This is a genomic window from Leptospira montravelensis, assembly GCF_004770045.1.
GTDB lineage: Bacteria > Spirochaetota > Leptospiria > Leptospirales > Leptospiraceae > Leptospira_A > Leptospira_A montravelensis.
Genome location: NZ_RQFO01000004.1, coordinates 56769 through 114439 on the forward strand (window position 1 = coordinate 56769; position 57671 = coordinate 114439).

Annotated in this window: 51 protein-coding genes (2 of these 51 cut by a window edge); 25 read left to right on the forward strand and 26 right to left on the reverse strand. The window is 38.1% G+C overall.

All coding sequences use genetic code 11. The annotated features are described in order from the left end of the window. Window positions 1-508, reverse strand: partial view of a hypothetical protein gene (locus EHQ31_RS01095; RefSeq protein ID WP_135568764.1) — the 5' portion only. The gene continues 275 nt to the left of window position 1, outside the view; 508 of the gene's 783 nt are visible here — the first part of the coding sequence; the start codon lies at window positions 506-508; its stop codon lies off the left edge, out of view. Window positions 509-600: 92 nt separating this feature from the next. On the opposite strand from EHQ31_RS01095, the gene rpsF reads away from it, so the two are divergent. The 14 genes from rpsF (at window position 601) to EHQ31_RS01165 (ending at window position 14255) form a co-directional block, all read left to right on the forward strand. After that, window positions 601-876, forward strand: coding sequence for a 30S ribosomal protein S6 (rpsF, locus tag EHQ31_RS01100; RefSeq protein ID WP_135568766.1), 276 nt, complete (start codon window positions 601-603; stop codon window positions 874-876). Further along, window positions 869-1309 carry a single-stranded DNA-binding protein gene (locus EHQ31_RS01105; RefSeq protein ID WP_100743253.1) on the forward strand — a complete coding sequence of 147 codons (441 nt, stop codon included), beginning with the start codon at window positions 869-871 and terminating at the stop codon, window positions 1307-1309. Before rpsF ends, EHQ31_RS01105 begins: the two co-directional genes overlap by 8 nt. 72 nt (window positions 1310-1381) lie before the next feature. Beyond that, window positions 1382-1666 (forward strand): 30S ribosomal protein S18, encoded by a 285-nt coding sequence (rpsR, locus tag EHQ31_RS01110; protein ID WP_012389070.1) that lies wholly within the window; start codon window positions 1382-1384, stop codon window positions 1664-1666. A gap of 9 nt (window positions 1667-1675) precedes the next feature. Beyond that, window positions 1676-2122, forward strand: a complete 447-nt coding sequence (gene rplI / locus EHQ31_RS01115; RefSeq protein WP_135568769.1) for a 50S ribosomal protein L9 — start codon at window positions 1676-1678, stop codon at window positions 2120-2122. Between the two features lie 21 nt (window positions 2123-2143). After that, window positions 2144-3487 carry a replicative DNA helicase gene (gene dnaB, locus EHQ31_RS01120; RefSeq protein ID WP_135568772.1) on the forward strand — a complete coding sequence of 448 codons (1344 nt, stop codon included), beginning with the start codon at window positions 2144-2146 and terminating at the stop codon, window positions 3485-3487. A 12-nt stretch (window positions 3488-3499) separates the two neighbouring features. Further along, window positions 3500-5305 (forward strand): aspartate--tRNA ligase, encoded by a 1806-nt coding sequence (gene aspS, locus EHQ31_RS01125; protein ID WP_135568774.1) that lies wholly within the window; start codon window positions 3500-3502, stop codon window positions 5303-5305. Window position 5306: 1 nt separating this feature from the next. Then, entirely contained in the window at window positions 5307-6314 is a 1008-nt protein-coding gene (locus EHQ31_RS01130) for a PhoH family protein (RefSeq protein ID WP_135568776.1), read from the forward strand. After that, the gene (locus EHQ31_RS01135) at window positions 6311-8677 is read left to right on the forward strand and encodes an HD family phosphohydrolase (protein WP_135568779.1); all 2367 of its coding nucleotides are present in this window, start codon (window positions 6311-6313) and stop codon (window positions 8675-8677) included. The genes EHQ31_RS01130 and EHQ31_RS01135 overlap by 4 nt, the downstream gene beginning before the upstream one ends. After that, a complete protein-coding gene (ybeY, locus tag EHQ31_RS01140) occupies window positions 8674-9141 on the forward strand; it encodes an rRNA maturation RNase YbeY (RefSeq protein WP_135568782.1) in 468 nt (155 codons plus the stop codon). The genes EHQ31_RS01135 and ybeY overlap by 4 nt, the downstream gene beginning before the upstream one ends. After that, the gene (gene recO / locus EHQ31_RS01145; RefSeq protein ID WP_135568785.1) at window positions 9142-9891 is read left to right on the forward strand and encodes a DNA repair protein RecO; all 750 of its coding nucleotides are present in this window, start codon (window positions 9142-9144) and stop codon (window positions 9889-9891) included. Continuing rightward, on the forward strand, window positions 9888-10142 hold the full coding sequence (locus EHQ31_RS01150; RefSeq protein WP_208652703.1) for a hypothetical protein: 255 nt from the start codon (window positions 9888-9890) through the stop codon (window positions 10140-10142). Before recO ends, EHQ31_RS01150 begins: the two co-directional genes overlap by 4 nt. A 1-nt stretch (window position 10143) precedes the next feature. Next, window positions 10144-11925 (forward strand): arginine--tRNA ligase, encoded by a 1782-nt coding sequence (gene argS, locus EHQ31_RS01155; protein ID WP_135568787.1) that lies wholly within the window; start codon window positions 10144-10146, stop codon window positions 11923-11925. 4 nt (window positions 11926-11929) lie between these two features. Beyond that, the gene (locus EHQ31_RS01160; protein ID WP_135568789.1) at window positions 11930-13186 is read left to right on the forward strand and encodes a nicotinamide-nucleotide amidohydrolase family protein; all 1257 of its coding nucleotides are present in this window, start codon (window positions 11930-11932) and stop codon (window positions 13184-13186) included. 1 nt (window position 13187) lies between these two features. Further along, window positions 13188-14255 (forward strand): hypothetical protein, encoded by a 1068-nt coding sequence (locus tag EHQ31_RS01165; protein ID WP_135568793.1) that lies wholly within the window; start codon window positions 13188-13190, stop codon window positions 14253-14255. A 79-nt stretch (window positions 14256-14334) separates the two neighbouring features. Here the strand turns inward: EHQ31_RS01165 and EHQ31_RS01170 are convergent, their stop codons facing one another. From EHQ31_RS01170 to EHQ31_RS01210, 9 genes are all read right to left on the reverse strand, one after another. Then, window positions 14335-15351 carry a response regulator transcription factor gene (locus EHQ31_RS01170; RefSeq protein WP_135568796.1) on the reverse strand — a complete coding sequence of 339 codons (1017 nt, stop codon included), beginning with the start codon at window positions 15349-15351 and terminating at the stop codon, window positions 14335-14337. Beyond that, window positions 15348-16505 carry an LIC_12097 family sensor histidine kinase gene (locus EHQ31_RS01175; RefSeq protein WP_135568798.1) on the reverse strand — a complete coding sequence of 386 codons (1158 nt, stop codon included), beginning with the start codon at window positions 16503-16505 and terminating at the stop codon, window positions 15348-15350. Before EHQ31_RS01175 ends, EHQ31_RS01170 begins: the two co-directional genes overlap by 4 nt. Window positions 16506-16507: 2 nt before the next feature. Next, complete coding sequence (locus tag EHQ31_RS01180; protein WP_135568800.1) at window positions 16508-17176, reverse strand: LIC_12096 family protein; 669 nt, start codon at window positions 17174-17176, stop codon at window positions 16508-16510. After that, entirely contained in the window at window positions 17136-17468 is a 333-nt protein-coding gene (gene secG / locus EHQ31_RS01185) for a preprotein translocase subunit SecG (protein WP_135568803.1), read from the reverse strand. The genes EHQ31_RS01180 and secG overlap by 41 nt, the downstream gene beginning before the upstream one ends. Window positions 17469-17477: 9 nt before the next feature. Continuing rightward, window positions 17478-18227 (reverse strand): triose-phosphate isomerase, encoded by a 750-nt coding sequence (tpiA, locus tag EHQ31_RS18905; RefSeq protein ID WP_135568805.1) that lies wholly within the window; start codon window positions 18225-18227, stop codon window positions 17478-17480. After that, window positions 18228-19418 carry a phosphoglycerate kinase gene (locus EHQ31_RS18910; protein WP_135568808.1) on the reverse strand — a complete coding sequence of 397 codons (1191 nt, stop codon included), beginning with the start codon at window positions 19416-19418 and terminating at the stop codon, window positions 18228-18230. A 1-nt stretch (window position 19419) separates the two neighbouring features. Beyond that, entirely contained in the window at window positions 19420-20427 is a 1008-nt protein-coding gene (gene gap, locus EHQ31_RS01200; RefSeq protein ID WP_135568810.1) for a type I glyceraldehyde-3-phosphate dehydrogenase, read from the reverse strand. Window positions 20428-20593: 166 nt separating this feature from the next. Further along, the gene (gene lepB, locus EHQ31_RS01205) at window positions 20594-21124 is read right to left on the reverse strand and encodes a signal peptidase I (protein ID WP_135568813.1); all 531 of its coding nucleotides are present in this window, start codon (window positions 21122-21124) and stop codon (window positions 20594-20596) included. After that, the gene (locus tag EHQ31_RS01210; RefSeq protein WP_135568816.1) at window positions 21117-23621 is read right to left on the reverse strand and encodes a methyl-accepting chemotaxis protein; all 2505 of its coding nucleotides are present in this window, start codon (window positions 23619-23621) and stop codon (window positions 21117-21119) included. Before EHQ31_RS01210 ends, lepB begins: the two co-directional genes overlap by 8 nt. A 65-nt stretch (window positions 23622-23686) precedes the next feature. On the opposite strand from EHQ31_RS01210, the gene uvrC reads away from it, so the two are divergent. Genes uvrC through EHQ31_RS01230 form a run of 4 tightly spaced genes read left to right on the forward strand, consistent with a single transcriptional unit; the run spans window position 23687 to window position 31439 of the window. After that, window positions 23687-25528, forward strand: coding sequence for an excinuclease ABC subunit UvrC (uvrC, locus tag EHQ31_RS01215; protein ID WP_135568818.1), 1842 nt, complete (start codon window positions 23687-23689; stop codon window positions 25526-25528). A 36-nt stretch (window positions 25529-25564) separates the two neighbouring features. After that, on the forward strand, window positions 25565-28399 hold the full coding sequence (locus tag EHQ31_RS01220; RefSeq protein ID WP_135568821.1) for an LIC11755 family lipoprotein: 2835 nt from the start codon (window positions 25565-25567) through the stop codon (window positions 28397-28399). Between the two features lie 17 nt (window positions 28400-28416). Continuing rightward, window positions 28417-29823 carry an LA_2168 family protein gene (locus tag EHQ31_RS01225; RefSeq protein ID WP_420844101.1) on the forward strand — a complete coding sequence of 469 codons (1407 nt, stop codon included), beginning with the start codon at window positions 28417-28419 and terminating at the stop codon, window positions 29821-29823. Then, window positions 29820-31439 (forward strand): phospholipase D-like domain-containing protein, encoded by a 1620-nt coding sequence (locus tag EHQ31_RS01230; protein ID WP_135568828.1) that lies wholly within the window; start codon window positions 29820-29822, stop codon window positions 31437-31439. The genes EHQ31_RS01225 and EHQ31_RS01230 overlap by 4 nt, the downstream gene beginning before the upstream one ends. Window positions 31440-31443: 4 nt before the next feature. Here EHQ31_RS01230 and EHQ31_RS01235 read toward each other — a convergent pair whose 3' ends face one another. From EHQ31_RS01235 to EHQ31_RS01255, 5 genes are all read right to left on the reverse strand, one after another. Then, on the reverse strand, window positions 31444-31629 hold the full coding sequence (locus tag EHQ31_RS01235; protein ID WP_004783670.1) for a hypothetical protein: 186 nt from the start codon (window positions 31627-31629) through the stop codon (window positions 31444-31446). A gap of 43 nt (window positions 31630-31672) precedes the next feature. Next, entirely contained in the window at window positions 31673-32914 is a 1242-nt protein-coding gene (locus EHQ31_RS01240) for an MFS transporter (protein ID WP_135568831.1), read from the reverse strand. Window positions 32915-32972: 58 nt separating this feature from the next. After that, entirely contained in the window at window positions 32973-33956 is a 984-nt protein-coding gene (locus tag EHQ31_RS01245; protein WP_135568834.1) for an LBF_2017 N-terminal domain-containing protein, read from the reverse strand. Between the two features lie 7 nt (window positions 33957-33963). Then, entirely contained in the window at window positions 33964-34752 is a 789-nt protein-coding gene (locus EHQ31_RS01250; RefSeq protein ID WP_135568837.1) for a FecR family protein, read from the reverse strand. Window positions 34753-34910: 158 nt separating this feature from the next. Next, complete coding sequence (locus tag EHQ31_RS01255) at window positions 34911-35453, reverse strand: NUDIX hydrolase (RefSeq protein ID WP_135568839.1); 543 nt, start codon at window positions 35451-35453, stop codon at window positions 34911-34913. Window positions 35454-35574: 121 nt separating this feature from the next. Between EHQ31_RS01255 and EHQ31_RS01260 the strand changes: the two genes are divergently transcribed. From EHQ31_RS01260 to EHQ31_RS01280, 5 genes are all read left to right on the forward strand, one after another. After that, window positions 35575-36171: a glutathione S-transferase family protein gene (locus EHQ31_RS01260; RefSeq protein WP_135568844.1), complete on the forward strand. Its 597-nt coding sequence runs from the start codon at window positions 35575-35577 to the stop codon at window positions 36169-36171. Window positions 36172-36239: 68 nt separating this feature from the next. Beyond that, window positions 36240-38255, forward strand: a complete 2016-nt coding sequence (locus EHQ31_RS01265; RefSeq protein ID WP_208652724.1) for an ATP-dependent helicase — start codon at window positions 36240-36242, stop codon at window positions 38253-38255. After that, complete coding sequence (locus EHQ31_RS01270) at window positions 38255-38947, forward strand: LIC12587 family lipoprotein (protein WP_135568852.1); 693 nt, start codon at window positions 38255-38257, stop codon at window positions 38945-38947. Before EHQ31_RS01265 ends, EHQ31_RS01270 begins: the two co-directional genes overlap by 1 nt. 6 nt (window positions 38948-38953) lie before the next feature. Continuing rightward, window positions 38954-41137: an LIC_12586 family protein gene (locus tag EHQ31_RS01275; RefSeq protein ID WP_208652704.1), complete on the forward strand. Its 2184-nt coding sequence runs from the start codon at window positions 38954-38956 to the stop codon at window positions 41135-41137. After that, window positions 41122-41490: a hypothetical protein gene (locus EHQ31_RS01280; RefSeq protein WP_135568854.1), complete on the forward strand. Its 369-nt coding sequence runs from the start codon at window positions 41122-41124 to the stop codon at window positions 41488-41490. The genes EHQ31_RS01275 and EHQ31_RS01280 overlap by 16 nt, the downstream gene beginning before the upstream one ends. Here EHQ31_RS01280 and lpxB read toward each other — a convergent pair. The 11 genes from lpxB to EHQ31_RS01335 all read right to left on the reverse strand — a co-directional run bounded on the left by lpxB (window position 41464) and on the right by EHQ31_RS01335 (window position 55777). Beyond that, window positions 41464-42675, reverse strand: a complete 1212-nt coding sequence (gene lpxB / locus EHQ31_RS01285) for a lipid-A-disaccharide synthase (protein WP_135568859.1) — start codon at window positions 42673-42675, stop codon at window positions 41464-41466. The genes EHQ31_RS01280 and lpxB overlap by 27 nt on opposite strands. Beyond that, a complete protein-coding gene (locus EHQ31_RS01290) occupies window positions 42644-43510 on the reverse strand; it encodes an LpxI family protein (RefSeq protein ID WP_135568864.1) in 867 nt (288 codons plus the stop codon). The genes lpxB and EHQ31_RS01290 overlap by 32 nt, the downstream gene beginning before the upstream one ends. A 9-nt stretch (window positions 43511-43519) precedes the next feature. Continuing rightward, on the reverse strand, window positions 43520-43750 hold the full coding sequence (locus EHQ31_RS01295) for an FmdB family zinc ribbon protein (protein WP_135568867.1): 231 nt from the start codon (window positions 43748-43750) through the stop codon (window positions 43520-43522). 11 nt (window positions 43751-43761) lie between these two features. Next, window positions 43762-45216: an SH3 domain-containing protein gene (locus tag EHQ31_RS01300; protein WP_135568870.1), complete on the reverse strand. Its 1455-nt coding sequence runs from the start codon at window positions 45214-45216 to the stop codon at window positions 43762-43764. Between the two features lie 21 nt (window positions 45217-45237). After that, on the reverse strand, window positions 45238-46779 hold the full coding sequence (locus EHQ31_RS01305; protein WP_135568874.1) for a TolC family protein: 1542 nt from the start codon (window positions 46777-46779) through the stop codon (window positions 45238-45240). Between the two features lie 57 nt (window positions 46780-46836). After that, entirely contained in the window at window positions 46837-47727 is an 891-nt protein-coding gene (gene sucD, locus EHQ31_RS01310; protein ID WP_135568877.1) for a succinate--CoA ligase subunit alpha, read from the reverse strand. Window positions 47728-47739: 12 nt separating this feature from the next. Further along, window positions 47740-48909, reverse strand: a complete 1170-nt coding sequence (gene sucC, locus EHQ31_RS01315) for an ADP-forming succinate--CoA ligase subunit beta (protein ID WP_135568879.1) — start codon at window positions 48907-48909, stop codon at window positions 47740-47742. A gap of 160 nt (window positions 48910-49069) precedes the next feature. Then, complete coding sequence (locus tag EHQ31_RS01320) at window positions 49070-50983, reverse strand: PAS domain-containing sensor histidine kinase (protein WP_135568882.1); 1914 nt, start codon at window positions 50981-50983, stop codon at window positions 49070-49072. Window positions 50984-51060: 77 nt separating this feature from the next. Further along, complete coding sequence (locus EHQ31_RS01325; RefSeq protein ID WP_135568885.1) at window positions 51061-52320, reverse strand: Vgb family protein; 1260 nt, start codon at window positions 52318-52320, stop codon at window positions 51061-51063. A 144-nt stretch (window positions 52321-52464) separates the two neighbouring features. Continuing rightward, window positions 52465-53166 carry a hypothetical protein gene (locus EHQ31_RS01330; protein WP_135568889.1) on the reverse strand — a complete coding sequence of 234 codons (702 nt, stop codon included), beginning with the start codon at window positions 53164-53166 and terminating at the stop codon, window positions 52465-52467. 310 nt (window positions 53167-53476) lie between these two features. Next, window positions 53477-55777 (reverse strand): PP2C family protein-serine/threonine phosphatase, encoded by a 2301-nt coding sequence (locus EHQ31_RS01335; RefSeq protein WP_135568891.1) that lies wholly within the window; start codon window positions 55775-55777, stop codon window positions 53477-53479. Window positions 55778-55912: 135 nt separating this feature from the next. On the opposite strand from EHQ31_RS01335, the gene EHQ31_RS01340 reads away from it, so the two are divergent. Beyond that, entirely contained in the window at window positions 55913-56671 is a 759-nt protein-coding gene (locus EHQ31_RS01340) for an SDR family NAD(P)-dependent oxidoreductase (RefSeq protein WP_135568894.1), read from the forward strand. A 120-nt stretch (window positions 56672-56791) separates the two neighbouring features. Then, a protein-coding gene (locus EHQ31_RS01345; RefSeq protein ID WP_420844102.1) for a PAS domain-containing protein crosses the window boundary here: on the forward strand, window positions 56792-57671 show its start. Its footprint extends 1700 nt past the window's final position; 880 of the gene's 2580 nt are visible here — the first part of the coding sequence; the start codon lies at window positions 56792-56794; the stop codon falls past the right edge of the window.

Genomic DNA, 57671 nt, shown 5'->3' on the forward strand with positions numbered 1-57671 from the left:
AAGGTGCCATTTCTTCTGCTGATTTTGCATCCAAAACATTCAGAATTAAAATGTTTTCGATTAAATCGGCAAAACCGGCGATCACAAGAAGTAGAATCATCCCCATAAAAATTTTTAGAAAGATTGGTCTCACCTTTCTTCCCGCATAATGCCCGGTATACGTTAAAAATGCCAGATAACAAAAGATAAATCCAAAATCAAAATAATGAACCTTTCTATATTCCGCAGATAAATGGAAAAAATCGATGGTGTCAGGGATTCCGATTAGGTCTTGGACTTGTTTGGGGGTTTCTGCCATTTCCAGTCCGAGTAGTGTGGATTCAAATCCGGAGTGGTTGTCAAGGGCAGGTTCTTTCGGGGTGATGTGGTTTAAAAACCCAGCATACAGCGCTAAAAATAAGCCAAGGGCAAGGCCCCAAACTTCTGGAAAATTTGATTTTTCACCCATAAAAATGTTAGAAATTACATAGAAATGGAAGGGTTTGGGAACTCCAAGAAGAAATTCCATTGACCCAAGGCCCCATTGGCAAAACCCTAGTGGAAACTAACAAATTCTTCTACCTACAAGTGTTTCTATGTAGGTATACCCATAGGAGAAATATGAGAAACTACGAAATCACGAATATTCTTCGTGAAGGGAATGTAGAAGAGACGAAGTCTGCAGTAAAAGACTTACTCTCCAAATACAACTTCACGATCCAAGGCGAAGAGGATTGGGGTTCTAAAAGACTCTGGCATCCGGTTGGACAAGACGAACAAGGTCACTTCACACTTATCAAGTGTTCCGGCGCACCACAAGAAGTTGCAAAGATCGAACATGAGTTTAAACTCAATGCCAACATCTTAAAAACCCTCGTAATTAGGGCCAATGGCTAACGATCTCAATAAAATACTTATAATCGGTCGAATGACCCGTGATCCGGAATTTAAATCGGTGAACGGAAGTTCTGTTGTCAATTTTTCAATTGCGAATAACAGAGTTTATGTGACTAACGGTGAAAAAAAAGAGGAAACTCATTATTTTGACTGTGTGGCATGGGGCCGACTTGCTGACATTTTAAAACAATATGCTGGCAAAGGAAAACAAGTAGCGATTGAAGGTCGACTGCAACAACAGTCCTGGGAAACTCCTGAAGGCAAAAAAGCCTCTAAAATCCGCGTCTATGTTGAATCCGCACAATTGTTGGGCGGCCAAGGACAGGGTGGTGGATCAGGTGGTGACCGTTCTGACAGTTCCAATTCTTATGATTCCGGCGTAAGTAGTGGTTATGATGATTATCCAGCCGGTGATGACGACATTCCTTTTTGATAGGTTATGACAATGAGCGAAACGACAAATATTGATGATACAAGAACAGATTCCCGCGAGAGTATGGACGGGATGGAAGACGACGAAAAAGGCGGTTTCCGTGGTAAAGACGGAGAAGGCAAATTCGGTCGTAAAAACGCAAAATATAAAAAGAAAGTATGTAAGTTCTGTGCTGACAAAGCCTTACTTGCAGGTCTTGATTACAAACGAGTAGACATCTTAGAAAGATTTGTTACCAACCGTGGTAAAATCATTCCAAGAAGAATCACTGGAACTTGTGGCAAACACCAAAGAGCCCTTGCTCGTGAAATCAGAAAATCCAGATCTATCGGTTTACTACCGTTTAAAGTTCTGTAGGAGTAACGGATGAAAGTTGTATTACAAAAAGACGTATTAAATCTTGGTGATGCTGGTGATGTAAAAGAAGTTGCAGATGGTTATGCACGTAACTTCCTCATCCCTAGAAGATTTGCTGTCCGTGCAAATGATGGAAACACTAAAGCTGCGATTCACCAAAAGAGACTTGCTGAACTCAAACGCGACAAACGCGTAAAAGTGATGAAAGAACTTTCTACTTCAATAGATGGTAAAACATACGAAGTAAAAGTGAAAGTGGGCGAAAACGACAAACTTTTTGGTTCTGTTACAGCGAATGACATTGCACTTGCAATTAAAAACACTGGAGTAGAACTCGACAAACGTAAGTTAGATTTAGGTGAGCCAATTAAATCTGTTGGTGAATTTAAAATCAAAGTTCGTTTGGCTGAAGGTGTTGTACCTCAAATCGTAGTTAAAGTCGTCGGCCAAGCATAGTCTTACACTAAAGCTTTTTCGATGAATTCTAACCCCCTTCAGGAGATAGAGTCTGAGAAGAACTTAATCGGTTACCTACTCATGAGAGGGGTAGCCGGGCAGGAAGACTTAGGTCTAAGCCCGGACGACTTCTATATGGACACACATAGGCGTGTCTTTGAAGCCGTCACTGATCTTATTAACGAAGGGATCAATATCGACCTAGTTACGGTCACAAACCAAATGCGGGAAAAACGTCTTTTTAAAGATGAGTCCCGCGACTTGGAATACATCACTTCTCTTTACAAAGATACAGTTCCTTTCCAACCATTAGAATACTATGTTCGGCGTGTGAAACGTGTTTCCGACAGACGTAAGTATGTCGAAGCATTAAACCAAGCCATTGACAAAGTTAAAATTGAACCTGGAGAAAACGATTCTATATTTAGTCTCGTAGAACAGTCGCTCATGGACATTTCTCGCCAAGAGAGATCCAAAGGTTTACGAAAAGTAAAAGACGATGCCAACGCCCTGATTGATTACATTAAAAATGTAGTCGCTGCCAGCCAAAATGGAACGGGTGGTATCAATGGATTAAAAACCCATTTTACTGGTCTCGATATGGCAACCACAGGTCTTAAATCTCACGAACTTATGATCCTTGCGGCACGTCCTGGAAACGGAAAAACTACGTTTGCTTTGAATATCGCTGCCAATGCCGCTTTGAAAGAACGTAAAACCGTTGTTATCTTTTCCCTTGAGATGAGCCGGATCGAATTACTTCTCAAACTCATCAGTGCGGATGCAAGGATTGATTCCTATGCCTTAAAAGCAGGAACTCTCACTTCGGCACAAATGACACAACTGAAAGACAGTATTGGGAACATTACCTCTGCTAGTTTATATATTGATGATTCAGGATATTTGACCATCCAAGAATTTTCGGCAAGACTACGCCAACTTCGGACTACTGAAGAAGTGGGTCTTGTGATTGTGGATTATTTGCAGCTCATGAGTGATCCGAAAGCCGCTATGGGAGGAAGGCAACAAGAGGTTGCCAATATTTCCAGGGGTCTTAAACAAATGGCAAGGGAAGTGGGTTGTCCTATCATCGCTTTATCACAGATGAACCGTTCCATTGAAAACCGCTCCAAAGACCAAAGGCCACAACTCTCCGACTTACGGGAGTCAGGTGCCATTGAACAGGATGCGGACATTGTATGTTTTATTTATCGGGAAGAAATGGTGAAACCTCCCGAGGAGCTTGACCCAAACAAAAGGGGAATGGCAGAGATCATTATCGCCAAAAACAGAGCGGGTGCTACGGCCGATTTTCCATTGATGTTCAATCCGAAAATCAGCCGTTTCGACAACGTTCCATTATAAAGAGGTTTTCCATTGAATCAGTGGGTCAGTTCCGAATACAAAAATAGAATTAGCGCAACAAGTGTCTCCGATGCCTTTGTTGGTAAAACTTTATTCCTTTCCGGTTGGGCTTTTCGTTACCGCGACCAAGGTGGTGTGATCTTTATCGATCTTCGTGATCGTTCGGGAATTTTACAAATCGTTGCGAGAAAAGAAATTTTGGGAGATGACTTTTCCAAAGTAGAAAAAATTCGTTCTGAGTTTGTGATTGCTGTCAAAGGAAAACTTTCTCTAAGGGATGCCGAATCCGTGAATCCAAAAATGGAAACCGGCAAATATGAGTTAATTGCTGATTCCGTAGAAATTTTAAATACATCCAAAACTCCTCCCTTTACTTTAGATGAGTTTGATCCTTCGGGCGAAGAAATTCGCTTGAAGTATCGTTATCTTGATATGCGAAGAGAAGAACTTCGTGACCGATTAGTATTACGTCACAAACTAACGTTTGCTTTACGGGAATACTTAGATAGTAAATCCTTTTTAGAAATTGAAACTCCTATTTTAAATAAATCCACACCGGAAGGGGCACGGGACTTTCTTGTTCCTTCTCGTTTGAATGCCGGTGAGTTTTATGCTCTCCCACAGTCTCCCCAACTTTTTAAACAAATCTTAATGATTGGGGGAATGGAAAGGTATTTCCAAATCGTAAAATGTTTTCGTGATGAAGACTTACGTGCAGACCGCCAACCAGAATTCACCCAACTCGATATGGAGTTTTCTTTTGTCACAGAAGAAGACATCCGTCGTGAAATTGAAGCTATGTGGGCATTTGCTTTAAAAAAAGTGTTCCAACTAGAAGTGAATGCACCATTTGCCACTATGCCATACCACGTGGCGATGGAAGAATATGGTTCTGACAAACCAGACATTCGTTTTGGAATGAAACTGGTGAATGTATCTGAGATTGTAAAAGATGCCGACTTCCAAGTGTTTAGTGCCGCTGTTTCCGGTGGTGGAGTGGTGAAGGCGATTTGTGTTCCGGGTGGGTCTGTGATTTCCAGAAAAGAAATTGAAGACTTAACTTCTTGGTTATCCCGTGACTTCCGTGCCAAAGGCCTTGCTTACATGAAACACGGGGCAAATGGACTTGAGTCCACCATCACCAAACGATTTACACCGGATGCGCTTGCCGCCATTGCCAAAGCGGTTGGATCTAAAGAAGGAGATATGGTATTTTTTGGCGCCGACTCCTCAAAAATTGTGAATGCATCCCTTGGTGCTTTACGATTGAAATTATCCGAAAAATATGATCCACCTAAGGTTCCTTATAGTTTCCATTGGGTTGTGGATTTTCCTATGTTTGAACTGGATGAAACCACAAAAACTTGGACCTTCCTCCACCATCCCTTTACTTCTCCCAAAGAGGAAGACTTTGACAAACTGAGAGATTGGAAAGCTGGGAAAGAGGTTGACCTTTCTTCGATTGGTGCTAAAGCTTATGATCTAGTTCTCAATGGCACAGAAATTGGGGGTGGATCGATCCGGATTCACAACCCAGAAATCCAAAGCCTAGTTTTGGAAGCCATTGGAATTGGAGAAGAGGATGCTAAATCCAAATTCGGATTTTTACTCGATGCTTTATCGTTTGGAGCTCCACCACATGGGGGGATTGCCTTTGGAGTGGATCGGATTATGATGTTACTCACTGGGGGAACTTCCATTCGTGATGTCATTGCCTTCCCAAAAACACAAAAAGGAACCTGTATGATGAGTGAAGCGCCAGGTCCTGTGGAAGCAAAACAACTAGAAGAATTAAAACTCAGGGTAGTCACTATCTAATATGGATGAAAGTTTTACATTTCAGGAAGAATCCCTCTACCAAACGGTATGTGGGATTGGAGACAGCAAACTCCCGTTATGGGAAAGTCGCCTCAATGTAAAACTCATCCCTCGTGGAAAATCACTCATCATCCAAGGAAGTGAAGACCAAGTCCAAGTGGCCTTGGATACCTTTCATAAGGTGGAAGAAAATTTCAAACGAAGGCCCGACAAAGCCGACTATTCTTTTTTTGATATCGATTATTTGGTAAATAAAGTAAAAGATTCCAGTGGTGGATGGCCGATCCCAGGTTCTTCTGACTTCCAGAAGGAAGGAGAAACTTGGACACCAAGAGACAAAATCTTTGTCACCTTCAAAGGAAAACCCATCTTTCCTCGTACCAAAAACCAAGAAAGTTTTGTCGATAGCCTTCATAAAAACTACATCACCATTGCTATGGGTCCTGCTGGAACCGGTAAAACCTTTTTGTCCATTGCGTCGGCTTGCCGTATGATGCAAACAGGAGAAGTGGAAAGACTGATCCTCACAAGGCCTGCGGTCGAAGCCGGTGAAAACTTAGGATTTCTTCCGGGTGATTTAACACAAAAAGTAAACCCATACCTTCGTCCCATCTATGATGCGTTACACGAATGTATTGGCTTTGAAAAAACAAGTGAATATTTACAAGTGGGGAAAATTGAAATTGCACCCATTGCTTTTATGAGAGGACGAACTCTCTCTCATTCCTTTATTATTTTGGACGAAGCACAAAACTGTACTTTGCCACAGCTAAAAATGTTTCTGACTCGGTTTGGAAAAAACTCCAAAATGGCAATCTCTGGGGATGCCACCCAAATTGACTTGGCTCATGGAAGGTCTGGTTTAGAAAAAACGGTTTATACATTGCGAAATCTAAATGGAATTGAAACGATATTCTTTGGAAGAGAAGATATCACCCGCCATCCTATCGTCGAATCAATTGTAAGGCGATTTGAAGAAAACGAAAGTCTCTTCACAAAAAAAACATGAAAGCAATTTTAGATTCCTCAATGACTAGGCTTACAGACTTTCTAACAAGAGTAAGACCTGTTTCTGTTGTTAGAAACATACAAATCATTCTTGTTTCACTCACTTTGTTATTTGTGACCTATGTGCTTTCGATTCCATTTTTTGGACAAACAAGAGTAAATACAGACCCAGAAGGTTTATTTTCGGAAGGTAAAATTGCTCCAGAGACCATTCAATCGGTGAAAGAATTTTCCTACGAAGATACAGAGAAAACAAATTTAGAAAAACAAAAAGCAGCAGCAAACGTCCCTTATGCCTTTGATAAAGACTTCGGAATTTTAGTGGCAGGAATTGATAACAATCTTTCTGAAGATGTAGAACTACTTCGTAGTATATTAGCAGAAGGTAAAGCCACTCCAAATGTGGTAAAAGATCGTATCCCTAGGTGGCGCAATCGAACAAATGAAGAAATTCAATCTATATTAGATTATAGTAGAAAAGATAAGTTAAAGAATTTTATCCAACAATATACCAATTTAATATTTTCAAAATATTGTATTGTCAAAGAAGACCTGCCGTTTGCAAAAGATTTGGACAAAGCGGGAGCAAAAATTCGTAATATAGGGACACAAGACCAAACTTCTATCATTGATGGGAATTTAGTGATTCCACGGTCACAAATTTATAAAGATGGTCCAGTTGCATCCGTTTTGTCAAAGTTAGCTTCCGAAAAGTTGCCAAACGTATCTGATTCACTACTGAAGGCTGTTTCTAGGATCGGACTTTATTATGTGTATTCTTATCCTGCATGTAATTACAATCCGGAAGAAACTGAAAATGCGCGGATGCGTGCGTCAAACTCAGTTCCGATTCAGAAAAGTAGGATCCAAGCCAATGAAGTGATTGTTCGCGCAGGAGATGTGATCACTCCAGAAGTAAAACTAAAATTGGAAATGATGAACCGATATGCGACTCGGGCAAATTTGGCATCCATTGTTTCCATTTTTCTAACTCAATGTGTATTAATTGTCATTGTCGGTTTTTACCTCATTCGTTACAGGCCAAACCGATTAAATGATCTATCAAGTAATCTCATTATCTTTTTTACCCTTTGGATTGTGATTGCTTCCATTTATCTACTTTCAAAAATTTTTTATGCAACTGACAGTGATTTGTCGAGGGTATACTATTTTGGAATGTTTGTGCCAGTGGGGATGCTTTGTTTACTTCTTGGTTTTGTTTATGATGAACAACTTTCGATTGCGATCGGATTCTTTTTAGCATTTGCCGTATTTTTTGCCTCACGGTACAATCCAACATCGTTTATGTTGGCTTTCACTGTTGCTGTTATGAGTTCCATTTATGGGAGGCGACTTCTCAAACGAATTGATTTTTTAAAAGCAGGTTTTTTACTTACCTTTGTTCAGATTTTAATTACAACGGCTGGGTATTTGTTTGATGGAAGAGAGTTTTATGTATCGACTGGTGCTGGTTTTTTTCGGGATCTAACCAATTCGAATCTCTTTCGGATTACAGTAATGTGTTTTGTAAATGGGTTTGCTAGTGCCACTGCTGTGCAATTTTTGCTTCCCTTGTATGAATATATATTCAATATTCCCACTCGTTTTAAATTGATCGAACTGGCTGATACAGGCCATCCACTTTTACAACAATTATTAACCAAAGCACCTTCGACTTATACACACACATTTATGGTTGCAGCATTGTCTGAACGTGCAGCCCAAAATTTAAATTTGGATAGGCTACTTGTAAGGGTGGGTGTGTACTTCCATGATATAGGTAAGATTCCTAATGCTGGATTTTTTGTAGAAAACCAACATTTAATTCCCAAACCGGAACATATTGATAAAAACAATCCAGCATTGGCCGCAAAAACAGTCATCGATCACGTGTTAGATGGAATTGAGATGGCAAAGAAAGCAAGACTTCCTAGAGAAATTATCAGTTTTATTCCTGAACATCATGGAACTTCTACAATGGCATTTTTTTATCATAAAGCCTTACAGGAAATTTCCCCTTCTGCCAGAAAAAATATTAACAAAAAAGATTTTCAGTATCCAGGTCCAAAACCACAGAGTAAAGAAACTGGAATCGTCATGATTGCAGATTCGTTAGAAGCAGCTTCTCGTTCTCTTGAAGAAGTGTCTCCGGAAAGTTTGGATGAACTTATTAGAAAGATCATCAACTCAAAGTTGGCTGAAAACCAATTAGATGAAAGTGGCCTGACAATTGGAGATTTAGAAATTATAAAAACTAGTTTTAAAGAAGTATTACTTTCAAGTCTCCATCAAAGACCTAAGTATCCAAAACCTGAAGATACAAAAGCTTTAGAAGCAGCTGGAACCAAAAAAAATAAAAAATGAATTCTTCTTTATCGGTTTTGACCCATTGGAATGATCAAAGTGAGTCGAATTTAGAAATCAAATCGGATCTTGTCATTGAAAACTGTGAATTAATTTTAAAACATGTAAGTCCAAATTTTCTGCAAGGATTAGAGTTAGAAGTTTTACTTGTAGATGACTTGATGATGAAAAAAATAAACTTAGAAAGAAGGGGCTTAAACAAAACAACCGATGTTTTGTCATTTCCAGTTTATTCCGCATCTCCACCAATCCCCTATCAAATATTAGGTGAAGTGGTAATATCTATGGAAACCTGCCAGAAACAAGCTAAAGAAATTGGACATTCGATCATTGATGAGTTTTATCGCCTCCTGGTTCATGGAATTTTGCATTTATTTGGATATGATCACGAAACTAATGAAGAAGATGCCATTCAAATGCGAAATAAAGAAGATGAATGTTTGGAATTGGTTTTTGAAAGATAAATGGCCATCCGAAAAGAGAAGGGTATTGTCATTCAAAGTCGGGATATTGGTGACAGCGATAGAGTCATAAGCTTAGCCGGTGAATCCCAAGTTAGAATGAATTTTTTAAGTAAAGGAATTCGTAAATCTAAACGCAGGGCGATCATTACAACTGAGCTAGGTTCTTTTGTGGAAATTGATTACTATGATCAAGCCGAGAAGGATTGGAAATCCATTAAAGAAGTTCATTTAGTGAAACGATATGATGAATTAAAATCGGATTATCTTGGCACTTTATATGTATTATATTTAACAGAACTTACTTCCATGATTTACCCAGAAGGTGAGTCTCATCCATTTCTTTTTCAACTACTTTCTGGAAGTTTGGAAACTTCGAATGAAAATGGATTCAAAAAACAAATCCTCCCATTTTTTAAACTGAGAGCGCTCTCTCATATGGGCCATTTCCCTACGGAATTTTATTGCCATACTTGCGGAGAGGAGGTTCTTTCCAAACCTGCTGCCTATTTTGCAGTGGCAGAACGTGAATTTTTATGTTCGGACTGCCATCCTATCCCTAAAGATCATTTGCCTGTTTTGAAACTATTTCATACTATGTTATCAAAGAAATTTTCGAATGTATTAAGTATTTTTCCAAGGGAAACAGAATACAGGGATGGGGATTTGATTCTAAATCAGTTTCTCAGATCTCTTTTTGGAAAGGAACTAAAATCATATTTCGAATTTTACAAGACAATAGGGTATTTATGAATTCGATTACAAAGACAGTTTTACTTTGTATGACTCTTTCTGTTTTTTTTGCTTTGTTCCAGCTTCTTTTAAAAGCTGAGAACTTCCGTAAAGATAGGAAAAATGTTTTGGTAAAAGAACAGTCAAGATCCTTTCAGGCTACACTAAGGGAAGAAAAAGAAAGTATTCCTCATTTTGTAACTAGGTTCAAGGTAAGAAGTTTTGATCTTTGGCAGAATTCAGATAAATTAAAAATGGAAATTAAATATTAAAATGAATGTGAATCAATTACTAAAACAATTGGTGCTTTCCGAATTAGAAAAGGCAGTAGATACTTATTTAGAAAAAAATAACCTAACTTCTGTTAAAGAGAATTTGAAGATTCGTATTGAGTATTCACGAGATGAAAAGTTTGGTGATTATTCGTCTCCCTTTGCATTAGAAAATAAAAATATTTTAAATAAAAATCCAAAAGAAATTGCTGAAGCTTTGCTTCTTGAAATAAATAATAATCGCATTTTTGAGTTTGTTAGTTTTTCGCCGCCAGGGTTTATCAATTTCCGAATCCAAACAGAGTTTCTTAATCAGTATGTAGCCTCTGTTATGTTCCCGAATGTGTCATTTGCAGAAACATCCAAAAAAGAAAAAATACTTCTAGAATTTGTTTCTGCCAATCCAACAGGCCCTATGAACATTGTGTCTGCAAGATCTGCAGCATATGGGGATGCGCTTGCAAATTTATTAACAAGTCTTGGGCATACAGTGAAACGAGAGTTTTATGTGAATGATTATGGGAACCAAGTGTATTTACTTGGAGTTGCTGTTTTACTTCGTATTTTTGAATCAAAGGGCGAAACCATCAGCTTCCAAGAAGAAGAGTCCGACATACCTGTGATTGAACTCATTAAAAAAAGAATTTTACCCAAAGAAAGTTACCGTGGTGAATACATCAAAGACATTGCCATCCAGTGTTTAGAGGATGAATCGAGGACAAAATTTATTTTTGATTCTGTATCTTCAGAAAAATGGGATGAGGCAATTGATTTTCTTTCTAAGTATGCAGTAGAATACAATTTAAGTCGGCAAAAAGAAGATTTGGCCTTATTCGGTGTAAACTTTGATTTGTTTTTTAGTGAACGTAGTCTTCATGAAGCAGGTGATGTAGAAAATGTTCCTTCCATTTTAAAAAAAGAAGACGTAACTACAATCGATGGAAAACTACATTTCCTTTCTACTCAATACGGAGATGATAAGGACCGTGTAATCAGAAGAGAGGATGGAAGGCCCACTTATTTAATGGCAGACATCGCTTATCATTACAATAAGTTCAAACGAGGGTTTGATACTCTTATCGATATTTGGGGACCGGATCACTATGGTTACATTGCGCGATTGAAAGGTGCTGTGAAATCCTTTGGGAAAACAGAAGAGAGTTTCCGGGTGCTTATTGCACAACAAGTGAATTTAATCGAAAACAAAGAAAAAGTGAAAATGAGTAAACGGTTGGGAATTTTCCAAACGATGCGAGACCTTTTGTCTTATTTAGGAAAACAAGGGAAAGATGTGGGACGTTACTTCTTTCTAATGCGAAGTTCTGATGCTCCATTAGATTTTGATTTGGATTTGGCAAAAGACGAATCCGATAAAAATCCTGTATTTTATATTCAATATGCACATGCTAGGATTTGCTCTATCTTTCGTGAATTAAAAGTTCCGATGGATTTAAATCTTCTGAAGTCAGGAGTTTCTGTTGAATTTTTAAAACAAGAAGAACGTTCACGACTTCTCTTTTGGGTCGCAAGATTTCAAGAAGAAGTTTATGATACTGCTACAAGTTTTGAACCTCACCGTTTGACAAACTATCTACAATCCTTAAGTAAATCTTTTACAAAGTTTTATTCACAAAAAGACAATCGCATTAAAGACAAAACGGGAAACGAAAGAGATTCCCTTTTGGCACTCGTCCTTTATGCGAAGTTTGCCTTAGAAAGTGGTTTAAAACTTCTTGGAATTTCTGCACCTGAAAAAATGTCAAAAGATGAAATAGAACAGTAAAACGATGGAAGCACCATACATAGTTATTATTGCAACTGGATCTGAGATTACAGCTGGCCGTAGTTTAGATACAAACTCTGGATGGATGGCTAACCAATTGTTTGAGCTCGGCTGGAAAGTAAAAAAGTTCATTGCCTTGCCAGATGATCCAGACCTTATTTTATCCGAACTCCAAATGCTACAAAAGCTTTCCGAAACAAGGCCAGTGCTTGCTATCATGACCGGTGGCCTTGGTCCCACGGAAGATGATTATACCTTGGAAACAGTATTGAAACTCACTGGAAAAAAATCTTATTCGGTAGAAAAGGCAAAAATTCGTTTAACACGTGTATATGAATCCAGAGGAAAACAATATAGTGATATTCTTCCGACAGTGCTACGCCAAACATTTGTTCCTGAAGATTGTAAAATTTTAGACAATAACGTTGGAATCGCAGTAGGATTTGTTGAACTTATTGGAGTGGATTCTTATTTAGTTTGTATGCCAGGTGTTCCTTCTGAAATGAAGGAAATGTTCACAAGAAGGCTTACACCGGAACTAAAAAGATTATACCCTAGAGAGAATTTGGTTCAAAAAACGAAATGGTTATGGAACATTGGAGAGTCTCTCTACCAAAAAGATTTTGTAGAAAAATTCAGAGAGGATCTTTTTTCGGAAGTAGATTGGGGAGTTACAGCAAATAGAGGGTACATTAAGTGTATCTTTCAGTCAAATAACGTTAGTAAATTGGAAAAAATCATCGAGAGATTAGAGGAACAATATCCGAAAATTATATCTGATGATGTATTTTCTTATGTACATGAAGAATTAATGTCTCGAAATTATTCGATTGCAGTGGGCGAAAGTTGTACTGGTGGACTTCTAGGAAAAAAACTCTCAGACTCACCTGGATCAAGTTCTTATTTTCTGGGAGGATTTTTGACTTATTCGAATGTTCTGAAAGAATCATTGTTAGGTGTTCCTGCCAACGTGTTAAGTGAGTTCGGTGCTGTAAGTGAAGAAGCTGCAAAAGCAATGGCAAAGGGAATTTTCGAAAAAACCAAGGCTGATTATTGTATCTCCATTACCGGGATTGCTGGTCCCGATGGCGGCACCGATATAAAACCAGTGGGAACTGTTTGGATTGGTTTAAAAACACCAGATGGTACGATTCAAACTCACTTGTATTTGTTCCCCGGTAATAGAGAAGGGATTCGAGAAAACGCAAGTAACACAGCATTGTTTTTATTATACCAGTCTCTAAAACAAAGGAACGTTTAGTATGTGGCAAACGATTGTTTATTCCATAATTTTTTTTCTCTTATTTTACTTTGGTTGGGATGTGGATTTAAATTTAGTTCCAAATATCAGAGAGACTTGGGTCTGGAACAGTGAAGGTAGATTCGGTACCGCTTCGCCGAAAATTGGAGAAGATCCTTTAAAAACCATTAATGGATACAAAATTGGGGGTAGGTATTATTCTTTCCGCACGGGTAAATTTTTAGAAGCAGATCCAAAGTATTTAATTGATTTTCCTTTGTTGGCCAACGGTTACCTATTATATGAAAAAATAGGAGACGAGGTGAATTTTTTCTCTGATTCAGGGGAACTCTTTTGGAAAAAACCTATCAATTCTTATCCAAGGAGTGGTTATTTTGCCTCTCCGGTTTTGTATTTGTCAGGCGATAATAATACAGTATTTTTAATGGATGAAAGTGGAAACCGAGTCGGTAAATCCGAGTTAAATGGAAGGTTTCTCACTGACTATCAATTTGATTCCAAAAACAAAGGGGCTATTGTATTATTTTCAGGTGGTGAAATTTATAGGTTAGATGAAAAAGGCAATTCCTTGTTTGAAAAAGACCTTTCCAAAGATAAAATTGATTCGTTTTTTAAATCGGTAGCATTATCTCCAAATGGAAAGTTTGTTGCCATCCACTATTCCTTGTTAGATAAAGATTTTATTTTGATTTTAGATGAAGTGGGTAAAAGAGTAGAAGAATTTACTTTGCCTAAGTTCTATCCGCATAAACTCTATTTTGTGATAGGAAACGATGGATCTATTCTTTTTAACTTACCAGATAGTTTGTCATTTTACCAGAATGGAGAATTGGTTTGGGAAAAAACAAAATCCAAACAAGGAGGGGTTTATCAATCCGTATTTGTTACCGATTTTGTTTACGTAGTTTTATCCGAATCGGAAATTCATTTTTATAATGTTAATGGTAATTTATTAAGAACCAAACGTATTCCTCCGTCGGAATTACCAGTGCGTTTTTTTCCAGGTAAAATAGATTCTGCATTTTACATGCAATCGAAATCCGATTTAATGCAATTACAAATATTTTAAAACAGTTCTGCTAAAGGTAATATGTATGATCATCTTTCGCTTAAGCAGAATCATTTGATTTCTTATATTTCTTTAAGAGTTACGAAATAGATTTGGATTTGGGATCCACTTCATAGATTGAAAGTGATTTAAATCCAGTTCGTCCTTCCCTGTTGATCATCGCAATCGTTTCTGTACAAACGCCAGGTTCAATATTAAAGATGAGTTGGTCCGAAATTTCGCGACAAATATAGAGTCCACGACCATGACTGTCTTCCAAACCTTTTGGAAAACCTGTGGATTCATCAATACTGATGTGACGGTCAAGCCTATGTAAAATTTCTTCTTTACGAAGTGAACCAAATTGATCGCGAACTACTATGAAAATGGTGCTTTCTGTTGCACCGTAACCTATTAAAAAATAATCATCAGGCATTAGTTGGATATTATCAAGTGGGACAACCATATCGTGGCTTGGAATTTCAAATTGATATTTGTAATCACCTTCATGTGTGCGAGGTGCGCGAATCATGGCATTAGAAGTAAGTTCTTCAAGGACTTGTTGTATTGCTTTAGGCGCACCTAATTGAATTAAGTTTTTAGATATTTTTCCACAGAGTATGGAACGGTCTTGGTCAGATTTTATTTGTTTGTAAATGATTCCATTAGTAGGAGCTTCTTCAAATTCACTATTTATGTTTTCGCTATAAACTTTGAACTCGCTACTGAAGTATTTTTCAATTCCAAATATATTGTTGGAAAGGAGTTTCTCTACCATAACTTCAATTAAGTGTATGTCCAAAAAACTATATTTTGGAATGATATTCCATATATGGAGGTCTTTTGCAAATTTGATGTATTCATTGATATTGTATGCTGTCATTAACGCATATAATACATTTGGAAATTCTTTTTGTATGAGTTTGACTAAGTCAATTCCTGACTTACCTGGAAGACGAATGTCTGTGATCGTTAAATCAATTTTTTCGTTGGTTAAATACCAAACTGCTTCTTCGAAATGTTCTGCTCCGAAAACATTAAACTTTGTACTAAGTAAATCCATAATCGCTTCGCGAATGGAATGGATGTCTTCCACTATTAAAATGGATTTTTTCATGGATTTTGCTCCGTGATATCATTAGTAAGTGGAAAGGAAATAGTAAATCGTGTTTTTTGTTCACTCGACTTCACTGAAATATTTCCGTCATGTTCTTTGACTATGGAATGGCAGATTGAAAGACCAAGACCGGTTCCTGTGCCTGATTTATTACTCGTAAAAAATGGATCAAAAATCTTTTGAATGATGGAATCGGGAATTCCACCTGCGTTATCTTCTACAATGATATGAATCCAATTTTTTGTTTTTCTTAATTCGATAGAAATTTCACCGGGTCTATAATCAAACGCCTGCAATGAGTTCCTAAATAAATTCATAAACAGCCGTTCCATTTTTCCGGGATGAAAGGGAAACTGGTATTCGTGATCACAAGAGATGCGCCAAACTATGTTTTTACTTAAATGCGGATAAAGTCGGATCACAGTATCTTTTGCACGGTTAATTGTTTCGACAATGTCGCCTAGTGTAACCTTGACTTTGTCTGTTTTTGCAAAAGAGATAATATCGGAAACTATGATGGCTGCCCGCGAAACATCATTTTTTATCATATCTAAACGTTTTTCAATTTGTTCCGGAGGTTGGTTTTGCCAATTTGCTTTTAGGTTTTGAAGTGTTAGGCTAATCCCTGTTAACGGGTTATTTAGTTCGTGGGCAATTCCTGAGATTAAGATTCCTAAGGAGGCAAGGTTTCGCATCCGAAAAGACTCTTCTTCTTTATCTCTTTGTTTGGTTACATCGGAGATTTTTTCCACCATCCAAAAAAGATCCTCTTGTTTTGGGTAAGGATAAAATTCTAAAAACAATGTTTGTTTTTTATCTTCTGAACGAAAGAAAATCTCTCTTGTGATGGGAGTCGAGTAAGTTTGGTTTTTGTCTTTGGTTTTGACGTTGATTTTGGGGCAGTAAGGACAGATGTCGTTACGTTGATACAAAACTTCGTAACATTTACGATCCAATAGTTCATCGTATTTATTATTTTTTGCAAATAGTATTGTGGCTAGGTTTGCTCTTTGGATATTAAAATCTGAATCAATGAGTACCAGTGGGTCTTGCACTACATCATAAATTGCCTCTAACTCACGGGCCTTTTCTGCAACTTTTTCTACTGATGCAGAGTCTCCGTTATTGTTGCCACTCTGAGAGTTCGAAGACAAAACTAGTACCCCAAGGATTGGTTCAGTTGTTTGAACATAGATTTTTGATTTTTATTTCCACCTGTTTTTTGTAAGGCGGAAATTGAGGCTAATTGGCTGTTAAAGTCTAAAAGGAATTTGATATAAAAGTCTTTTTTGAAATCATTCCGTTCCGCCTTAATTTCATCGTTACGAAGGGATGAAAGTGGAAAACTATCAGAGCCTTCTAGACCGGAGAAACTAATCACCATATCGTTAAGTGAAGTATCAAGTGGGGATGTATCAGATATTTTAGTTTTAGTTTTTTGTTCAATTTCCGTATCTTCTGTGACTACTTGAACTTCTACTTTAGAAAGAACTGAACCATTGAATTCGAGTAAAATGGATTTTTCTTCGGAATGTTTGATACGGTTTTTGTTTTGCGGGTCTGGATCCACTTTGTATTTACGTATGCGGATTCCTGTTCTGTTAGGATAAGTTCCCACAAAACTAATCGTTGTATTCGCTGGGAGAGAAGAGAGGTTTTCGTAGGACAAAAGATCCCTAGCTTTAGCGATTTCTCGATAAAGGCTAAGAATTTCTTTGTCTAACCGATTTTCTTTTTCGGAAATCTCAGTCTCTGAATAAAGACCAAAATTTAACGAGAAAAAACTAAGGAGTAGTAGGAGCCGGTACTTCGGGAGTGCTTCCATCAGTTTCTACCGGAGCTTCTAAACTTGGTTCTACATCAGGAACCAAAACTTCGTCTTTTTTCGCAAATACAAAGGAAAGAGCTAGAGACAATACGATAAAAAGTATAGCAGCAACTCTTGTTGTTTTCGTCATAACATCAGCTGTGGAAGCTCCAAAGACAGACTGACTCGCTGTTGATCCACCGAGCATACCTGCACTTCCGCCTTTTCCCGTTTGGATCATGACAAGAAGGATCAGAAAGAGTGAAAGTAGAATAAAAAGTGTGAGGATGGTTCCTGCAAAAAATCCCATAAAGTTTCCTTATTTTAAAAGTCCTAAAAATGAATCTAATTTTTGACTGGCTCCTCCTACGAGGCCACCGTCTATATTTGGTTTGGCGAGAAGTTCTTTGATGTTATCCGGTTTTACCGAACCACCATATAGAATTTGTATCTTTTCTGCCACTGGCTCTGCGCCAACAAATAACTTTCCAATTTCCTTACGAATAAAAGCATGTGCTTCTTCTGCTTCCACAGGTGTTGCGACCTTACCAGTTCCAATCGCCCAAACTGGCTCATAAGCAATGACAAGATTTTGGAAGAGGTCACTAGTAATATCTTTTAGACCTTTTTTGATTTGGTCTTCTAACACAGAAAAGGTGTTTCCCTTTTCTCTTTCCGCCCATGTTTCTCCCACACAATAAACAACACGTAATCCTGCTTTTAAAAAGTGTGAAATCTTTGCATTGTCAAATTCGGATGTTTCTCCGAGGAATTGGCGTCTTTCGGAATGACCGACAAGGACAGTGTTGATTCCAAACTCTGCCAGTTGGACAGGGGAAATTTCACCTGTCATTGCAGTGAGTCCCGATTGGTAGGCATTTTGTGCCCCCACTATGAGTTTGGTTCCTTTTGCTAAAGAAGAAACGGTTTCCAAATGCAGAGCACTGGGGAAGACCATCACTTCATGTGCGGATGAGTCACTAGCTGAAAGTAGTCCTTTAGTAATGGACACCGCTTCCGACAAAGTTAAGTTCATTTTCCAGTTTCCAGCGATGATCTTCTTTCTCATTTATTTTTCTTCCTTAGGGAGTAAACATTCTACACCAGGTAGAGTTCGTCCTTCTAAAAATTCTAACGAAGCACCGCCACCAGTGGAAATATGAGTGATTTTGTCTGCCACACCTGCTTTGTTCACAGCGGCGATCGAATCCCCACCACCCACAACGGTTTTGGCTTTGGATTTACTAATGGCTTTGGCAATCTCAATGGTTCCCTTAGAGAACTTGTCCATCTCAAACACACCCATCGGTCCATTCCAAAGGATGGTTTTTGCTTCTTTGATGGCTTTGATGTAATTGTCGATGGTTTTTGGACCTATGTCCATTCCCATCCAACCGTCAATGATTCCCATTTTATCCACAGACTTGGTTTTGGCATTGGGATCAAAATTGTCAGCAATGATATGGTCCACAGGAATTTGAAGGTCCACTCCTTGGATTCCCGCTCGGTCAATGAGTTGGAAGGCTTGGGATTCAAAGTCTGGTTCCACAAGGGATTTACCCACGGGAACCGCTCTCGATTTGAGGAAGGTATAAGCCATTCCCCCACCAATGAGAAGGTGGTCTACCTTCTCGAGCAGGTTCTTTAAAATAGCAAATTTGGAACTTACCTTGGATCCACCCACAATCGCCACAAAAGGGCGTTCCGGTTTGGCAAGAAGTCCACTTAAAACTTCGATTTCTTTACGCATCAGAAGTCCCGCAAAAGCAGGAAGTAGGTGAGCCACACCTTCCGTCGAAGCGTGGGCTCTATGTGCCGTTCCAAAAGCATCGTTCACATAAACATCAGCAAGTTTTGCCAGTTCTTTACAGAAGCCGGGTGCATTTTCCTCTTCTTCCTTATGGAAACGAAGGTTTTCTAAAAGTAAAATTTCGCCTTCCCCAAGTTCATTCGATAACTTCACCACAGGCGCACCAATGACCGCTTCCGAGAAGCTGACTTTGGTTTTAACGAGTGAAGTAAGAACATCAAACACTGGTTTCATGGAATATTTTGGTTCCGGTCCACCTTTGGGTCGGCCCAAATGGCTTCCCAAAATGATCTTTGCTCCTTTGGAAATGAGTAATTCCAAAGTAGGGAGGGTTTTTTCAATCCGAGTCCTGTCAGTGGCTTTTCCGTTTTCCACAGGGACATTGAAGTCCACACGAACAAAGACTCGTTTTCCTTTTAGATTTTGTTCTTCGAGAAGAGGTAATTTCATCTTAGCCTTTTTTTGCCATGTAACGTACGAGATCTAACACTCGGTTGGAGTATCCCATCTCATTGTCATACCAAGAAACGAGTTTGAAAAAAGTTGGGCTTAGTTCAATACAAGCATCCGCATCAAAGATGGAAGAACGAATGTCTCCAAGGAAGTCGTTAGAAACTACCATATCTTCTGTGTAACCAAGAATTCCTTTCATGGAACCTTCACTGGCTTCTTTCATTTTCTTTTTGATTTCTGCGAGTGATGTTGGTTTTTCTGTTCGAACTGTTAAGTCCACAACGGACACGTCTGGAGTGGGAACTCGGAAACTCATACCTGTGAGTTTTCCGTTCACTTCAGGGATACAAAGTCCTACAGCTTTTGCTGCTCCAGTCGAAGCAGGGATGATGTTTTGAGCGGCACCACGTCCACCACGGAAGTCTTTTTTAGAAGGTCCGTCAACAGTCGGTTGGGTAGCTGTCATTGCGTGGATGGTAGTCATTAAACCTTCCACGATTCCGAAGTTGTCAAGAACCACTTTTGTGATTGGAGCAAGGCAGTTCGTTGTACAAGAAGCGTTAGAGACAACATTGTCTTTTGCTGCATCGTATTTTTCATGGTTCACACCCATTACAAAAGTAGGGATGTCTTTGTCTTTTGCCGGAGCAGAGATAACGACTTTTTTGGCACCAGCTTTGATATGTTTTTCAGCACCCACTCGGTCAGTAAAAAGACCAGTAGATTCAATGACGAAGTCCACTCCGAGTTCTTTCCACGGAAGTTTTTCTGGGTCTCTTTCGGAGAAAGTTTTTACTTTTTTTCCATCGATAATGATTTCGTTGTCTGTGTGAGAAACTTCACCGTCGAAGCGACCGTGAGTGGAGTCATATTTGAAAAGATAAGAAAGGTTGTCTGGGGTCACAAGGTCGTTGATGGCAACGAATTCTATATTGGGATCTTTGATTCCGGATCGAAGTACTAGTCGTCCAATGCGACCAAAACCATTGATTGCGATTTTTACCATGAGTTTCTCCTAAAAGGCTCGTATCTAGAGATGAAACGATTTTTTAATTACAGAATTTCGAGTTCGGGGTCTCTGTCACTCATTTTAAGGGTTCAGTTTAGGTAGAACCCATAAGAAATTGTGAATTTCCATTGTTTTTGCGAATAGGGAAACCAAAGAGCATTTTTTACCATAAGGTAGCAATGACTTGACTTTCTTGGACTACACCCAAGGTTCTTGAGTCCACTCCGAGTTCGCGATTGTCAGCTAGAAGGAAAAAAGATTTTTCGGGAACGGTTACTTTTGGCATATCATCCGATTCTGTTTTACCGGGAGGGATCATCGGGATATCGTTTGAGGAAGATTCAGGAAAACTGGCAGGATCGAGAAGAGTTCCATTGCGAAATACCATTCTCTTTTGGACGTAGATGATATCTCCAGGTTTGCCAACGATCCTTGCAATGAGAACCGAGTTTGGGTCAAGAGGAGAATGCACTAGAACCACATCACCAATCCCCAATTGTTTGGCACGAAACCATCGATAAAAATAAGCAGTGGATCCATTTTTTAATGTGGGTTCCATAAACTGGTTTGGAATGTGGACGGGAGTGATTACATAGTATTTAAAGACAATAGCAGAGACAAGGCCTACAACAAGAGGAATGGCAAATGCGAGTAGTCTTGTTTTGAAGGGAACTTTGTTTTTTGGTTTAGACATGGAAATAGTTGATCTCTTTTCGTAGACTTTCTGAAAGTTGGTTCATGTTTTGTGAACTGGATTTAGTTCCTTCACTGGACATGGCAGTGGTCTGCGCATGGTTATTGATTTCTGCCATAGATCTGGAAATTTCGAGCATTGCCATTTTCTGTTCATCTGTGGCTTCTTTGATCATTTCAGAAAGTTCGCGAATTTGGGTAACACCTTCGTTCACTTCCTCGTTAGTATCAATTTGTTTTCTGACAACTGTACGAATCTCTTTTGTCATTTGGTTAATGGAATTAACACCAGAAATGGTTTCACTTAAAATTCCAATGGACCTGTCAATTTTTTCTTGGCCTTGTTTGATCTCACCTTCATTCTGTTTGATGAGTTCTTCTATATCGTAAATGGATTTAGCAGTTTTATCAGCAAGTTTTGAAATTTCGTCAGCAACCACAGCAAATCCTCGTCCACTAGCGCCTGCTCTCGCAGCTTCAATAGCCGCGTTTAATGCGAGTAAGTTGATTTGTTCTGAAATATTGTGTATAATTTCTACTACATTTATCATCTCCGAAGAAGACTGGAAAATTTTATCCATAGAGAGTTTCATTTCTCCCAGTGATTTTTCACCTAACTTAGCATCGTTAGTAATTTCTTCTACGCGAACATCGGCTATTTGAAATTTTTTGTCAATTTCGGAGACTGCACTGTTTAACTCCGTCATTTTTTTCATTAGGGAAGCTAAGGTAAATGATTGAGTTTCAGTTCTTTGGGCCACACTTTCAATTCCGGCTGTAATTTCCTCGACGGAGGCCGATATTTCTTCGCTACTTGCCGCCTGGTTTTGGGCTGCATCAGAAAGGGATAACATGGATTCATAAATATCGGAACTTGTATTGGTCAGCTCATTGGAAACAGTTTGTGTTTGGTTAACAATTTGTCGTAACTTAGTTTGAAAATCAAACATAGCATTTGCCATACTACCGATTTCATCTCTGCTTGAGTCATAAAAATCGGATTGTAAATTTCCTTTTACCATTTCTGCAATTCGCACTCTAATTCTTTCTAGAGGTTTAAGTTTGGATTCGATAACTAGAACTGTAATAATTCCGATAAGAAGGACAACTACAATGGAAATTCCAAGTGTAGTGAAAAGACTTGCCATTGTTTTCTCATACAACTCTGCATTTTCAAAAATACAAAAAATAATATAATTAAATTCAGGGTTTTTTACATAAAAAATTCTTTTTAGAGTTCCATCTTCTGTGGAATCAGCAAAACCAAGTGCTTCTTCTTTTTGGAATGGGATATCAAATACTAATCTAGCTTTTGCATTAGTTCCAATATCTTTTTTATTTGTATAATAGACAATGGTTCCATCGCCATCAAAAAAACCAACTTTGCCAGAGGTTCCAATTTTAATATTTCCTAATATAAAACTTGAAAGTTTTCCAATATTTAAGAACCCACCCACATAACCTAAAAATTGGTCATTTTGATACACAGGCAGTGTATAAGGAGAAACGATATCACCAGAAATCCGTGAACGAATGCTTGTATGTCGAACTGGGCCTTGTTTTGCCAAGGCGACATCTTCAATAAAAAAAATGGAACCTGTTTTGGAACGATCGTATTCATTTGTGGATACAAAAATGCCTTCTTCCGGTTTGTAAAAAAAGAGCGCTTCTACAGCATGATTTGTGCTTTTTAATTGGATTTCATTGAGTACGGCTCGAATTCCATCTTGGTTTTTGCGAACCATTTGGTCTTTTAATTTGTTTTCTGCAAAGATAGATAGTGTAAGCCGATCGCGAAAATCTACTAAGGTAACTCGCATCAAAGATTCTGAATCCATTACCGATTGTTCCATTCCAGTATGAACCAAATCCAATTCTTGTTTGAAATTTAATCGGTAATTGATGATAAATAAAACTAGGATAGCAGCGAAAAAAGAAAGAACGGTTTGAAAACCTAAATTTCTGGAAAGTTTCCTCGTATTGATTCTTTTGTTATGGTCAAGGCGAATGGAAAGTAAGATTCCTTTGATATTAAATTTGTTTTCTACATAATCTATGAAAATGGATTGGAAGATGACTGTGAAAGCAAGTGTGAGGCAGAGGCCAATCGCCATTTCACTCATAAGAACAAAGTTTTTTGAGTGAAGATAAAAATACAAAGTTCCAATGACAAAGAAAAATCCTATCGCATATCGGATAATCACATCTAACATGGCGACCTTTGCCAAATGGTCTAACCAAAAATAGGCTTTGATTTGGTCCCGTTTGGTGCACTCAGGTTTCCCGATTCTACTGATGGAAGCAAAACGAATCCAGTAGAAGGAAATAGCGTAAACTACAATAAAAAAGACAGAAATGAATGCTGAAATTAGAATAGTTTGAAATTCTTCTCCCGACCATTCTGTGAAAAAGTAAATATAAACAAGCAGAGTGGGAAAGCCGATTCCGTAATTAAAACCCTCTAGACCAAAAATTATAAATTTGATCAATTTACGCATATCCATACCCTAGGGATACAAATCGTCTAAGAATTGTAAACGTAAAATTCCCGCTAAAAACCAATATGAAAGACTCACTAGTTCTAAAAACAATCCAGGAAAAGATTAAAAACTTAGGGAGTCTTCCCGGATGTTATCTTTGGAAAAATGTAGGTGGGGAAGTGATATATGTAGGGAAGGCTCTAAAACTCCAGTCGCGAGTCAGGTCTTATCTAAATCCCAACCAAAAAGACCGAAAGACAAGAGCCCTCTATGTGGAACTCTATGATTTGGATTGGATTGCTACAAGTACAGAAAAGGAAGCATTACTCCTTGAAGCAACCCTCATTAAAAAATACAATCCCAAGTTTAATGTTAGGTTAAAGGACGATAAAAAATATCCCTTCCTTTGTGTTTCCACAAGTGAAGATTTTCCTATGGTATTTTTGACAAGAAAGGTCAAAGACAATGGGGACAGGTATTTTGGTCCATTTACCGATGTCAAAGCGGCTAGGGACAGCCTGGAATTGATTCATAGAATCTTTCCAATTCGCAAAACAAAATTAAAACTCCCTCTGGCAAAACCACAAAGGCCTTGTCTTAACTTTCATATGGGGCGTTGTCTTGGTCCCTGCCAAGGAAATATTTCCAAGGAAACCTATTCTGAGTTAGTTGATGAGATTCTTAGTTTTTTAGAGGGAAAAAAGGAACGATTGGTTTCTGGATTAAAAACGGCGATGATCCAAGCCTCCGAAAAAATGGAATATGAACGTGCTGGATTTCTAAAAACTCGCATTGAAAAAATTATCCAAATTAGGGAAAAACAAACTGTTGTTAGTATGGATGGAGGAGACGAAGATATTCTTGGAATTAGCAAAAGGGATGATGAAGGTCAAATGATTATCCTTGAAGTGCGAGGGGGAAGGTTGGAAGGCAAAAAATCTTTTCCTCTCAAGGGACTTTCCTTTTCCGATGACGACGAAGTGTTTGCTTCTTTTTTACGTGATTATTATTTAAACGCCACTTTACTTCCAAGTATTGTTTTTTTGCCTCCTTCTGCGAAAGGTAACTATGATGTGTTTTTGGAAGCCATCACTGAAAAATTTGGAACTTCGATCAAACTTAAATTTCCAGAAATGGGTCCTAAAAAATCACTCCTTCGTTTGGCAGAAAAAAATGCCGATCTTAGTTTGACCGAAAGAATTCTTGCAACCAAACTACGTGACCAATCAGTGGCGATGAAAGAATTGCAAGAAAAATTAAATTTACCAGTTTTACCAAGAACAATCGAATGTTACGATATTTCTCATTTCCAAGGTTCTTCCCCGGTGGCAAGTGGTGTGATGTTTGTGGATGGAAAACCGTATAAGGCAGGTTATAGACATTATAAAATGCGTGGATATGAAGGGATCAATGATCCTGGGATGATCCATGAAGTCATTGCACGAAGGCTTAGTCACTTGGTGAATGAAGAAGAACCTCTCCCCGATCTTATTGTCATCGACGGAGGACTAACACAATTATCTCGCGCTGCGGAAGCGGCAAATGCCCTGGAGCTCGGTCATATTCCAATGGTAGGCCTTGCTAAAAAAAGAGAGGAAATTTATTTTCCAGGGGAAAAACATCCTTACAGCTTTGACATTCATTCTCCTATGATGCGCCTTCTTCGTAATTTACGAGATGAGGCCCACCGGTTTGGAGTTACCTTCCAAAGGGTTCAAAGAAAGAAAAAAGCATTAAAAACTATTTTGGATGATTTACCTGATATTGGTGCCAGTCGCCGAAAAAGTATATTATCCTATTTCCAAGCCAAAAAGAAAGTAACCGATGCAACGATAGGGGAACTTAAAGAGGTTCCGGGAATTGGTCCTGTCCTTGCAGAAAAAATATATTCAGGTATAAGAAACTTAAAAAAAATAGAACCATAAGTTTCACTTTCTCACCTAAAGCGTTTGAGGTGGGAGATGAAAAAACTAGGTATAATCTTTCTAATTTTTTTTCTTGGTTTTTGTCAAAATAAAGAAAAATCTCCCTTTTTGCTTTATGGTGATGGTTACAGTGAATCACCAAAATTTGAGTTTCAATATGGAATTGCAGAAGAGGAAGGAAACTTAATTGAAAACACTAGTTATACTCATTTCGATTCAGGTGTTTTTTGCCTTTATTCCCTTCCCATATCCTTATATTTACGAGAGTTAGGTGCAAAATTTCGGATTTGTTGGAAAACCGATGAAGAGGGTGCAAACAGGTGGAAACAAGGTTTTTCCTTACTAGCAGAAGGACCAAACGAATATCTTTCTTGGAATTGGAAAGGAAAAGGGGGAAATGCTTTACTCACGGAATATGGAAAATGGAAAAAAGAATCTGATAAAGAAGGATTTCTTTTAGAATGGGAAACCCAAATTTGGTCCAGTGGTCTTACCACCTATCAGACATTCGCTGTACCTCATCCATTATTTTTACAAAGAACCAAAGATGTATGTGAGGTTGTCTTTTTTAAACCAAGTATCGACGGAACTCTAAACCAACTACCAGTTCTTTCCTTTGATTTTCCTTGTCCCGATTTAAATGAAATTACAGACCAAATCCAAACACAAAATGATAAGTGGTTCCGAGAGTGTGTTCCGGGAGAACCGAAAGTATCCGAGCTTTTTCGACACTCCGAGTCTTCTTTCCAAAGATTTTTAGAATGGGAAAACCCGAATGAATTTGTGATCTGTCCTAGTTCAGATTCTTTGGATCTGGAAAAGGAGGGAGTTCGTAAAACCTTTTCTTCTGATCTTTTTTCCAAACGAACCAAATTAATTTTACCTAGGGCAACAACAGTTTTTTCCGATGAAACTGGATTTTTTAGCATACCCATTCCCAAAGAATTCCTTACCGATTTAGGAACACAAATGTCTGTTCGTTGGGGAAATTCTGAATACCAAGATTCTGAATTCTACTTTCGCCAAGGGTATGATTTTTTTTCTAACCAAACAAATCCCATCTCTTGTCGAAACCAATATAAGTTTTGGAATTCTAAGGATCGGTTTTGTGGAAATCCGGGACTCCCCAACCGATTGGAAAAAAAAATCAAAGAAGGTAGTCCAGCAGGTTGCCTTGCCGACCAAATCCAAATCACTGAATTTTATCCAGGAAACCATTTTGATTCCCAACTGCCATTACCTGCGTATTTTGAATTCCAAAATACTGGAGATACCTGTGATGGATCCTCGCTCCAATGGATTTTTGAAAATACCGTTTATCCCTTGTCAGCGGATGAATGGATTTTGGAGAAAGGAGCTGTATTTCTTATCACAAGAAAACTATGGTCTGGTTGGAATCTATTAGAAAAGGAAAAACCATTTTCTATCCCGAAAGTTGTTTTTCAAATTCCCAGTTTCCGTTGGGAAAATCGAAAAGAGAAAGAACAAGTTTCTTTTATTCCTAGTATATCGCTTTATCATTTACTTAGGTTTCAATCGCAAAACAGATTCTCCATTCAACTCGATGCTTTTGGTACGCAGTATCCCCATGTTAGGACGGGGTCCTCACTTAATTTTTTACCTTATGGATTTCAAATCAGTCCCGGTTCCGTAAACAATAGTTTGGCGGAAAATATATATACGGATTTACTCGAATATAACCCGAACCAATCTCCCTTTTTAGATTTTGGATTTACAGGTTTTGAAGAGGGCTTGGTTTCATTCCAAAGAGAAAATGGTAATACCTATCAATTTTGGAAACCCATTGGAACTCGGTTTCAAACCTTGGCAACTTTTCCTTCCACATGTAATGGAGAGGATTTTTACCAATTGCCCGATGGATTTTTTTCCGAGAATTTCTATTCCCTTCGTTACTTGAGCAAGGAGAAGGATGAGTCGGTTGCCTTTTCTTGGGAGCCAATGTCAATTAAGGAATGGACAATCGGAGGGACACGTTCCTTACATCCAGAGCCTAGTCCCATTCTTTTTTCCAGGTCTATGACTCCTTCTAATCATTGTTTATCTGACTTTAGAAGCCCAGGTAGTTCCAAACATCGCAGTTTGGAAATTAGAAAGGGCGAAGGTGAATTCAATTATCTTACCAACTTTTCTCTTAGTCACCAAACAGAACTAAAGTTAGGGAATGGAAATGGGTCCATCCCTCTCACCTTAATATCATCAGGAACAAATACATATTCGGTAAATTCACAAGGACCGTTTCCATTTTCACCAGAAGAACAACTTTATTCTTATTTTACCGATCCTTCGCTAATTCAAGCCAAAAGTTTTTTAGAACGAAAGGGACCAGTTCAAATTGAAGCCATTTTTCCTAATCCTAAAGATTCACAAAACGAGTGGATCTATCTATGTAACCGTTCTGCAAATACTGAAGATTTGAGTTTCTATCTAGTGGAAGACGAAACGAGCACAGATGATCTCGTCTCGTATCAATCTAGGTTTCCAAATCTTAATCCTTCCGTAAATGGCGGTAAAACTTTTATGCTAAACACAACCATTTTGAACCCAGGACATTGTGCCTGGATTGTGGATCCTGACGGTAAAGATTGGTTTTTCCCTATTTTCCAAAAAGATTCGGACTTACTTCTTACAGTCAAAACAACTCAAACCATTGGAAACGGAATTGCTTCAGGGGAATCCATCCAAATCAGAAAAAAAATAGAACAAAGTTCTAAGTTAGTTTCTTCATTCGGTCATAAAGAAAGTTTTTCTCCCTTTCGTATCACAGTAGTTACCGGTGAGTTTCTTTGGCTAAAATTTGGCTCTAACGGAATGTCCGCAGAGGACTTTGAAATATACCGTGAGGAATTTTGAATCAATCTCCGGTTTGTATTTTTTTCGTTTTCTATTTGTTAGTTGTAAATACTCCAAAATACGGAGTTGGAGTAGAGGTTGGGATACTAGGTTATGAATTATTTTTAAAAGAAACTGTCAGTAACAAAAAGAATCATACTCCCGGTTGGGATTTTCAAACAACCCCAATTGGTTTAGATTTTCAAAATGTCTCTTATTTAAACAGAATTTCAGGCAAATCAATGTTTGTTGGTCTTAAAGATAAAAACAAAAGAGAACAAGTAGTTTGGGATTTAGACATCCAATTGACAACAGGAAAGGAAACTGGATTAAAACCTTTTTATTTAGGGAAAAACAATTATATTGGGTTTGAAACTTCTAAATTTCTTTTCGGGGTAGGTCGCCGGGAACATAAGTTTCGGCCTCAGAGTTTTCAAACAAGTTTTGATTGTGGAGATGGAGTATTTTTAGAATTCCAACCTCAAACAAATTTGACCTTACAGTTTTTTCTTTGGGACCAGTATTCGGGATCTTTGATATTTCAGAAAGATAGGTTTCATTCTCTTCTTTCCTATTCTAATAAGGGAAAAACTGGTCCTTGGGAAGACTTAGAGCCAAAGGAATACAAACAAAGCCACCATCGCCGACATTCCTTTGGGTTTGTGTATGGAGATAATTTAAACCTGCGATTGGGAATTCAGTATATTGAATTAGGAAGTTGGGGAAGGCACGTAAAAGACAGTCCAAGAGAAACAAAAAATTCAGGGGCAGATGGTGATTCACTAGTAAATGGAAACTTGGGTTTGGGTTGGGATTTGTATATATTGGAACTGAAATTTGATTTTTTATGGGCGAAGGGTAATGACAGAACGAATTCCAAAATAGCAAATTCACCAGGATCCATTCCAATTTCAGGGGAGGCCATTCAATGGGGGGCCGAACTTCAGTTCGGTGATGTTTTGGTGAGGAGTTCTCATTTTTTATCTGACAGAGAAGAAAGAAATTCTAAAAACCAAATCATTCGCGAAGGTTATGTGTCATTAGGGGCACATCCTGGACAAACTCCTTATATTTCTCAAATTTTCCAGATTTTTCCTTCAGCTGCGGTAACTGAATCTGGCTATGAAAAAAACATTGCATTGAGAAACGGAAAGTGTTTCGGATATTTGAGCGAACTTGTTTTACAATTCACCTATCATCAGTTTGTTGCAAAAATGGTAGGTTCCTACTTTTTACCTTACAAGGTTGGTGGTTCTTCGGATGGAAGGATTAGTTTTCATAAAAGAGATTTTGAAGTGTTTTATATCGGAGAGGGACTTTTTGAACTTTCTTTAAAAGAAATATCTTCTTTTGAACTTGGAATAGGTTTCTCTCAGGTTTTTTTACCAGAATCCATTGGCATCAAATCAAATTTTGGATATGTGTTTGGGAGGTTGGAAATATGAAGATTCATATTCGAATTATACTTATATTAACTTTTTTGTTTTTTCTATTTTGTCATAAGCCTAAACAAAAAATGGATCTTTCTTGGTTACTTTTTCCAACTTCTCCTATTTCAGAGTTATACTTTTCCTACCCGGGTCGGAATGTGGCAGAAGAAAAAAAGAGGATAGTAAAAGACGCTTTAATTTCGGAAATTCGCAAAGCAAAAGTTTCGATCCATGCGTATTTATATTCGATCGATGATTATGAAATCCTTACCGAACTATATTTGAAAAAAAGGTTGGGTGTGGAAATTCAACTCTATGGAGATAAAGAAGAAGATTATTCTGAATTATTATCATTTGGCCTCGAAATCAAAAGATGGTCTGGATCTGGGATCCATCATACAAAGATTTGGATTTTTGACGGATTACGTTTTTTTGCAGGCACTGGGAACTATACCACACATGGATTGTATACGGATCACAATGTGTTTTGGACCCAAAACATTTCCTTAGAAGAAATTGCAGAGATTCATTCTACACTTCTTGGTAAAAACCCAGGCGGTAATTTTAAAATTGGTAGTTTAGTGTATTGGGTTTCCCCTGAAGCGGGTTTGGAAATCCAACAAGAGTTAATCGATGCAGTCGCATCAGCAAAGCATTCAATTAAATATTTAATATATTCTCATTATGATCCTATCCTTAGTTTAAAAATATTAGAAGCAAGTAAAAGGGGAGTGCGTGTAGAAGGAATTTATAATATGCCTATGAGTTCTAATCCGGAAGGAGTTTACCTTAGTCAAAACTTAGAATTTCCATCTCAAATATATGAAGATGGAAATGTTGATTTTGTTTATAAAAATGATCGTTATTTAGGAGGGCTTTTACATCACAAAACAATGATTATTGATGACAGGATTGTTTTCACTGGTTCTTATAACTATTCAGTTTCTGCAAGGGATAAAAATAAAGAAATCTTTGTAAAAATGGATCACCCTTCCGTCATAGAAGAATTCCTCGGAGAATGGAAAAGAGTATTATGGGAGGCCAATCCACTTTCTAAATCGATAGAAAATTCTGAAGATCCAAATGGAAACAGTAATACATTACGTATGTATTCCGTAGGTCAGTTTGAAAATTCTCTATTTCAAACAAATATTCTTTTTAATCAGGATGGAATTTTTGATACCAATTCGAATGCACTTGCGATGGCATATAAACAAACCTTGGGACTAGTCGGTCAGGTTCGTTCAAAACTTGGAAATCGGTATGAATATTCTTATAGCAAAATCGATCCGATTTGGGAGGAGAGTGAGGGTGAGAATTTACAACTTCGTTTCCAAAATCATTTTTTAGGAACTAAGGTAAGTCTTTCTAATGGCGAAAAGGTTCTGTCGTTATCTCTTTGGGATGGGACTCGTCCTAAAGAGAATTTTGTTTTGGATTCTAATGCAATAGTGTTTGGAAATACAGACTTTTGGAAGGGAAAAAATTTATGGATTTGGATCCAGACAGAAAATCGCAGAATTTCGTTTTGTCAGGTAAAAGAGAAAACGAATCCGCCTGAATGGATGATCTTTATAAAAAATCGACTGAAAACCTTGGGCAAAATATCACCAATTTGTTCCAGCGGTTAGGAAGTTATTCCATTTTGTCTTCTATGACTGGAACAAGAATCTTTGCAATTTCATCTTGTAGTTTCATATAGTTATTGATACCTAAATGCGTGATTTGTTTATTCACGTCGTTTAACATCGTTTGTATGAGAAGTATAAGAGTGTGTTTTTTATCGGCAGGGATTTTGGAATCATGGATCAAGTCTGACATGGCTTGTCCAGTATTCCCCAGAAAAGAGATTTTCCAAGCACTTTTAGACCCAGTTTTTCAGTTCTAATTCTTTTAGCTTAGGAGAGAACCGAAAGGTAAAAAATACAATCAGTAGGGTCATGGTAGCTCCAAAAACCACTGATCCTACAGGGCCTAGGATTTTTGCAGAAAGTCCGGATTCAAAGGCTCCAATTTCATTCGAAGATCCAATAAATACCTTATTAATGGCACTTACCCGTCCCCTCATATCTTCTGGAGTCATGGTTTGCATAATGGTAGAACGTACCACAACGGAAACACTATCAAAAACTCCCGATAGAAATAAGGCAAATAGTGAGAGTAAAAAGGATTCGGAAAGTCCAAATACCAACATACAAATTCCAAATCCAAAGACACAAAGTAATAAAACCCTGCCCGATTTTTCTAGAGGTGGTTTGTATGTGAGATAGTATGCCATTAGAAGTGCACCGAGAGAGGGAGCTGCTCGTAAGTATCCGAGTCCTTCCGAACCAACAAAAAGAATGTCTTTTGCATATACTGGCAAAAGAGCCACAGCTCCTCCAAAAAGAACAGCAAACATATCTAGTGCCATTGCACCTAACATAATTTCGTTTTTTAATACAAAACGAAGACCTTTGAGTAGGCTATCTTTTAAAGCTTCTTTTTCTTTTCGTTCCGGAAGGCTTCGTTTTGTTATCCAGAAAAAAAGTAAAAAGGGAAGTCCGATACAAAATGAATCCAGTGCATATGCCGCTTGCATTCCCAAACTTCCATAAACAATCCCACCAAGTGCCGGGCCAATGACCGCACCAGCTTGGAAAGAAGTTCCCATCCAAGCAGCCGAGTGAGGGTAATGTTCTCTGGGAACAAGTTGTGTCACAAAACTAAAAATTGCCGGTGAAATAAAACCTCTAGCAATTCCAGAAACTAAAATCACTAAAAAGATCGGATAGGCTTTGTATTGAACAAGTAAAAACCCGAGTGGGCCTGTAAAAGCAAATAAGGTCAAAGAGCAGAGAAGTAAAAAGAATAAACAGATAACAATGATATTGCGACGATCTCTAAGATCCGCTAAATGTCCAGCATAGAGTGAAACTACAATGGAGGGAATCGCTTCAAAAAGACCAACAAGACCTAAGTCTAAAACACTTCCAGTAAGTTCATAAACTTGCCAACCAACAATAGTGGCTTGGATATTGATCGCAAGGACCATAAAGAACCTGGCCACTATAAAAAAACGAAAATCGCGGTGTTTGAAAATGGCCAAAGAAAGGTTTTTCTTCATCTCTTAGGCCAATGTTTCTATGCCTTAAATTTGGGGCAATACACAATCATAGAATCTTTTAATTCGATTCACTACCTAATTGAAAATTTAAAGTTTTAACCGCTTCTTCATTTCCCACTCGGTCAACTGCATAGTAAAAAAGTTGAAAGGATCCCTTACAAACTGACTTTAAATCGAAAATAGATATTTCTGCATTGTAAGGTTTAAACTCAGTTTGAGTTCCCGACTGACAAGTGTAAGCTACTAGTATGTCTTTTGGTCCACTCAAACGATCCTTCGTTGTCAGTTTTATCTTAGTTTCTTGCGATATATACAGATTTTTTCCTTTTCCTAAGGAATTTGGACCTACCCATTCCATTTTAGTTTCTGGCGGGGAAACATCTTTAATAAAATCCAAAACTTGCATCGGTTCTTTATTTCCCGCTTGGTCCAGTGAAAAATAAAGAAATTTGTAATTACCTTCTTCTTGAACGGGAATCGATGTTAAAGTTTTTGCAGAATTCCAATGTGAATTCCCTAGTTTGTATCGAACCTCTGCAATACCAGAAGCATCATCAGAAGGATTAAGTGTCAATTGGTTCTTTGTTAAGTACCTTACAGACTCTTCCTTTTCTTTTACGATAATGAAACTATCTGTTGAGACAACCGATACTACTTTTTTGGGTTCCGCTTGGGGTACAAAAGTCTTCTTAGCTACGAATTCTTTGGGAACAGAGAGTGGGGAACCTGGATCGACGTTTGTAGAATAAACTTGAGTCCAAAATCCTTTCGCACCATATTCACCTAACCTACGAACACGAAAGTATTCAAAATTATCTTTTGGGGTTACCGTGATTCGGTTTCCTTTAAACAGAATGGATTCTGGAGGTTTCGGTGCAATTGTATCACCAGATTCATTTGGTTTTTCTTGCCAAAGTTCTAGTTCAAAATTTGCATCTGCCTCTGCATCGATCACAATGCGAAGTTCTCTTGTTGGTTTGGAAACAAGAGAACTAAATGTTAAAAAAACAATTCCTAGGATGAGTAATAAATTCCGATTCATATTCCTTCTATTCTTCTTTTAGGCGAGGTGCTTCTGGAATTTTATAAGGTTGCACGGGAGATTTTCCTTTTTCAACAAAAGTTGCCATACCCTGTTTCAACTCGACAGTTTTTCCTTGTGCAGCTACATCAACCACGCCCTCGAAACAGGAAATTGTGGAACTTAGTTTATCATCTAATTCAACACGAAACTCTGTACCACGTACACCTGCAGTGGAAGAGGGGCTTACGATATTGAACTTGTGTTCGGTGGTAGGTGGATTTGATTTAGTTACTTTAGCATCTAAACTTCCTTTGAATAAGGCTACTGCGATTGGCCCACCTTTTTTTTCTTCCCCCTTTATTTCAAAATGGCTATTGTTTAAAATTCTAACCATACCCACATTATTGATCTGGACATCGGTTTTTCCTTTTCCCGTCGTTTTGATTTGGTCATTAGGGTGGAGTTCTTGTCCGAGTTTCAATGGAACCCAAGGTCCTTTTCCACCAGTTCCATTCCATTCCACTTGACCCATTACAAACTCGGTGACACCAACTACCGCTTTACGGAGAAAAACGGGAACCACTAGAGTGAGGCCTGGTTTGATTAGGTCAGGATTTGGTATTTTATTGTGTTTTAAAAGTTCAGGCCAGCGTTTTGGGTCGGATAAATGTCTTTCTGAAATCAGAGAGAGTGTTTCACCCTTTTGGACCGTAATGGTGATCGGTTCTAGTGTTTCTCCACTTTCCGCAAAAAGCGAAACGGTGCTAAACATTATGATAAGTACTAAGATTGAATTTGCGATGAACTTTCTCATATATATACAGTCTCAAACTTATCTTAAAATTTCCAGCGATTTCGAAAATCTTGGGGATTTTTCTAAAGAATAGTTGGGTTTATTTTTTAGAATTCGCTAAAGAATGAATGTGAATCTCCGAAGGTTCTCTAGCAAAAAACTCTACAATCGTTAGGTTATCACTGGGATTGTAAAAAATAGATTCCAAGCGCTGCTGCCATTTGCGGATGGTGAATGGTTCCATCAATTAACAGGCGTTTTACTTCCTCAGGTTTTTTTAAAACAATTTCGATATCTTCTCCTTCATCCAACTCAACTTCATGAATTGGCTCAACATCGTAGGCAACATAGGAATAGGACCAGTTAGTAAACATAGCTGGATTACCAGAAAACTTTGCGAGTAATTTGTATTTTGCCTGATCAGTGGCATATCCTGTTTCTTCTCTTAGTTCTCTCTGGGCAGAAATAAGTTCGGAACCAGGTCCGTCTTCGTCTACAATTCCTCCTGGAATTTCCAAACTATCTTCTCCGATTCCATGTCTGTATTGTTTGATGAGTAAAATTTCTCCCGTTTTGGTGATAGGAACCACATTGACCCAGTTGTTTGATTTTAATACATAATAGGTTTTTTCTTCCACGGAACGGGGGAGTTGGATATCAAAACTTGCTAGAGTATAAATAGGAGTGCGGTAGAGGTCTTTCCAGTTTTTTCTTTCTTTCACTTTTATACCTTAGAAATTAGATTTTTACTTTCTACAAACTGTATTGAGATTTCCCTTATTTTTTGGAATTATAAAAAAACTTAATCTTGAAGGATGGAAGCATAGATAAAACTATCTACTTATGAAATTATATGGTAGCATTACTTCACCTTTCGTAAGAAGGATTCGTTTTATTTGTTCGGAAATGGGAATTCCCTTTACCTTAGTTGATACGATGACAGAAGCAGGCCAAAAGGAACTCCGAGACAAAAATCCCCTTTGGAAAGTTCCCTATGTAGAAATTGACGATGTAAAAATTTGGGATAGCCACACCATCATCGATTATCTTTTTGAAACCAAAGGGTCAGGCAATTTTAGACCAAAAGCGGGTCCTCATCACTACCGGGAAGCTAATTTACAGACGGCCATTGACCAAGCTTTGGATAATGCCATTCTTATCTTTTATTTGAACAAAGAAGGAATCAAACCGGATGCCGCACCATATTTAACTAAAAATGCCCTTAGAATCAGTTCTATTTTGAATTATATCAAACAAGAGTTAAATGGTAATTTTTTCTTTACTGATGGCAAAGTAGGACTTTCTGAAATTGCTTTGTATACAACTCTCGATTGGATTCGTTTCCGCTCTGTTTTACCAGTAGAAGAGGACCCTATTTTTGCTGGTTTTCTAAACTTTCATGGCCAAAACAAATCGTGGAAGGAAACTGCTCCTAAGTAATAAAGAACAGCCGTTTTTCACTCGACCGGATCGGATTTCCTTGGATTATGTCCCTTACCGGTCTCCTTATGAAATTAAATGCGGCACAAATGGAAGCAGTTTCTACCATCCAAGGTCCCCTTCTGGTCTTTGCAGGAGCTGGATCTGGAAAAACCAGGGTCATCACCAACCGGATTGCCCATATGGTGGAGGGTGTAAAAATCCCTGCTGGTAAAATTGTGGCCCTTTCTTTTACCAATAAAAGTGCCAAAGAGATGGCAGAACGCCTTAGGAAAATGGTTCCCCGAGAAAAACTCAAAGGAATCACACTTTCCACCTTTCATTCGTTAGGTTTAAAGATTTTAAAAGAACATATTACCAAACTAGGTTATAACGAAACTTTTTTATTATTCAATGGAACAGACCAAGAAGCCTTTGTTTCTGACCTATTGAAGTCCAAACGACTCGATCCAAAAAAAGTGCCACCGAAAGAAATCCTTCGCCGCATTTCTTATGCTAAAAATACCCAAGTGCATCCAAAGGACAATGGGCTTACCGGTGAGTTTGACCTTGTGGCCGCAGAAGTCTTTTCGATGTATGAAGAGGGATTAAAAGAAAAAAACGCCATTGATTTTGATGATTTGATTCTTCTTCCCAAACGCCTGTTAGCCGAATTTCCTGAAATTGCAGCCTATTACCAAAGAAAACACGAATACTATCTTGTGGATGAATTCCAAGATACAAACCAACTCCAATATGAGTTTTTATCTTTATTTCGCGGGAAAAGTGACAACCTTTGTGTGGTAGGAGATGACGACCAAAGTATTTATGCCTTTCGCGGTTCCAATGTCCAACTCATCCTTAATTTTGAAAGGGAATTCCCTCATGCAAAAGTAGTGAGGCTTCTGGAAAATTACAGGTCTACATCACTCATCATCCAAGCCGCAAACTCCCTCATCCAAAACAACAAAGGTCGTAAGGAAAAAACTTTATATAGCCGAATCCCTTCCGCAGAACGCGTGGAATATTATGAAACTGCTGATGAAAGGGAAGAAGCGATTTTTGTAGCAGGGAGGATCCAAACCTTGCTCATCAAAAATGAATTTAAGGGAAAGGAAATTGCCATTCTCTTTCGCACCAACTTCCAATCCCGGCCATTTGAAGAGGAACTTCGAAACCGAAGTATTCCTTACAAAGTTGTGGGCGGTTATAATTTCTTTGATCGGAAAGAAATTAGAGATTGTATATCTTACCTGCGCTATGTCGCCAATCCCAAGGATGATTATTCGCTCCTTCGTATCATCAACTACCCCAAAAGGGGAATTGGTCCTGGTACCATGCAAAAACTCCAAGAGGAAGCGTTTACCCACAAACTTTCTCTTTATGAAATCTTTCATAAAATGATTGAGAGTCCTGACTATTTACCCGAAATAAAAGCTAAGGTCAGACAAGAAATCTACCAATTTGTAGAAATGGTAGATGCTTTTAAAAAGAAGTTTGCGATGTCACCGAAATTGGCCCCGGTGCTTCGGGAAATGATCACCCAAATTGGTTTTGAGAGGGAAATTTCCCTAGAAGAGACGGAGGAGAAGGTGATCAAAGCCCGGATCTACAATTTAAGTGAACTTGTGAACATGTTGTCCTTTTTTGAAGACGAAGAGGGCCGTGAGGGCAAGGCAACGATTTTTGACTTTTTACAAAGGCTTGTTCTCCTCATGGAAGATGAACCTAAAGAAGATGAAGAAGATCGTCGAGTGCAACTTTTGACCATGCACCAGTCCAAAGGGCTGGAATACGATTTAGTTTTTTTAGTGGGCCTAGAAGAGGGAATTTTACCGAACTCACGTGTTATAGAAGAAGAAGGGGAAGTAGTCGATGAAGAAAGACGGCTTCTCTACGTGGGTATGACTCGCCCAAGGCGAAAATTGTACTTGACTTCGGCTCGTACAAGACGCAAATTTGGGGAGCAAATCGAGAGTGCCCCCTCTCGGTTTTTAAATGAGCTGTCTCAGGACGCTGTTCTTTTTTTCCCAATGGAAACAAAGGATAGAGACACAGAAACTAAGAATTTCTTAGAGGAATTAGACAAACTAAAGGTAGGCTAATGAAATCGATTCTCCCACTAACCCTAATTTTGGCGTTGGTAGTGGCATTTGGAAATTGTGCATCAAATCAAGGAAACCAAAAACTAGGAGTTTCCAAAGTAAATACCGGGTCCCATATGGCCCAAATCGAATCTATCGATGCTGATCTCAAATCCCTCTCTCTATCTGACGAATCCCGAGACAAACTAATTATCCGCAAAGGAAAACTTTTGCTCGATTTAGGAAAATATGATGAGACTATTTCTACTCTGAACCAAGTGAACCAGGCCAAGTCCAACCCGGTGCAACTCTCTGAGTGGAATCTCACTATGGGAAAAGCCTATGTCGGAAAAAACGAATATTCTAAAGCCATTCAATTTTTAAACCAATCAGAACGTTTGGACAAAAACACAAACCTGATGGAGCGAAAAAAACTAGTGGTACAATCCCTTGTGGCGGAACGGGAATATTATCCTGCGCTCGCAACCCTTACCAAAACCTATACCAAAGGGAACCAAAAGAAGGACGAATTCTATTTTGAAACAGCTGCGAAAACGTATTTAAAAATGGGTTTTGAGTATAAGAATACAGGATTTTACCAAAAAGGATTGCAAGTTGCCAATTTAGGGTTGGAAGAATTTCCAAACAACGAAACTCTGAAGTCCATTCAGAAAGAATGTTTGGAAGTGTTGCAGCCGGAGGGCAAACTCTAAGTTCTTTTGGAACGTATCTTCTCTTTCCAACGCCTATTTGTTTATAGGCAAACCTTGATAAACCTACTTAATAGAATCCGTGAAAACAAGCGGGTTCTATTTTCATTTTTAGCTCTAGGTTTCATCTTTTTTGTTTTTCTACTTGGTTATTATGGTTTGGAGTATTACCTCCGTAACTATCGCATTCCCCTTGTCCAACTTAGGAAAGTAGTTACTTACACCATCAACAAAGAACTTGGCAAAGCGGTTGATATTGGAGTATTAGATTTTTCTCTCCGCGAAGGGCTTATCATTGAAGATCTCGTGGTTTCCAATGAAGAAGACTTTTCCTTTAACGACCATATGTTGAAGGTAAAAAAAGTTACCTTTCGACTCTCGAGTTATTTTAAGAAATCTCCTACAGTCGAACAAATTGATTTTTATAGTCCACATTTGGTTTTAAATGAGAATGTGAGTTTACGAAACCAACTCATTGAATATGCTCAAAAGAGCAAACTAAAAGACATTCGATTTCATGATGCTAGGCTTACCGTCAAACAAAATGATTCCACATTGGTGGATTGGAAAGAAGGTTGGGATATTGTTTTAAAACGAAAGAATAAAAAACTATTTCTTACCTATAACAATGGTTGGTTTTGGATTCCTAATACAACTCGCATTAAGGGTGAAGGTGAATTTTCAGAAACAAGTTTAGATGATTTCCAATTTGAGTTTAAATGGAAAAACTACCCATCGGAAGAAGCCATCATCCTAACCAATTATTTATTCGGTTCCAATGTACATTCAGCAGTCATTTCTGGCGAAGGCAAGATATTTCGAGATTCCGTTTCTGGGTTAACTGCGAGTGGAGATGTTGAATTCGAAAATTCCTTTATACCCATTCCCTTTTTTGAAAATTACATACTGGATGGATTTAGATTTCGTGAAGTATTTTTATTCACTCCAAACAAAGAAGAAAGGGAATTTTTAGGAACAGACTTCCGAATCAAAACTTCGGTAAAAACTGAAAATGCCAAGGAGCCACTTTTAGAACGTCATTTTGAATTCCAAATTGAATCCATTGAAAATATAGCAGAAAGAATATCCGATTTGTCGGGTAATTTTACTCTTCCTTTGTCTGGAGTTTTAAAAGGAAATTTAGATCTTTTGGAATCTGGAGACAAAAACAAATGGTTCCAACTTCGAGGAGAAATTTTAGGATCAGAAATTCAATGGGATTCGAAACTTTTACAATTAGAGAAAGGATCTCTGTCTTTGAAACTTAACCAGGGAAACGAATGGAGTTTTAATTTTGATTCGTTACTTTTTGGGAAACCTTCACATCTTTCTGGCCTTGGGCTAAGTGTATGGAGTCGTTCGAAAAAAGCCGATGGATCTTTTTATTATCCTATGACTTCCAAAACTAAACTCAATTTTCAAACACCTGACTTAACTGGAAGTGAATGGAAACCTTTATATGAGGATTGGAAAAAGGAGACCTTAGAAGAAATCAGGGAACGCCAAGAGAAGTTGATTCCAGAAGAGTATTTTTATCAAAAAAAGGTTTATAAATACTTTTTGGAATCAATGAACTTAGATTTTGGAATTCAGATTTCCAATTTTTTTCCGTTTGGAGGTTCACAATCTCTTGGCGAATCGAAAGGTAACCTTGTGGTTAAGGATGGTAGGATGAATCTAAATTGGAACCTTGGTAATACTGGTTCGAAGGTTTCAATGATCTCTTATTTTGCTAGTAAAACACCTAACTTTGGTTTTAGTTTGTATTTGAATGAATACCCTTGGTCTGAACCGTGGATGAATTTATGTGGTACCGAACTTAGGCCAACCCATGTTGGTTTAGATTATAGTTTTAATAGCATTGGAAGTGATTATTATAGTTTACATAAGGATGCACGAACATCTTATTTTTTGAAATTATATGGAGTTCAATTAAAAGAGGCGGATTTGGTTTCCAAATTAGAAATGAATTTAGATCCTTTGAAAAAACCATTCCAAATGGAATTTGATTTAAGTCGATATTCGGATATGGATTATATTTCCAATTTAGTTATTTCTAGCGATTCTTTGGATCTGAAAGGATATGGAAATAATAAAAATGGAAACTATGCCATTACAACTTATGGACTTGTCGGGGAGTCTAGAGGAAGTTTTAGTTTTACTGAAGAGGAAAATAAATGCGTTATCAAATAGTTTTTGTTAATCTTTTTCTCGTTTTATTTTTTATTTATCAGTGTAAGGAATCTAAAAATCCTGCGGATATTGCCCCTGAGATTGCCAAATTACCTGCGTTTGGTGGTGAGTGGTCTTTGGAATGGGAAAATCAAACTTATTCATTAAATATATTACCTGAAGAAAACAAGGTTCTTTGGAATGGAACAAAAGAACTGAGCATAGAATTGGATTCTGTGGGAATTCGCATAAGACCAAGTGATGAAGAGACCATCAAAGGATATTTTTTGTATTCAGATTTGAAGCCCAAGTCCTGGATTGGAACTTGGGAAAATCGTGTGGTTCGATTAATTCGGAAGGGATCTAAGGAGTGATTGGATTTCCTTTGCTGCCTTTTTGGAAGCATTGGTAGTTCCTAGTTCTCTTTCTTTGGCATCCCGCAAAATCCCTTTGATTTTATTCCTGAGTTTTGAATTGGAAAGTATCTTCCATGCCTCCTGAAAAATATATTTAGGTTGGCATTCGTTTTGGGTGATTTCTCGGCAGACTTCCTCGCCAGATAATATATTCGCAAGACCAATGAACTTGGATTTCATCAGTAAAGATCCCAAAAAATAAGTAAATAAACTTACTTTATATAGAATTACCATTGGAGTTTCAAAATATAGTCCCTCTAGGGTTGCTGTCCCGGAGGCAATGAGGAGTAGGTCACTTGTTTCCATCACTCGAAGTGATGCATTCCAAATATAATGGATTTGGATGTCGGGATGGATTTGTTTTAGGGAATTGATTTTTTCTAAAAGAAATGATTCTTCTTTGGCGTTGATATTCGGAAGAAGAAAAACAATTTTCTTTTTCTCTAATTTACATTGTTCGTGGAGGAGTGCAGCCGTTCCAAGTATAGGATCAATTAACCTATGGATTTCACCCTTTCTAGAACCAGGAAGAAGTCCAACGGTATAACCGTGGTGGGAATCCGGAAGTTTCTCTGTGATGACTGGTTCTTTTTTTAGTTTTTCTGGAATTCGTTTGGTGATGGGATGACCCACAAACTTAGCATTCACGCCGTATTCAGTATAAATTTCTTCTTCAAATCGGAAGAGGGTAAGCATCAACGCAATCTGTTCTTTGATAAAAAAAATCCGATTGAATTTCCATGCCCAGATTTGAGGCGAAACATAAAATACAGTGGGGATTCCTCGCTCTTTTAATTCTTTCGCCAAACGTAAGTTAAAACCTGGATAATCAATTAAAATGGCAAGTTTTGTTGGTCTAAGTGTGGTTTCTTTTAACACTCTATAAAAAACTTTCTTCAAATAACTATATTTTTTGATAGCTTCAGAAAATCCGATGACACTTAAGTTCTCCAATTCTTCTAAAGAATCGAGACCTTGATCCATCATTCCTTCCCCACCAATTCCATAGAATTTGTATTCAGGTTCGAGAACTGACAATTCGTGTAAAAGATCGGATCCTAGTAAATCGCCAGAATGTTCACCAGCGATGACCAAGATATTTTTGTCAGACTCATGTAGATGGGATTTTTTTTTGGTTACCATTGAGACCTTTACTTCCGCTTTTTCCGACAACACAAAAGTTTAGTTTATGTTTGGTGGCAAATTCGATCACTGCTTTGGGATCTACCACTAAGGTTTCCCCTTCGCGAATACAGAGTGTTTTACATCCACTCTCAAGCATTACCTGAAAGGTGTGGATGCCAATGGTAGGGAGGTCAAAACGATTGTCTTGTTTGGCTTTGGGACTTTTACAAACAACGGCATCGCCTTTTTTTTTGGTATAGGCCCCACCTCGTTTGATGGTTTCATCCGTTCCTTCCACAGCCTCTACTGCAATTACTGACTCGTCACATACTACCACCATTTGTCCGATATCTAAATCGGCCATTTTTTCGGCATAGAACATCCCAAAGTCGATATCTTTTAATTCTTGGGAATTGAATTTTTTGGGAGTGTATCTGCCTTCTGGTAGAAGTAAGGATTGTAAATAGATCTTTTGAGAGATAACCTTTACTCCCATTGCTTCGAATTCATCGGCAATGGCTAAAAAAATTGGATAGTCATTTCTATTGATGGTGCGGGCAAGGATAGCAAGGGCCTTGAGATCAAATTTTAATTTTTGAAAGAGGAGATCTTTACGTACCTTCCCAAGCATTAAAATTCTAGTGATCTTTTCTTTTTGGATCGTTTTAAGAATTTTACCCACTTGGGTGATGTGGACTGGAATCGTACGTGCACTATGTTCTCTAGGTGAAAAATCTGATTCAATCAGACCAAGAAATAATGGATCCTCACCGGCGCCAAGTGCTTCCGACATTCCGATATGAGGTAACTCTCCACCTCCAGCAATAATGGCTAATCGGCCTTTAGGTGCCAAAGAATTACCTTACGTCGTACCTGAATCCGTACTTCCAGAAGACGGAGCAGAATTATCTTTTTTATAATCGGTAACATAAAAACCAGAACCTTTAAAGATGATTCCAGCACTGGCCGAAATTCGTCTTTCGACAGATCCATTTTTACCACAAAGGCAATGGGTGAGTGCATCATCTTTCATTGACTGAACGTGTTCAAATTCTTTTCCACATGTATTACAATGGTAGTCGTAGGTAGCCATAGTTTCCTCCTCTAATGGATTCCTGTTCTAATTTCAAATAGTATTACTTTTTCCCGGTTAGGTTCTTTTGCCAAAGGTAAACAAATTTCCCAGGAGTACCTTCTCGAGTTCAATGCCGATTCATCCAAAGGAAGAGAACGAATCGACTGAAAGAGCCCCGTGTTTCTCCGCCAAAGGCTAGCGTTCCATTTGTCCCCCTCTCGGGATTCAATATGTAAGGACAGGTTTTCTCTTCTTTTTTCTCCGTCGAGGACATATCGATTTTTATTTACCCAAATGGATTCTTTATCTAGAGATAAGGAATAAGCAAGGTGTTCCTTGTTATCGTAATTTAGATGTAATTCCAAAAACGGAATAGGGTTCTTTGCGTCTGTTGGTTGGAAGGAAAACTCAAAATAGTTTTTGTCACCTGATAGTTTTTTGCAAATTCTTTCAAGTGCCTTTGTATCTTTTGAAATTCCATAAATGGGAAAACCAGTTTCGCCAGAAATGCGAATTGAATCACGGGCTATATAGTTTCCAAAAAAAGTAGAGGGTATTTGGTTCCCGTTCCAACCCTCAAAATCGATTCGAATTTCATTCTCGACCGACTTAAATCGTTTTTCGAATTCAGCAATGAGATTGGGATCCGGCGGAACTTCCGTCAAAAATCCAGAAAAAATCCAAGCTGATTTTTGAAGGTTTGGAAAGTAACAACGTTTCCAATGTCCTAAATTTCCAACTATGGTTTCCGCTGTCGGATCTTCTTCTAAACAAAAGGCTCTTTCTGGTTCGCTGATTTTTCCGACTTCAGCATTTTCACGACCCGGACCACTTCGAAGATTCACATTTTTTCCACGTAATATGGCTGTTTGGTGAAACAGATTTGTATTTGGGTGATTCGATAAAAAATGTAAGGTCTGCACTAGAAAATCGGATTCAATTTCACCAATGGACTCAAAGGAATAACTGAGTAAATTGGACAAAGCACGACTAAACTTTTCCTCCATTCCGCGAGGATCTTCCAAAATAAGACTGAGAAGTAGGTTTTTGACTTCTGATTTTGGAATGGGTTTGGTGATGGTGATAATTTTTGTGATTAGGGCTCTTTTGTAACCATCCCCATGTTTTTTCAAATTGGGAAAGTAGGGATCTTCTACATGGTAATAGGTTCCGCGTGTGGTTTCCCATTCTACAAGTTTCGTTCCTGAACGTTTTTGGAAAAAGGTTAGAAGCTCTTTGGTTGTTTCTTTTTCGTTTAGTTTTTTTTCTAACTGAGATATGGACTCGGAAAGGAGGGTGAGTTCTAGTTCATTTGCGGGAATTTCTTTTTCCTTATAAAGTCCAAGTACTTTGCGATAGGACTCAGACTTATAAAGATCATAAGCTTTGTCTTCTCTCTCGCGAAAGTCAACAAAGGCATAAGTAACTAGAACTACAAAAAGGAAAAGTAAACTAACTGCGAGAAATACACGGGAGCGTATCAAATGGTATCTCCCGCTTTTTTCTTAAAGATTTTCTGGTAGGAGTTTGGATCTTTCCACTCCGTATTCTTCAAATAAAGCATTTTTAGCAACATAGTATCTATGTAAGTTAATGTTGAAATCTACTTTGGCACGAACAAGAGTCAATTGGTCCTGGACATGAGTGTCCAAGGCATTTTTTACAGCAAGTGCGTTGAAACGTCCTTGTTGGAAGGATCGTAAAACACCGTTATAGTATTTTTTAGATTCTTCTTCGGTTCGTTTTGCATTTTCCATCACTTGGAAAGAAGCTTTTAAGATATCAATTCTTGTTTTAACATCATCCGCAACAGCTTTGACAAGGTCTGCTTCTTCCAAAGAAACTTGACGTTTTTGGATTTCTGCATCGCGAATTCCTGCTTTGACCCCTTTATCCATAATCGGATAGGAAAGATCCAAGGAACCTTGCATCACTGGGTATTGGTAAGAAAATACACCAGCTCTATTGTCCGAATAATTGTTTTGCGGACTAATTGTATTTTGAGCTTGGTAGCCGTAAGTTCCCGCCGCTTTTAAAGAGGGGAGCGCTTCGTTTTTGGCTGTTTTCATGCTAAGTTCTGCATTTTCTTTTTTGCGAACTATGGCCTTAAAATCGGCCCTATGTTTATATGCATAATCGATATCGGCCGCGTAATCCAATTTTGTTGGCAGAGTTTCCGAAAGTGGAGTTGTCTTTTGAAAGATTGTATCTTCAGGTAAATTCAAAGAACGAATCAGTTTACGACGAGCTTCTTCTCTTTCAGCGCTAGCTTGTGCCATTTGGCCTTCCACTTGGGAGAGGAGGGCATTCCATTGGTTGACCTCGAAACTTTCAGAAAGTCCAAGACCTTGTTTACGAATGGTGAGGTCCCTTACATTCTTTGTGTTCTTTAAAAGTTGTTCGAAAGTTTGGTATCCTGATTCCTTAACTGAGTAATTCCAATAGTCAACAAGAGTGGCTACTACTTTGTTTGCCACTTGGTCTTCCATTTGCTCACGCATGATCTCCGTTTGGTTTTCGAGGATTTTTTCCGAATTCCTCTCATTGGCACCAAAGGCATTTTTTAACAAATCTTGAGCAATGGTAACCGAAAGGGTATCTGTATATAATGGAGGAAGGCCAAGAGCGCCAAATCCAGATGGTGTTTTATTCGGATCTTCAAATGCGTTCGAGTCAAATCGTTGCGATTTGGCTTCTATTTTAAAATAAGTTCCTGTGGTAAAAAGTTTTTCAAGCCCAGCACTATAGGTATTGGTTTGAGTTTTTGTTCCCGTAAAGATATTGTTTTGGTTGAAAGGGAATTTTTTCTCATCAATTTCCGCTTTAGAAAGTGCGCGCCAAGAATACTTACTCTCAAACTTCATTAAGTTTGAATCGGCTTTTGCTAACTCCAAACGGGCCTGCATGACCTCGCGGTTGTTATCAACGGCATATTTGACTGCATCTTGTAAACTAAGTGTAAATCCCTTATCTCCAGATTCCGCAGCCAAAAGGCCCACGGAAACGAGGAGGATCAATGTACTTGAAACCCATGAACGTTGTTCCATACTGTTAATTCAGACTCCTCATTTCCTTTGAATAGCTGTTTTTTTTGAAAAGAACCCTTATTTTTTTAGGGCCAGTTTCATTTTTTCACCAACTTCACCAATATGGGCGCAGATGCTGACACCAGCGTCTTGCATCGCCGCAATTTTTGAAGTTGCAGTTCCCATTCCCCCAGAAATGATCGCACCGGCATGGCCCATACGTTTTCCTGGAGGAGCAGTTTGCCCTGCGATAAAACCTACTACTGGTTTTTTCACGTGGGCTTTGATGTAAGCGGCCGCTTCTTCTTCCGAAGTTCCACCGATTTCACCAATCATGACAATACCTTCTGTATCTGGATCTTCGTTCAAAAGACGAACCGCTTCTGTATGGTTCATTCCAGGAACTGGGTCTCCCCCGATTCCGATACAAGTGGATTGACCAAGGCCTGCTGCTGTAAGAGCCGCAACAGATTCGTAAGTCAAAGTTCCAGAACGGGAAACGATTCCGATATTTCCAGGAGTGTGGATAAAACCAGGCATAATTCCCATCTTTACACTGTAACGAGGGTTAATGACTCCTGGGCAGTTTGGTCCCACTAGTTTGGTTTTGGAGTTACGAAGTACGCTATAAACTTTTAGCATATCGTGAGTAGGGATTCCTTCTGTGATACAAACCACAAGTGGGATCTCTGCAAAAATTCCTTCCAAAATAGCATCGGCAGCAAACGGAGGTGGAACAAAGATTACGGCAGCGTTGGCACCGTCTTCTTTCATCGCATCTTTTATGGTATTACGAACTGGAGCAGTTTTTCCTGTTTCGGAAGTCCAGATTTGGCCACCTTTGCCTGGAGTCACTCCAGCAACAACTTTTGTACCATATTCCAACATTTGAGTCGCATGAAAGGATCCTTCCTTACCGGTGATCCCTTGGACGACTACTCTTGTGTTTTCATCAACTAATACAGCCATGTTTTATAGTTCCTATTTTTTGATTAGGGAGACAATTTTGTCTGCCGCGTCACGGAGTCCTTCTACTCCAACAATGTTCATACCGGATTCGTTCAGGATTTTTTTCCCTTCTTCCGCATTGGTTCCTTTCAATCGAACCACTACTGGCACCGATACGTTTACTTTTTTGGTAGCTTCTATAATTCCCACAGCCACTCGGTCACAACGAACGATTCCACCAAATACGTTTACAAAGATACCTTTTACGTTTGGATCAGAAAGGATGAGTCGAAAACCGTTTTCTACCGTAGTAGGGTTTGCTCCACCTCCGACGTCCAAAAAGTTGGCAGGTTCTGCACCAGCTAACTTAACGATGTCCATAGTTGCCATAGCAAGACCAGCACCATTGACCATACAACCAATGTTACCATCTAACTTAACATAGTTGAGGTTGTATTCTTTTGCTTTTACTTCATATGGATCTTCTTCGGAGATATCACGAAGTGCTTCATTTTCAGGGTGACGATAAAGAGCATTTTCATCTAAATCCATCTTGCAGTCACCGGCAATGATCTCGTTTTGTTTTGTGAGAATCAGTGGGTTAATTTCTAGAAGAGCTGCATCTTCTTTGATATAGGCATTGTATACTGAATTTACAAGAGCTGTAAAAGACTTTTGTGCTTCCGTTGGAATTCCTAAAGCAAATGCGAGTTCCCGCACTTGAGAACCTTGGATTCCAATACCCGGATCAATCTGAATTTTGATGATTTTTTCTGGGTGAGTTTCCGCTACTTCTTCGATTTCCATTCCACCTTCAGTGGATGCCATGATGATGGTTTTACGGAATGCGCGATCAAGTAGGATGGAAAGGTAGTATTCTTTTGCAATTTCAAGACCTTGTTCCAAATACACTTTCAGAACTTTTTTGCCTTCTGGGCCTGTCTGAGGGGTGATGAGTTGCATTCCGAGAATTTTCTCTGCTGCAGCTTTGGCGTCATCTTTTGTCTTTGCGACTTTGACCCCGCCACCTTTTCCTCGTCCACCAGCGTGGATTTGGGCTTTTACCACCACAACGGGTGATTTTTGGACAACTTCGCTATATGCCTTTTCGAATTCACCGACAGTGTCGATGACCTTTCCGAAGGGAACGTTGGCATTGTGTCTACGTAGGATTTCTTTGGCCTGGTATTCGTGGACTTTCATGGATTTCCTTATGTCATTGGTACGTCCGAGGGTCTTGCCCACGGATCACTAAGGTAAGGCTCGTGTGTTGGGTGAGATTGTCAAGACCGAATGGTAGGTTCTGACGTTAACAGTGAGAAGGAAAGATTCTGTAAACCTAGCGTTCCAAGCTAAGCCAGACCTAAAAGGGAACCACCTGGTTGGGATTTACCGGGAGGGATACTGTGAATGTGGAACCAATTCCTTCCGTACTTTCTACTGAAATACTTCCTCCAAGAACTTCCACTTGTGATTTGGTGATAAAAAGCCCAATCCCACGTGCGTCTTCGTTTTTATGAAATGTTTTAAACATTCCAAAAATTTTACTTCCGTGTTTTTCTAAATTGATACCAAGTCCATTATCCTCTACTACTAGTTGCACTTGGCCGTGGATTTTCCTGGCACTAATTTTAATAAAAGCTCCATTCTTTAAACGTACATACTTGATGGCATTGGAAACCAAGTTTAAGAGAATACTTTCCAAATAAGCAGGAATGATTTTAAGTTCTAAGTGTTCTTCAATATCTAAACTCAGTTCAATATTTCTCGATTCGATAGATCCTTTTAGAATGTTTAAAGTTTTTTGAATTTCTTCTTCTATGGAACAAACTTCCACTGGTTTGTTTAACATTTGGTTGATAGAGATAATATCATTTAAATGAGTGATGGTTTCATTTAGTTTCTCAGAAGATGCATGTAACATTTTCACGATGTTTTTTCTTTCTTCCTCTGTTGGACTATCTTCTAATAAGTCGATTAAAGAGGTAAAGTTGGAGGAGTGTTGGCGAATGTTATGAGAAACAATATAGGCAAAGTTTTGTAATTTACTGTTTTGGATTCCAGTAAAGTGTAACATCCGATTGGTGTTTTCTAGTGCTTCTACTTCTTCTGTGATATTAAATCTTATGGATAAAAAAGATTCAATAGTATCTTTGGAGTCATATAAGGGATGGATGAAGGTTTGTAACCAGAAAAAATTTCCTTGTTTAGATTGGTTACGAATGACTCCTTCCCAAGGAAGACCTGAGAGAATGTCATTCCACATCTTTTCCCAAAACTCTCTTGGATGAAATTTGGAATTGAGTTTTCTGTGATCGGAACCTATCAATTCGCTTTCTGAATAACCAGAAATTTGTATAAACTTTTGGTTTACTCTTTGTATGATGCCTTTTGTGTCAGTCACACTGACAATCGCAGATCTTTCGATGGCATCTAAAACTCCTTTTAATTTTCTATTTTTTGATTGGATTCTATGTTCCGTGTTTTTTAATTCTGTGATATCAAGGAAACTTGCGGTAGCTCCTTCTAATTTTCCTTGTTCGTCGTAAAGCGGGGCAGCATTGATACTTAGCCATTTTACCTTTTCCCCCTCCGAAATGATTCCATGTTCAAAGTTATATACTGTTTTTTGTTTTCCCAAGGCTTCTGCTAATGGAAGTTCTTCCTTTGGTAAACTTGAACCATCCTCTCGAATTTGATGCCAATCTTTACTAGCGAAGTATTTGTTTTGGAGTTTATCGATGCTTAGGGAAAGAATATTAGCAGCACTTTCGTTTGCATATGTAATTTGTCCTTCAAGGTTGGTTACAACAACCCCGTTGATCATTGTTTTTAAAACATGGTTTAATCTAAATTCGTTTTCTCGAAAAGTTTTTTCAGCAAACGTTGCTTCGGTGACATCTTCAATTAAAAAATAAAAATGGCTTTCTGAAAGTTCTTGGGTTAAAACTGAGAAGAGCTTATGGTTCTCTGATTTTTGGTTTAATAAAAGATCTGCGTTTAGATAAATTTGTGAAATTTTTTTTTCGGATAGGTCAGAGAGGATTTTGGAAAGGAATCCTTCTCTATGTAAGTTTGGGAGAAATTCCTCTACAGTAAGAGTCTTTTCGTTATAAGTCGAAAACTTCAAGAGGGTTCTTGCAAGAGGATTTGTATAAACTAACTTACTATCTAAAGAATAATTTGAAGTAGGAGATTGAAATACAATAATTCCAAAAGGTAGTTTATCGGCAAACTGTGCAAATGATATACTACTGTTTTGATTGAACGATTTCATCGATTGTTTAGTCCGCTGTAGAAAAACTACATTTCATCGGACGAACGGAATCTAGAAATTATGGGACAAAATTTGTTTTAGAGTTTGTTCCAATAGGGCGAAAGCCTAAGCGATTGACAAAATCTTCCAAGGGAACCCGTTTGGATTAAATCAAACCGATTGGCTATATGGGGTGCTAAATAAATTTCTCCATCGGGACCGAGCGCTCCACCACGATAAGAACCGGCGGGTCTAGGAAACAGTGTCTTTATCGTATGGTCTTTTGTATCGAAGGAAATAAAATTTGAATAGTTCTCCGGGATGGGATAAATTTTACCGTTGGGAGCAAGTACTGCTCCATTAAACATACTAGACCCAGGACTGGGAACACTGCCTGCCAAAACAATTTCATTTGTTGCTAAATCTAGATAAAGAATTTCTGCAACGGAATGTGGAATCATATAGATTCTCCCATTGGGAGTGAGAATCCCTGAAATATAAGCACTTCCACCTGGAAATACATAAGGGTGGGTAGTGACAGAATCATCCTTTGTATCCAAAATATACATACTAGTACTGACTAGAGGAATGAAATAAATTTTACCTTGAGGGGTGAGAACCCCTGTTGAAAATCCGCCACTTGTGGGTGTAGCCACCTGACCAATGGTTTTTGTATTCGTATCATAATATCGAATGCTGGTTTCTGTGCTTGGAACATAGTAAATTTTACCATTCGGTGCATAGATGGCTCCGTTATAGGCTGACCCTGCCATTGTTTCGTTTCCCAAAATTGACAAGGACTTATTGTTTGTATCAAAAGCATAAAAATCGGCTACAAGGTGTGGTGCAAAATATAGGATACCGGCAGGGCCTAGGGCACCACCGATTCTTTCCACAGATTCAGAAAAAGTCCCCATGATTGAAAAGGATTTATTGATAGGATCCACTTCCAGAATTTTAGGAGAATAATAAGGAACAATATAAACATTCCCATTGGGTGCGTTTAAGGCTCCTTGGAAGGCAGGATAACTGGAACTGATTACGGCATTGATTGCTTCTGGTCTATATTGGATTAAGGATTCTTCGGGTCCTGATCCCAATAGAAACTGGGATTCCATTTCTTTTTTGACGGCAGGCCAATTGGCATCCAAATGGGTTTCTTCATAATTGAGTTCACAGGCAGGCGGATTTGAATTCAATTTGTACCCGCATTGGTAACTTTTATCTTTGATCAGAAATCGAAATAATAAATTAGGAATGAATTTTGCGTTTTCTGTGTCGCAAAGATTTTCCGATTTGGGCGTGGAGCAGGAAACGAAGAAAAACATTGCCAAAAGCGAAATAAAAAAATGATTCATAAATCTTTCTGTATGCATGTTACAAAAAACAGGAGGACAAAAGCAAGTCCAAACTAATGAGAAGCTGACTCGTAAGTGTCCGTAGCTAAAAATAGGGTATGAATTTGATTTTAGTTTATTTCGCAGAGAATTTTGATTTAAAAATTATTCGTTGTTAGGGAAGGTTAAAAATTCCGGCCTGGTTAAGATTTTTTTTCCATTAGTAGTGATGACCGGAAAAAAATGCGGATCTCTATTGGGGTCAGTCAGAAGGAGTTTTACATCTCTAATTCTTTTATAACATTCTTCCATAAAAAGTTGGTGGCCACATCCTAGTAGATGGTATCCTTCATGGATGAGAGTGGAATTTGGGCTTGTGAATAACATTTGTATGGTGGAGATATATTTGGCTTTGATATATCCTCTAGTATTTGTATGACCTTCTACAGCACCTTGGACTTCTAATTTTAAACCAACTCCTACAAAAATCCCAAGGGTTAAAATTTCAAAACTAATATCTCCCCAAGTTCGGCCTTTTAAATACAGTAACCTGTCACAATCTTTTGTTAATTGGCGATCCATTAAATAACCTAAAATATCTGTGCCCCAAAATCCGGGCCTTTCCAAAGTTTCTAATAATACGGGTTCGGCTTTGAGTTTATAGTATAAAAGTTCCTCGTTCCAAGCGGTAAATAAATCGGAGATTTCATCTTTTGTGATATTTGGCTCTGAAATCAGACAAACACGAAACTTACTTTCTTCTCCGAATTCCATTCTTTCTCTGATTTTTTTTTCATGGAATCCAATGGTCGTACATTGTAAAACTAAGGTAAGAAGAAGGGAAATATAAACAATTCTCGTAAACATTAAGGTTTGGGATTTCTATTTTTCATTTAAGGTATTTTTCGCCAAACCTTAAAAATCGGAAACACAACGTGTGCGATTGGTGCTGTTATTCGTTTTTAAATCGTTTCCCCCAACCAACATTGAGGCTCGCACATTCCGTTTGGGCCGGAATAACTTGGAATTAGACCTCTTTGTATTTGTCCATCTTGACCGGGCAAACTTGAACAAATCGCTGGATTGTTTGCTCCATCATAGCAGGTAGTTTGGTTAGTTTTTGGTCATCGGGGTTCAATCATGTTTCCGTTGAACGACCCTCTAACTACGATTCTATTTAATCAAGAACTTTACTTCGCATATTATCTATTTCGGATTTTAAACTTGCCAGTCGTTTGGAATCGACCGTTAGAAGTGAGGCCAGATTTAATGTTTTTTCTGCTTTAGGCAAATTGCCTACTAAAAGGTAAAGTTGCACAAGACGTAGTAAATTCGAAAGGTGACCAGGGTTTCGTAGACGAATCCTTTCACCCATATCAATGGCTTTTCCGTATTCTTTGGTTTGTTTGTAAGTGAACGATGCTAAATAAATAAGATCTGTATCGCCAGGAAATTCTTCTATGTATGTATTAAATTTTTCAGATGCAAATTTGTAATCTTTTGTTCGCACTAAAAGGCGTAAAAGTGCTCTGAGAATTTCTTGGTTTTCTGGATTGATTTTGTTTGCTTCGATTAAGTTTTCTTTGGCATTTTCCAAAAGGTTATCCTTGATATTGGATCTTGCCTTTCTCATTAGTTCATAAGATTCTTTTCGGATGGACCTGGGAGGAAGAGTAAAATGTTCTTTAAAGGAAATTCTCATTAAGCTCAAATCATCCGTTAGTTCCCCTGTTTCTAAAATGGATTTGTAAATTTTTTCTAAGTCTCCGTTACCATTTTGCACATGGTGTAAAAATAATTCTTCATCGTGGTTGATTTTCCTATATTCTGTTTGTGTAACAAATTCAATATCATCGCGGCCATCCGAACCTAAAATCAAAATATCACCGGCAATCATTTGTAAGGTGGATATTTCTAATGCATTTTCCTTAAATGGAGTGCCCAATTTTCTTAATTCCGAGTTGGTTTTTATAAATTCTGATTTCCCATTTCGGTATAAAACCGACCAAGGATGTTCCGCATTGATATAATAAACTAGACCAGTTTCGTCGTCAATGAGTCCCATAACCATCGAAACTAACATTGAACAATCGAAACTTTCAAATATATGGTGTAGCTCTTGGAATGAGTTTTTAATCCATCTTTCGGCATACAGTTGTTTTACTGATTCTACTGCCAAAGACCTTTCTAAAATGGACTGAACGGCTGCACCGAGCACAAGTACACCGCCAGCTCCTTGTAAGGACTTTCCCATTGCATCCGCATTTAAAAAAAATGTATAATCCTTACCACGAAGGGAAACCGTTCTTGCGATACAAATATCACCACCAATTTCGTTTTCTCTTCCGTGAAAGGTGAAAGTTTTCTTTTGTTTGATGAAAAAATCTGTTTTTACATTGGTGCCGAGTGTCTTGTTTAAACTTAAAGGTTTAATCAAAAGAGAAGTTAAAAAATAGTCCCCATCTTGTTGTTTTTTTAAAAACTCAACTGTTTCTAAACTATTCCTTAATTCGGAGGTTTTTGCTTCCACTAATTCTTGTAAGTTTTCGCGAATTCTTCCAACCTCTTTTGTTGCTTTTTCGAAATTCTCTGCAAATTGAATAAACTCTTTATCGATTGATAAAATAGGAAGAGAACCACTGCCTCCACTAGCTAAACTATTTGCCGATTCGTTGATTTGTTCGAGTGTTAAATTGATAGATTGAAAAAACATAAAGATGAGGATTACCGCTTCAAAGAAAGTCATAGTGATAAATGCTGAAATTTTGATTAGGCTTGCATTGCCAAAGGAAATAAACACAGCAAGAACACTTAGAGAAAGTAGTATAAGGATTAATAAAAAAACGAACTTTCCTTTTAAACTCATGATCCCGTGGTTTTTGTGAATGGTTACATCACGGTAAGACAAAATTTTCTTTATTTCTACTCTTTTGGAGCCTGTAAAATAATCGGAAATGATATATGAAAATCCGCCATAAACAAAAGCTGCTGTTAACCAACCGACAAAAATAAGTGCGAGTTCATATAAAGGGTAATTATAAATTAAATGTGTAATGGATACGGAGATAAAAATAAAAATGGCATATCGAAAAGCTGCAAACATATTCTCTTTAGGAAAATTGATGATGGTGTTTAGTAAACTTTCCAAAACAAAAATATCTTTATGACGGATCGTTTCATTTGGTTTAAGAATTGTGTTTAGCTTTTTTGTGTCAGAACGGAAGCCGAAAAAACCAAAGGGACTAAGAATTCCAAATTCGATGCTATGTCCGAGGGCAGCGAGAGCAGTTGTAACCAAAAATACAAAAACCACTTGGGGATGGTTTTCTGCAGTAAAGTCCGGAATTAATGCAGATCCAAAGAAATAAGCATAAAAGGCACCAAAAAAGGCTCCCAAAAGAGAAAAGAAAACGATCGCAAAACTATAGGAAATATACTTATAGAAGAATTTGAAAATACGATCAAAAATTATGCTCATAAGGATTCCTCAGGGAAACAAACACTATAAGTCAAAAAGGCACAGTAAAGATATTTTATAAAATAGTTCCAAAAAAAGTTAGATGTCTCATTAAAAAGAACTTTATTCATTATCTCTTTGTTTTAGGTTTCGCCAATGGAACTAAAAAATAAAAGAATCGTAATCACCGGAGCAGGGTCTGGGATAGGAAAAGAGACCGTTTTGCAGATGTTAAAGTATGAAGGCGTTAAAATCCTTGCCTGTGACTTGAACGAAAAAAATATACCCACACATCCCAATGTAATTCCCTACCAATGTGACGTTTCCAAAAAAGAAAATTTGGATCAACTTTTGAAAGATGCAGATAAAAAAATTGGCGGGATCGACATTTTTTATGCGAATGCTGGTTTTGCGTATTATGAGGTCATTGAAAATGCCGATTGGGATCGAATTGATCGAATTTATAGAACGAATGTTTACTCTCCACTTTATTGTTTGGTAACATTAAACCTTACAAGAAAAGAACCATTTTTATTTATCGTCACTGCTTCGGCTATGAGTCATCTAGCACTTCCCGGATATGCCCAGTATTCTTCCACAAAGGCAGCGGTTCGTTCTTTTATTGATGCATATCGGTTTGAAATGAAGCCGGGAAACCGGACAATGGTGGTGTATCCAATTGCAACTAGAACGCAGTTCTTTGATGCCGCAGGTAAAAAAGTTCCCGTTCCATTTCCAAGCCAATCAGCAGAAACTGTGGCTAAGAAAGTGGTGAATGGAATTAAATCTAATGCGAAAGAAGTTTACCCATCGTTTCTATTTCGTTTCATTCAGATTCTAGATCGTTTTTTGTTTGTGATTCTCCCGATTTATCAAAAAATCGAAGCTAGTAAATTGGTTTCCTTAAAAAAATAAGTCTACTTGTGCGTGGAACCGAAGTTTTCAAAGGAAGATTCGAAAAAAATAGGAAAGCCTGCCGAACGCCATCTTTCGGAAGAAGAGAGTTTTTTTGAAGTAGAGCTTTTGACAACCATCATGAACGTCAGTTCCACTGCCATGATGGTTGTTAATCCCTTGGGTCAGATTCGGTATGCCAATCCGGCCTCTGAGTCTGTTCTGGGAATCAAACTAAACGATATTCTTTCAAGGACCTATGATGCCCCCGAATGGAAGAATTCTTCTTTGGATGGTGGGCCTTGGAGAGAAGAAGACCAACCTTTCAACATTCTTTTAAAATCAAAAAAACCAGTCACAGACATTCGTCATGCCATTGAAGATGCAAAGGGTAATAAAAAATACCTTTCCATTAATGGGTCTCCCGTTTTTGATAAATCGGGCGAAATTATATTTCTTGTCTTTTTGATTACAGACATTACTGAAAATGTAATCAAACAAAAAAAATTAGAATATAACGAAATCAAATATAGAACAATCACCGAACTTTCATTAAGTATAGTTTATGATATGGATGTTAATACTGGTGAAAATGTTTGGGGTGGGGCCATCCAAGAAATTACAGGTTTTACTTTAGAGGAATATCAAAAATTTGGATACAAAGAATGGATAGAATTCATTCATCCTGAAGATAGAGAAGTTACTTTACAAGCATTTCAAGATTCACTTTCCAATCACAACAAATTCACTGTGGAATATCGGTATAAGACAAAATCAGGGAAATATATTTATATCGAAGACAATGGGATTTTCCTCTACGATCATAAAGGAAAAGCCTATCGTATGTTTGGTGCCATGATTGATAGGACCAAACAAATGGATGCAAATATTGCATTAAAAGAATCAGAATCACGTTTGGTAATGGCACTAGATGCCGCTAAGATGGGAATCTGGAGTTGGGATATCGAAGCAAAATCAATCTATTGGTCTCCACAAACTTACAATATTTACGGTTTTCCTG

Coding starts and splice junctions, on each gene's coding strand:
- EHQ31_RS01335 (WP_135568891.1), bottom strand. CDS start 55,777: ATGAGCATAATTTTTGATCGTATTTTCAAATTCTTCTATAAGTATATT.
- EHQ31_RS01320 (WP_135568882.1), bottom strand. CDS start 50,983: ATGAAATCGTTCAATCAAAACAGTAGTATATCATTTGCACAGTTTGCC.
- ybeY (WP_135568782.1), top strand. CDS start 8,674: ATGAATTCTTCTTTATCGGTTTTGACCCATTGGAATGATCAAAGTGAG.
- EHQ31_RS01135 (WP_135568779.1), top strand. CDS start 6,311: ATGAAAGCAATTTTAGATTCCTCAATGACTAGGCTTACAGACTTTCTA.
- EHQ31_RS01210 (WP_135568816.1), bottom strand. CDS start 23,621: ATGCGTAAATTGATCAAATTTATAATTTTTGGTCTAGAGGGTTTTAAT.
- tpiA (WP_135568805.1), bottom strand. CDS start 18,227: ATGAGAAAGAAGATCATCGCTGGAAACTGGAAAATGAACTTAACTTTG.
- sucC (WP_135568879.1), bottom strand. CDS start 48,909: ATGAAAGTCCACGAATACCAGGCCAAAGAAATCCTACGTAGACACAAT.
- EHQ31_RS01130 (WP_135568776.1), top strand. CDS start 5,307: ATGGATGAAAGTTTTACATTTCAGGAAGAATCCCTCTACCAAACGGTA.
- EHQ31_RS01220 (WP_135568821.1), top strand. CDS start 25,565: ATGAAAAAACTAGGTATAATCTTTCTAATTTTTTTTCTTGGTTTTTGT.
- EHQ31_RS01325 (WP_135568885.1), bottom strand. CDS start 52,320: ATGAATCATTTTTTTATTTCGCTTTTGGCAATGTTTTTCTTCGTTTCC.
- recO (WP_135568785.1), top strand. CDS start 9,142: ATGGCCATCCGAAAAGAGAAGGGTATTGTCATTCAAAGTCGGGATATT.
- EHQ31_RS01165 (WP_135568793.1), top strand. CDS start 13,188: ATGTGGCAAACGATTGTTTATTCCATAATTTTTTTTCTCTTATTTTAC.
- lepB (WP_135568813.1), bottom strand. CDS start 21,124: ATGTCTAAACCAAAAAACAAAGTTCCCTTCAAAACAAGACTACTCGCA.
- EHQ31_RS01330 (WP_135568889.1), bottom strand. CDS start 53,166: ATGTTTACGAGAATTGTTTATATTTCCCTTCTTCTTACCTTAGTTTTA.
- EHQ31_RS01160 (WP_135568789.1), top strand. CDS start 11,930: ATGGAAGCACCATACATAGTTATTATTGCAACTGGATCTGAGATTACA.
- EHQ31_RS01105 (WP_100743253.1), top strand. CDS start 869: ATGGCTAACGATCTCAATAAAATACTTATAATCGGTCGAATGACCCGT.
- rplI (WP_135568769.1), top strand. CDS start 1,676: ATGAAAGTTGTATTACAAAAAGACGTATTAAATCTTGGTGATGCTGGT.
- gap (WP_135568810.1), bottom strand. CDS start 20,427: ATGGTAAAAATCGCAATCAATGGTTTTGGTCGCATTGGACGACTAGTA.
- EHQ31_RS01170 (WP_135568796.1), bottom strand. CDS start 15,351: ATGAAAAAATCCATTTTAATAGTGGAAGACATCCATTCCATTCGCGAA.
- EHQ31_RS18910 (WP_135568808.1), bottom strand. CDS start 19,418: ATGAAATTACCTCTTCTCGAAGAACAAAATCTAAAAGGAAAACGAGTC.
- EHQ31_RS01230 (WP_135568828.1), top strand. CDS start 29,820: ATGAAGATTCATATTCGAATTATACTTATATTAACTTTTTTGTTTTTT.
- EHQ31_RS01150 (WP_208652703.1), top strand. CDS start 9,888: ATGAATTCGATTACAAAGACAGTTTTACTTTGTATGACTCTTTCTGTT.
- uvrC (WP_135568818.1), top strand. CDS start 23,687: ATGAAAGACTCACTAGTTCTAAAAACAATCCAGGAAAAGATTAAAAAC.
- EHQ31_RS01260 (WP_135568844.1), top strand. CDS start 35,575: ATGAAATTATATGGTAGCATTACTTCACCTTTCGTAAGAAGGATTCGT.
- secG (WP_135568803.1), bottom strand. CDS start 17,468: ATGGGATTTTTTGCAGGAACCATCCTCACACTTTTTATTCTACTTTCA.
- dnaB (WP_135568772.1), top strand. CDS start 2,144: ATGAATTCTAACCCCCTTCAGGAGATAGAGTCTGAGAAGAACTTAATC.
- EHQ31_RS01240 (WP_135568831.1), bottom strand. CDS start 32,914: ATGAAGAAAAACCTTTCTTTGGCCATTTTCAAACACCGCGATTTTCGT.
- EHQ31_RS01245 (WP_135568834.1), bottom strand. CDS start 33,956: ATGAATCGGAATTTATTACTCATCCTAGGAATTGTTTTTTTAACATTT.
- EHQ31_RS01180 (WP_135568800.1), bottom strand. CDS start 17,176: ATGGAAGCACTCCCGAAGTACCGGCTCCTACTACTCCTTAGTTTTTTC.
- EHQ31_RS01280 (WP_135568854.1), top strand. CDS start 41,122: ATGCGTTATCAAATAGTTTTTGTTAATCTTTTTCTCGTTTTATTTTTT.
- argS (WP_135568787.1), top strand. CDS start 10,144: ATGAATGTGAATCAATTACTAAAACAATTGGTGCTTTCCGAATTAGAA.
- EHQ31_RS01340 (WP_135568894.1), top strand. CDS start 55,913: ATGGAACTAAAAAATAAAAGAATCGTAATCACCGGAGCAGGGTCTGGG.
- EHQ31_RS01295 (WP_135568867.1), bottom strand. CDS start 43,750: ATGGCTACCTACGACTACCATTGTAATACATGTGGAAAAGAATTTGAA.
- sucD (WP_135568877.1), bottom strand. CDS start 47,727: ATGGCTGTATTAGTTGATGAAAACACAAGAGTAGTCGTCCAAGGGATC.
- EHQ31_RS01235 (WP_004783670.1), bottom strand. CDS start 31,629: ATGTCAGACTTGATCCATGATTCCAAAATCCCTGCCGATAAAAAACAC.
- rpsF (WP_135568766.1), top strand. CDS start 601: ATGAGAAACTACGAAATCACGAATATTCTTCGTGAAGGGAATGTAGAA.
- rpsR (WP_012389070.1), top strand. CDS start 1,382: ATGGAAGACGACGAAAAAGGCGGTTTCCGTGGTAAAGACGGAGAAGGC.
- EHQ31_RS01265 (WP_208652724.1), top strand. CDS start 36,240: ATGAAATTAAATGCGGCACAAATGGAAGCAGTTTCTACCATCCAAGGT.
- EHQ31_RS01305 (WP_135568874.1), bottom strand. CDS start 46,779: ATGGAACAACGTTCATGGGTTTCAAGTACATTGATCCTCCTCGTTTCC.
- EHQ31_RS01270 (WP_135568852.1), top strand. CDS start 38,255: ATGAAATCGATTCTCCCACTAACCCTAATTTTGGCGTTGGTAGTGGCA.
- lpxB (WP_135568859.1), bottom strand. CDS start 42,675: ATGGTAACCAAAAAAAAATCCCATCTACATGAGTCTGACAAAAATATC.
- EHQ31_RS01250 (WP_135568837.1), bottom strand. CDS start 34,752: ATGAGAAAGTTCATCGCAAATTCAATCTTAGTACTTATCATAATGTTT.